The sequence below is a fragment of the Streptomyces sp. JLBT605 genome, from assembly GCF_058215555.1.
In genome coordinates this window covers 1-56,695 of record NZ_JBYZMT010000001.1, presented here as the reverse complement: position 1 = coordinate 56,695, position 56,695 = coordinate 1, and the positions used below count along the sequence as shown (strand labels likewise).

Genomic DNA, 56,695 nt, shown 5'->3' with positions numbered 1-56,695 from the left:
GCTGGCTCGCCGAACACCTCGGCGCCCGCTCCGGCCTCTACCTCGGCGGCCTGGCCTCCCTCACCGCCGCCGTCCTCGCCGCCGTGGCCGAACGCCGCACCACCCGCTTGGGCCCCGGGGCCCCGGAGGGCCACCAGGCGCAGACCGGCGTCGGCACCCGGCGCGGCTGACCGGCCGTCAAGGTCGTCGCGGAAACGCGCGGCGCACGGCTGGTGGCCGCTCTTCTAGGGGGTGTCCACAGCCTGCTCGGCGGGGACGGGCTCGGTGTACCAGTGCTTGCGCACCGCGTCCGTCGGGCGCGGCGGGTCGAGTGCGTCCAGGCCCCAGGCGGCCAGGGCGTCGATGACCTGACGCAGCGCCAGTCCGCGCGGGGTGAGCTCGTACACCGTCGCGTTGGCGGGCCGCTCCAGTCGGCGGCGCTCGACCAGGCCCTCGCCTTCCAGCTGCTTGAGCCTGCTGGCGAGGATGTCGGTGGAGACGCCCGGCAGGTCGGCGTGCAGGTCGGTGTAGCGCCGCGGGCCGAGCAGCAGCTCACGGACGATCAGGAGGCTCCAGCGTTCTCCCACCGCGTCCAGGGCGCGGGCGACAGCGCAGTACTGGTCGTAGCTTCGGCGTGGCATGGTGGCCAGCATAGCCAAAAGGTTGGACTTTCAAAGCTGTCACTTGGTAAAACCAAGCAAGCACGGCGGAGCGTGCGACGGTGATGGCGACGGTCGGGAGGCCGCAGATGGAGTTTCGGCAGTCCAGCAAGCTGAAGGACGTGTGCTACGAGATCCGTGGCCCGGTGGCCGACCAGGTCAACGCCCTGGAGGAGGCCGGCCACAGCGTGCTGCGGCTGAACACGGGCAACCCCGCGCCGTTCGGCTTCGAGGTGCCGGAGGAGATCCTCCAGGACATCATCCGCAACCTGCCCAACGCCCACGGCTACAGCGACGCCCGGGGCATCCTGCCCGCCCGGCGCGCGGTGGTGCAGTACTACCAGCAGCGCGGCGTCAGCGGCGTGGGCGTCGATGACGTCTATCTCGGCAACGGCGCCTCCGAGCTGATCCAGATGGCGGTGCAGGCGCTGGTGGACGACGGCGACGAAGTGCTGGTGCCCGCCCCGGACTTCCCGCTGTGGACGGCCGTGGTCCGCCTGGCCGGCGGCCGGGCCGTGCACTACGTCTGCGACGAGGAGGCGGACTGGTACCCCGACCTCGACGACATCGCCGCGAAGATCACCGACCGCACCAAGGCCATCGTCGTCATCAACCCCAACAACCCCACCGGCGCGGTCTACTCCAAGGAGCTCCTCGAGGGCATCCTCGGGCTCGCTCGCCGACACGGCCTCATGGTCTTCGCCGACGAGATCTACGACAAGATCCTCTATGACGGCACCGAGCACCACTGTCTGGCCGCGCTCGCCGACGACGTGCTGACCCTCACCTTCAACGGCCTCTCCAAGGCCTACCGGGTGGCCGGCTTCCGCAGTGGCTGGCTGGTCGTCTCCGGACCGAAGGCGCAGGCCCGCGACTACCTCGAGGGCCTGACCATGCTGGCCGGGATGCGGCTGTGCCCGAACGTGCCGGCCCAGTACGCCGTCCAGGCCGCGCTCGGCGGCCACCAGTCGATCCACGACCTCACCCTGCCCAACGGCCGGCTCACCGAGCAGCGCGACGTCGCCTGGCGGGCGCTGAACGAGATCCCGGGCGTGAGCTGCGTCAAGCCCAAGGGCGCCCTGTACGCCTTCGCCAAGCTCGACCCGGCCGTACACAAGATCGTCGACGACGAGCGGTTCGTGCTGGACCTGCTGCTGCGCGAGAAGATCCACATCGTCCAGGGCACAGGCTTCAACTGGCCCCGCCCGGACCACTTCCGGTTCGTCACCCTGCCCCGCGCCGACGACCTGGAGACCGCGATCAACCGCATCGGCCGCTTCCTCGCCACCTACCGCCAGTAGCGGCGCGGCACGCGCCCCCGCCCGGAAGAAGCCGCGAATGCGCACCACTAAATCCCCATCCAAATCCCCGTCTGCATCCCCGTCTGAATCTCCGTCACTTCTCATCGGCGTGCTGTGCGGCGTGACCGCCAATCTGATCTGGGGTCTGGCCTTTCTGATCCCCGTGCTGCTCCCCGCCTCGGACACTGTCGCACTCGCGCTGGGACGGTACCTCTTCTTCGGAGTGGTATCGGTCGGCATCATGATCTTCACCCGCGGTGCCGGGATGCGCGGCCTGGGTCGGCGAATATGGCTTACCGCCATGGCGTTCGCATTCGCCGGGCACCTGGGCTACTACTTCTTCCTGGTGCAAGGAATCAGACACGCCGGTGCGCCCATCGCCACAGTGATCATCGGAACGCTCCCGGTGACCGTCGCACTGACGGGAAACTGGGTCCGCAAGGAGTTCTCCTTCTCGCGCCTGCTCCTGCCCCTGGGATTCATCACGGTCGGCTTGGTCCTGGTCAACCTCATGGAGGTCGACTGGGGAACAGCCCTCAGCGGTCACGACGGAACGACCTGGATGATCGGCGTCGCGTCGACACTGACGGCGCTCGGCCTGTGGACGTGGTACGCGGTGGCCAATGCGAAATTCCTCAGAGAGCACCCGGAGATCTCGTCGTCCACCTGGTCCACGCTCATGGGCGTGTGCACGCTGGCACTCTCCCTGGCCGCCCTGCCGATCGCCACCGTGTCCGGCGGAGTGCACATCGACGGAGCGGACTCGCTCCTCCCGCTGCTCATCGGCAGCCTGGTTCTCGGAGTCCTCGTCTCCTGGGCCGGAACCGTCCTGTGGAACCGTTCCTCGGGACTGGTGCCGATTTCGATTGCGGGGCAGCTCGCCGTCATCCAGGGAATTTCCGGGCTGATCTATGTCTTCACGTGGGATGGCCGCATGCCACCGCCACTGGAGCTGGCCGGAATCGCACTGCTCATCAGCGGCGTGCTGTTGGCCATCCAACGGACCCGCAAAACTCCGCGGGGCACGGATGGCCGATTCGCACTCGCACACCAGTCACTTCTTGTTGACGATTGACTACTGTGTGCCGCGTGCCGACAGTCATACCGAAGGAGACCCGCGTGGAGCGAAGCCGTACCGACCTGAGGATTCGCGCCGTCCTCGCCGCGATGGGTGTGACCGCCGCCCTCGCGGTCGCCCCCTCCGCCCAGGCGGCCCAGGCGTCCCCGGCCGAGCCCACCGCTCGCCCGGCCGTCGCCGCGCCGCCGGCCCCCTGCACGGACGAGTTCCAAGGCGACAAGCGGCTCGGCCCCAAGCACCTGCCGCGGAAGTGGCAGCAGCCGGTCGGGCCGCTGCTCAACCCCTACCATCGCACCGGAAAGCTCTCCTCCGCCGAGTTCCTCAAGAAGTACTGGCAGGGGCCGGCCGATACCGGCACCTGGAAGTACCCGCCCAACGACGGCTTCGCCGAGGTCAACGGCACCGTCGACAAGGCCCCGCAGCTGCTGGCTCCCGGCGAGCGCCTGGACCGCTTCGGCGGTGAGACCGGCTCGTACCTTGCCCCGGCCGGCGACCCGTACGCCAAGCGTGCGCTGCCCCCGCAGAACCTCAACACCCGGGACGCGGCCTTCCCATGCGACTATCACGTGTACCAGGTGACCAGGCCGTTCGTCGTCTGGCAGGGCTCCATCGCCCCCTGGTTCGAGCAGCCGGGCGGTGGCCGGCAGATCAAGCTGGACCCGGCCTTCCTCGACCCGGGCCAGGGCCAGCGGCTGAACGTCAAGTGGCTGCTCGACCACGGGTATCTGGTCCGCGTCCCCGCGTGACCCACAGCCACCGGGCCACCCTCGAACGGGCACTCCGGGAGGCCGGAGTGCCCGCCGAGCACTACTGGATCGAGGGCGTCCACGAGCCCGTGCCCACCCCGCCCGACTTCGTCTATCTGCGCGCGCGGCCTGGCGGCGGCTGGGAGACGGGGGTGTTCGAGCGGGGCAGGTACGAGCCGGTCGCCGAACACGACACAGAGGCCGGGGCATGCGCTCACCTGCACACCCTGATCGGCGTCTGACCGGTGGCCGCAAGCGGGGCTCATGAGGAGCGTGACGCTGACGGGGCCCCGGCCATCGGCCAGGGCCCCGTCGTCATGTCACGCCGCCTCCCCGCCCGGCGGCCGGATCCGTCAGACCGGGCGGGCCTCGACGACGGACACCGCCGAGGCGGTCGGCACCACGCGCTCCAGCTCGAAGCCGGCGGCGGAGAGCAGGTCCGCGTACTGCTCGGTGGTGCGCTCCTTGCCGCCGACGAGGAGCAGCAGCCACAGGTCGACCAGCTTGCCGGAGTGCGGGTCGTTGCCCTCCGACGGCGGCACCATCTCCATGATCAGCAGGCGGCCGTCGGGGTTGATGCCCTTGCGGATGTTCTTGAGGATCTCCAGCGCCTTGTCCTCCGGCCAGTCGTGCACGATGTGCTTGAGGAGGTAGGCGTCACCACCGGCCGGCACCGGGTCGAACAGGCCGCCGTCGGCGAGCGTGCAGCGGTCGGCGACACCCTGCTCGGCCAGGAAGTCCGCGGCGCCGTTGTTCCCCACCCGGGGGTCGGAGAGGATGCCGCGCGAGCCCGGGGTCTGCTTCAGGACGCCGGAGAGCAGGCCGCCCTGTCCGCCGCAGAAGTCGACGATCGTCTTGTACGGCGAGAAGTCGTAGGCCGCCAGAATCGGCTCGGTCTCGGTGGCCGACATGTTGCCCATGCCGGAGATGAACACCGAGCCGTATTCCGGGTTCGACTCCAGATACTCGAAGGCACCCATCCCGCGCAGCTTCGGCAGGCTGGGCTCGCCGGTGCGCACCGCGTCGATGAAGTGGCCCCAGTCCTCCCAGTGGATCGGATGCCCCATCAGCACGGCGATGTCGCGCATGGAGATGGGCGCGTCCGCACGCAGCGCGTCGGCCATCGGCGTGAGCGCGAACCGTCCGTCCTTCTGCTCGGCGAACACCGAGTAGCTGGCGAGCAGCCGCAGCACCCGGTAGACCGCGTCGGGGTTGGCCTCGACCCGCCGCGCGATCTCCTCGGCGCTCAGCGGGCCGTCTTTCAGCTCGTCGGCTATGCGGAGCTCGGCGGCGGCGTAGATCGCCTGAGTGACCATCGAGCCCATGGCCAGCTCCAGCAGGGCGAACGGGGCGGGCACTTCAGGGGGCGGCAAGGCGGGCATGCGTTTCCTCCGTGGCGGTTGCGCAGCGATATCGGACTTCTCCGGGGGCCCGCGACCGCCACCACGCGTGTAGCGCGGTCACCCGTATTCCAGCGGCCGGACGGGATGCATCGGTTCCAAAATATGGATCGCGCTCGGCTGACTCTAGAGCGTTACTCCAGCGCCCGGGATCATTCCATCCGCTCCTTCCCAGACACATACGGGGATGCGGCGGATCGAATTCCCTCCGGCCACCGGAGAGCGTGTGCAACTCGGTGAGTCTGTTCAAATCGGCGCCTGTGTTCAACCGCGGAAACACCGCACTTGAACACTTCCCGTACAGCTTCGCCAGAGGTTCGCTACAGAGAAACCGGAGAAATAGCGGGGGCGTCGACCGGCTTCCTGTACAAGCCGCGACCCTTGGGGTTCGGGCGCCTATCGTGACGCACGTTTCATATGGCTCCCCGGACGGGGGCGCGTCACACAAAGGGAGAGACATGTCGACATCACGCAAGCCCTGGAAGGGTGCGCTCCTGGCCGCGGTGGTCGCGGCCGGCGTCACGGCGCCGCTGCTCGCCAGCCCCGCCCAGGCGATCCCGAGGCCGCCGAAGCCGCCGCGCACGACGACGCAGGCGACCCTTGAGGTCATAGCCAGCGGCCTGAAGAACCCGCGGGACGTCACCGCCCTGCGCGACGGCACGATCCTGGTCGCCGAGTCCGGGGAGGGGCTGCCCGGTTGCGAGGCGGGCAAGACCTGCGCCGGCCTCACCGGGTCGATCTACCAGGTCAAGGGCGCCCAGCAGGGCCGCATCGTGACCGGCCTGCCGTCCTCGGCCGTGGGCCCGGCGACCCCGGGAGCCTCGGTCTCCGCCAACGGCCCCTCGCGCGTGGTGCCCGCCGGTGACGGCAACTACGTCGTGGTCACCGGCCTCGGCGGCGACAACACCTCCCGGGCCGCGCTCGGCCCGAACGGGGCCAAGCTGGGCACCCTCTTCCAGACCAAGGACGGAAAGGTCCTCGCCGACCTGACCGACCACGAGACCCGGCTCAACCCGGACGGCGGCGAGATCCACGCCAACCCGTGGAGTTTCGTGCAGAGCGGGGACGACTGGCTGGTCACCGACGCGGGTGCCAACACCATCGTGCGCGCCAGCGGCGGGACGACCACCACCGAGTTCGTCCTGCCCAAGAACCAGTTGCCGACCGGCGACGTCGAAGGCGTGCCCACCGGCATCGTCAGGAGCTGGGACGGCACGGTTTACGTCGCCGACATGAGCGGCACCAAGCCGGGTGCCGCCCGGATCTGGAAGATCGCGCCCGGCCAGAAGCCGCAGGTCCTCGTCACCGGCCTGACCAACCTGATCGATCTCGACCTCGACTGCCACGGCAACCTGCTGGCGCTGTCGTTCACCAAGGGCTTCCAGCAGGGCCCGCCGCTGCCCGGCAGCCTCTCCAAGATCAACCTGGCTACCAAGCAGATCACCGAGATCGACACCGGCGACCAGCTGAAGGCGCCCACCGGCCTGGACATCGGCCCCGGCGGCGAGATCTACGTGACCAACAACAGCACGAGCACCAACGGCCAGCTGGTGCGGGTCCACCCGTAACGGGAGCCGCCACCGCAAGGACACCGCGGCCCTGCCGCGGCGTCGCAAGCCTTGCCGCGGCCTCACCCGCGTCGCGGCGTCGGCCCCGCCGGTCCTCCTCGACCGGCGGGGCCGACCGCGTCACGTCCCCGGGCGGGGGCGCCGCTCACACCTGGGATTCCGCCAGGATCCGCAGCGCCCGCTCCTTCAGTTCAGCATCGGCCCGGGCGGCGTTGCCGGCGTCGAACGGCGGCCGCGGATCGTATTCGACGCCCAGCTGGATCGCCTTCGCCGTGTCCTCTCCGGCGATCAGGGAAGCCAGATAGAGCGCCATGTCCAGCCCGGCGGAGACCCCCGCGGCGGTGATGACCTTCCCCGAACGCACATAGCGCTCGGGCAGGTAGGTGACGTCGTAGTGGGTCTGGAGATAGTCGGCGGAGGCCCAGTACGTGGTCGCCTGCCGGCCGTCGAGCAGCCCTGCCGCCGCGAGGACGAGCGAGCCGGTGCACACCGAGGTCGTCCACCGACTGCGCCGGTGGATCCGGCGGATCCAGCGCAGCAGCTCCTGGTTCTCCATCGCCGCGACCGTGCCGCGATTGCCCGCACCGGGTACGAGCAGGACGTCGAGGCGGTCGACGTCGGCGATGCACCGCTCGGCCATGACGGCCACGTCCCCGGTGTCGGTACGGACCGGGCCCCGCCGCTGGGCGACCATCGTCACCGTCGCGCCCGGCAGCCGGGAGAGCACCTCTGCGGGGCCGGTCGGGTCCAGCAGGCTGTAGCCGTCGTACAGCAGGATGCCGATGTCGAGGCTCGCGCCGGCCGGCGCGGCCCCGGTGTGGGCGGTCCCGGTCCGGGTGGCTCCGGCCTGACCGGTTCCAGCCGGCGCGGTTCCGGCCTGCGCGGCTCCGGTCTGGGCCGCGCCCACGGCACCGAACGCCGCCGTGGCAACGGTCCCGCGCAGCAGATTTCTGCGGGTCGTCGAATGCGTCATGGCACGGAAGTCTTCTGCGGCGTGGGCACGCGCGCCCGCGGCATGTCCGGCAACGCGCGAATCATGTCTCCGCTGAGCCCATAGTGCTCCAGGAACGCCCGTCGCAGGGTGTGCGGCGAGCCGAACCCGCAGCGCCGCGCGATCGCGGCCAGTGGCAACCGGCTTGAGCGCACCAGATGCGCTGCCGCTTCGGTACGTGCCGCCCGCACCGCCCGTGACGGAGTGGTGCCGAGGTGCGCGGCGAACAGGCGCGTCAGGTGCCGGGTGCTCACCCCCGCCCGCGCCGCCAGCGCGCCCGGGGTCAGGTCCTCGGCCAGATGACCGGCGATGTAGCCGGTGAGATCGAGCACCAGCCGGTCACCGGGCGGCGGGGCGGCGAGGAACATGCTGATCTGGGCCTGATCGGCGGGCCGGTGAAGGTACGACACCAGCTCCCGGGCCACCGCGCGGGCCAGCGTCGGCCCGTGGTCGTCCTCGATCAACGACAGCGTGAGGTCGAGCGCACTGGTGACGCCGGCCGAGGTGTAGACGTTCCCGTCGCGTATGCAGAGGGGCGCCACGTCGACGGCCACCTCCGGGTGCCGGGCGGCGAGCTGCTCCCCGTACCCCCAGTGGGTGGTCACCCGCCGACCGTCCAGCAGCCCGGCGGCGGCCAGCACATAGGTGCCGGTGCACACCGAGGCGACGCGCCGGCTGCGCGTCGCCAGCCGCCGGACCTGCCCCACCAGCCGCTCGTCCGCCGACGCCTCGGCGTACCCCACGCCACCGACGACGATCAGCGTGTCCAGCCGCCCCGTCACCGCCTCCAGCCCGCGCCCGGCACCGAGCACGATCCCGGCCGAGCTGCGGGCCGCGCGGCGGCCGAGGGTGCCCAGCTCGATGCCGTAGGGCGGGGTCGCGCCGTACCGGTTGGCGATGTCGAACGCGCCGCTGGGGCAGGCGATGTCGAGGATCTGCGCGTCGTCGTAGGCCACGATCAGTACGCGCCGCTGGTTGTCCATGCCAGCGATCCCACCACGCGCCGCCCGGGCCTCAACGTGTGGCGGTGGGCCTCAGCGCGTGGCGCGGCCGTGCAGCACCAGGGCCCACGCCAGGCAGCCGAACGCGCCGGTGGAGGTCACCGCACGGACGATGTTCCAGGTGATCCAGGTGGACTCGAAGCGCTCCCGCACGGCGGCGAGGTCGCCGATACGGTCCGGCCGGCCGGCGTCGGCCAGTTCGTCGTTGAGCGGGACGTTGACCGCCGCGGTGATGACGAACATCGCCAGGTACAACACGAGCGCGGCGACGACGAACGCGAAGACCGTGCGATCGCCCGTGGTCCACTGCGCGGCGGCGGCGAGCCCCAGCGCGACGACCGCCCCCAGGAAGCAGGTCATGAACCAGCCGTTGAGTATCGCCTTGTTGATCTGCTGCATCGCGGTGACGAACGTGCGGTCGTCACCGCGGCGCAGGCCGGGCATGACGGCGTAGGCGAAGGCGGCGAACAGGCCGGCCATCAGACCGGTGGTCACGGTGGCCACCAGCAGGGACGGGGTGGCGAGTGCTCTCATGTCATGCCCTCGTGTAGGTGACGATGCTGACGCCGGAGTCGAAGTCGCGGCGCGCGGTCGGCAGGAAGCCGGTCGGGGCGAAGGGGCCGTCGAACAGCGGGATGCCGCTGCCGATGACGACCGGGTTGCGCTTGATGATCAGTTCGTCGATCTCGTCGCGGAGCGCGGCGGCCAGCTTGCCGCCGCCGGCCAGCCAGATGCCCCTGCCATCCTGCTTCTTCAGGTCGCGCACGAGCGCGGCCGGGTCCTCGGCGACGATCTCCACCTTCGGGTCGGTGGAGGTCAGGGTGCGGGAGACGACGTACTGCCTCAGGTGGGCGTAGGGACTGGTGATCCCCGCCTTCAGGGCCGGCTCGTAGGTGGCGCGCCCCATGATCACGGTGTCGAAGTGCCGGTGCGGGGTGTCGGTCAGCCCGAGCGGGCCGCGGACGTGCACCGGCAAGGTCTCGGGGTACTCGGCGAGGATCGCCTCGCGGACCTCCCCCTCGAAGGGCAGGAAGTCGTAACCGCCGTCCGGGTCGGCGATGTAGCCGTCCAGGGTGGCGGCGACGTAGTAGGTGAGCTTGCGCATCCGGTCTCTCTTCCCTGCGACGACACGACACGACACGGCGGGGCCGAGGCGGGGCGGGGCCTGTCCGGCTCCGCGCGCCAAGCCGCCGCCTATATACTGCGCTTGAAGTGGTTTGACCGTAGTACTGCACTCGCAGTGGTGTCAATGTCTTTCTCTCAGGAGCTGCCGATGCGTCAGAACCCGGCCCGCCGCACCGCCTTGCTCGATGCCGCCATCGAGGTCCTCGCCCGCGAGGGCTCCCGAGGCCTGACCCTGCGCGCCGTCGACAAGGAAGCGGCCGTGCCCACCGGGACGGCGTCCAACTACTTCACCAACCGCGCCGACATGCTGGCCCAGGTCATGGGACGCACCCGCGAGCGGCTGACCCCCGATCCGGCCGAACTGGCCGCCACCATGGACACCGAGCCGACGCGTGAGCTGGTCAGGACCCTGATGCTGCAGCTCATCGACCGCATGCGCGGCGACCGCAGCAGCCACCTGGCCATGCTCGAACTGCGCCTGGAGGCCACCCGGCGGCCCGAACTCCACGCCGAGCTGAGCCGCTTCCTCACCGCCGAGCTCGACGCCAACATCGACTTCCACCTCAGCGGCGACCTGCCCGGCGACCGGACCGGGGTCTTCCTGCTCTACCTCGCCATGCTGGGGCTCATCGTCGACGACCTGACCGTCCCGGAACTCCTCACCCGGCACCGGCTCGACGCCCTCATCGACGCCATGGTCACGCGCCTCCTCCCGGCCGACGCCGGCTGACGAGGCCGGCCTCTCGCCAGACCGGAGGCGCTGTCTGGCGCCGGCCCGTCACCCGCTCGCCGCACCACCGGTGGCGGGCCCGCGAGGGCGCAGGTACTGATGGCGGTATGAAAGTAAATCCCATTGAAATGCAGAAAGCCCTCGGCGGCGTCGAATACCCCGCGCAGAAGAAAAAAATCGTTCAGGCGGCCGAGAAGCACAAGGCAGGGCGCGAAATCATGGACGCCCTGAAGAGCCTGCCGGACAAGGAGTACAAGAACCCCGCCGAAATCAGCAAGGAAGTGGGCGAGACCTGACCCGCCATCGGCGCCGAGCATTCCGTCGGTCTCCGAGACCTGCCTGGGGTCTCGGAGACCGACGTTTTGCGCGGCAGGGGTGGTGGTCGTCGGCAATGGCTCGCGCTGCCGCCCCTCCCGCCGCGCTGTACGCGAAAGAGCTGCGCGCCCGGTTCGGCGGCTTCGCCGAAGGTCTGCGCACGCCCTGCCCGCCCAGGCGGCCGATGCGGTGGGCCACGGTGTGGCGAATGACCCGTCTGGGCCGACCACCGGTCATCTGATCAGGTGGCTGCCGCCTCGCTTCGGCTGCACACCATGGTCGGGAACGGCTCGGCAGTGGCTCAATGACGCCCGGAGCCACGCAGCCGCGGGGGTGAGTCGTCGGCATGCTGACTGGGTGCTCGCGGAAGCGCTCGCGTACTCAGGAGGCTGTCTGTGTCCCTTCACGCCGATACCGCCGATTCCGGATACCCGACCGGCGTGTGGCTCATCGGGGCCCGCGGGTCCGTCGCGACGACAGCGATCGCGGGCTGCGCAGCCATGGCCGCCGGGCTGTACCCGGCGACCGGCCTGGTCACCGAGACACCGCCGTTCGCCGCGAGCCGGCTGCCCGCGCTGTCCTCGCTCGTCTTCGGCGGACACGACACCGGAAGCAGCCCGCTGCCCAAGCGCGCCGAGGAGCTGTCGGCCCAGGGAGTGCTGCCGCACGAGCTGTCCGCCGCGGTGCGCGGCGACCTCGCCGCCGCGGACGCCGAGATCCGGGCGGGCGGGCCGCTGCCCGGCGACTCCCGCGGCGACGAGGAGCTGATCGCCGCCTTCGCCGCCGACATCGAGGACTTCGCGGCGCGGCGCGGGACGGCCCGCGTCGTCGTGGTCAACGTCGCCTCCACCGAACCCACCCCCGCCCCGGACGACACCAGGCTGCCGGCCAGCTCGCTGTACGCCGCGGCCGCGCTGCGCGCCGGATGCCCGTACGTCAACTTCACCCCCTCGACCGGCCTGCACCACCCGGCCCTCGCCGAGCAGGCCGCCGACTGCGGGCTGCCGTACACCGGCCGGGACGGCAAGACCGGGCAGACCCTGCTGCGGGCCGTGCTCGCGCCGATGTTCCAGCAGCGGGCCCTGACGGTACGGGCCTGGTCCGGCACCAATCTGCTGGGCGGCGGTGATGGCGCGGCGCTCGCCGACCCGGCGGCCGCGGCCGCCAAGAACGCGGGCAAGAACCGGGTGCTCCAGGACACGCTCGGCACCCTCCCGGAGGGCGAGGTGCACATCGACGACGTCCCGGCGCTCGGGGACTGGAAGACCGCCTGGGACCACATCGCCTTCGAGGGCTTCCTCGGCACGCGGATGACACTCCAGACGACCTGGCAGGGCTGCGACTCCTCGCTCGCCGCGCCGCTGGTGCTGGACCTGGCGCGGCTGATGGCCCGCGCCCACCAGGCCGGGCTGACCGGCCCCCGCCCGGAGCTGGGCTTCTACTTCAAGGACCCGGACGGCGAATCGTCCGCCCTGGCAGAGCAGTACGAGGCCCTGCTCGGCTTCGCCGGCCGTCTGCGAGTGGGCCGATGAGGGGGCCGGAAGCCGACTCGGGCCCGGCGCCGGGCGCCGGGCCGAGCCCGGTTGCGGAGGCCGGGGGGCCGCATCGCTCGGGGCGCGCGCAGGGGGCAGCCCATCTGCGGGTCGTCGCGGGCGAAGCGCACACCCGGGCGGACACCGAGCCCGCACCCACACCCGCGCAGGCCGCAGGCCGCCCGCACCCGGCTCAGGATGCGGTGGGCGCGGCGCGTTCGCGGGCCGCCGGGCTGCGCGCCTGGGCCGAACTGCTGCGGGTCTCCGCACTCTTCACGGTGCCGGGCGACGCGCTCGCCGGTGCGGCCGCCGCCGGGCTGCGCCCGAACGGCCGTACCGGGCTCGCGCTCGGCGCCTCGCTCTGCCTCTACGAGGCCGGAATGGCGCTCAACGACTGGGCGGACCGGGACGAGGACGCGGTGCAGCGCCCGCACCGCCCGATCCCCTCCGGTCGGATCAGGCCGGGCGCGGCACTGGCGGCGAGCGCGGGCCTGACCGCGGCCGGGCTGGCGCTGGCGTACCGGGCGGGCCGCCCCGCGGGGCTGGTCGCCACCGCCCTCGCCGGCACGGTCTGGGCGTACGACCTGGGGCTGAAGCACACCAAGGCGGGCCCGGCGACGATGGCGGCGGCCCGCTCCCTGGACCTGCTCCTGGGCGCGGCGGCCACCGCGTCCGCCCGGCCGGACACGAGCGCGGCGCCGACGCCCGGATGGAGGCCGCGCCCCACCGCCACCTCGTCCGCCTGGCCAGAGACGAGCGCGGCGCCGACGCCCGGATGGAGGCCGCGCCCCACCGCCACCTCGTCCGCCTGGCCGGAGACGGGCACAACGCCGACGGCCGGACCGGGGCCGCGCGGCACGGCGGCCTCCTCTCCTTGGGCGGGCCTGCGCCGGGCGGCGGGCCCGGCCGTCGCGCTGGGCGGGCACACCTACGCGGTCACCTCGGTCTCGCGGCGCGAGACCGAGGGCGGCTCGGCCGTCGTCCCGCTGGCGGCGCTGGGCGTGACGGCCGCGCTGGGCGTCCTGACCAGCCGTCGCCGCGCGACCGGCGGCCACTTCGGGCAGCGGCCAGAACACCCACCCACCCGGCACACGCACCCGGCCGTCACCGCACTCCAGCCCCCGGCAGGTCGCAGGGCCGCAGCCTCCCTCGGCCTGCCGGGCTCCGCCCGGGACCTCGCGCAGACCGCATTCGCCGCCGGATACGTGGCCACCTCGGCCAAACCGCTGTTCCACGCCGTGCTCAACCCCTCGCCGCCGCTCACCCAGCGGGCCGTCGGCGGCGGCATCCGGGCGATGATCCCGCTCCAGGCCGCGCTCGCCGCGCGGGCCGGGGCCGGCCGGACCGCGATGGTGGTGGCGAGCCTCGTCCCGATCGCCCGCAAGCTGGCACGGAAGGTGAGCCCGACATGAGCACCAGGACGACCACCAGCACGGGCACCAGCGCCAGCACCAGCACGGGCACGGGTCTGCGGCTCGGCTACGGCACCAACGGCCTCACCGACCTCCGCCTCGACGACGCCCTCGCCCTCCTCGCCGACCTCGGCTACGACGGCGTCGGCCTGACGCTCGATCACATGCACCTGGACCCGATGGCGCCCGACCTGGCCGCCCGCACCCGCCAGGTGGCCGCGCGCCTGGAGCAGCTGGGGCTCGGCGTCACCGTCGAGACCGGGGCCCGCTATGTGCTCGACCCCCGGCGCAAGCACGGCCCCTCGCTGCTCGACCCGGACCCCGACGCACGGGCCGCCCGCGCCCGGCTGCTGGTCCGGGCCGTGCGGGTCGCCGCCGACCTGGGCGCGCACGCCGTGCACTGCTTCAGCGGCATCAGGCCCGACGGCACCGGCGAGGACACCGCCTGGCAGCGGCTGGGCGAGGCCCTCCAGCCGGTACTCGAGGCGGCGGACGCCGCCGGCGTGCCGCTCGCCGTCGAACCCGAGCCGGGCCATCTGCTGGCCACCCTCGCCGACTTCCACCGGCTGCGGAAGGAGCTCGGGGAGCCGGGCGTCCTCGGCCTCACCCTGGACATCGGCCACTGCCAGTGCCTGGAGCCGGAGCCACCGGCGGAGTGCGTACGCGCCGCGGCGCCCTGGCTGCGGCATGTCCAGATCGAGGACATGCGGCGCGGCGTCCACGAGCACCTCCCGTTCGGCGACGGCGAGATCGACTTCCCGCCCGTCCTGGAGGCCCTGGCCGCCACCGGCTATCAGGGGCTGACCGTCGTCGAACTGCCCCGCCACTCCCATGCCGGCCCGGACCTCGCCGCGCACTCGCTGCGGTTCCTGCGAAACGGAGGCACCCGGTGACCACCACCGACGGTACGACCGCGACCGCGGCGGTGACGACGGCGACGGCAGCCGAGACGACCACCACCGCAGTGGCAGCCAAGGCACCCGCCGCCGCGATGGCCGCGCTGCGCACCACACTCCAGGCCCGGCTGACGCCCGCCGCCCGGGCCTGGCTGGACCAGGCGCTGGCCTCCGCCGCGGAAGCGGCCGAGGCAGCGGCCGGGCCTCCCGCCGGGGCGGGCACCGCAGCAGCGGCGGCCAAGGCGGCCAAGACCGCCGCCAGAACGCCCCTGCCCGCCTGGGAGTTGCGCTTCGCGGAGGCCGGCCGGCACTGCGGCGGCGCCGAGGACGCGGCGGAAGACGCCCGCGTCCTGCTGCTGCACACCGCCCGCGCCCGGGCGGCCACCGTGGCCAGGCTCTACCACCAGGGCACCGCCGCCGAACGTCGAGCCGTGCTGCTCGCCCTCCCACAGCTGGGCATCGACCCCGCGCAGGGGCTGCCGCTCGTCGAGGACGCGCTGCGCGCCAACGACACCCGCCTGATCGCCGCCGCCGTCGGGCCGTACGCCGCCGAACACCTGACCCCGCACGCCTGGCGGCACGCCGTCCTCAAATGCCTGTTCACCGGGGTGCCCGTGGATACGATCGCCGCTCTGCCCGAGCGCGCCCGCGGCGACGCCGAGCTGGCCCGCATGCTCGGCGACTACGCGGAGGAGCGCACCGCCGCCGGCCGCCCCGTCCCCGACGACCTGCACCGCGTCCTCGCCGCGACCGCCACCGAGGCGAGACCTTCCGACGCGACCGCCACCGACGCGACAACACCCGCCGCCGACCGGACCGCAACCGCCAAGGCCTCAGCACCCGCCACGGACGCGACCACACCCGCAAAGGCCACAGCGGCCGCCACCGCCACCCACGCGACCGCACCAGCCACCGACGCGAAGATCACTGCCTGGCCCGCCGCCGAGGCGAAGGAGTCCTGAGTCCTGATGCGCATCTTCGACCCGCACATCCACATGACCTCCCGGACCACCGACGACTACGAGGCCATGTACGCCGCGGGCGTCCGCGCCGTCGTCGAACCGGCCTTCTGGCTGGGCCAGCCCCGCACCTCGCCCGCCTCCTTCCTCGACTACTTCGACGCGCTGCTGGGCTGGGAGCCGTTCCGGGCCGCGCAGTACGGGATCGTGCACCACTGCACCATCGCCCTGAACCCCAAGGAGGCGAACGACCCGCGCTGCACTCCCGTCCTCGACGAGCTGCCCCGCTACCTCGTCAAGGACTCCGTCGTCGCCGTCGGCGAGATCGGGTACGACTCGATGACCCCGGCCGAGGACGCCGCCCTGGCCGCCCAGCTTCAGCTCGCCGCCGACCACGGCCTGCCCGCGCTCGTCCACACCCCGCACCGGGACAAGCTCGCCGGGCTGCGCCGCACCATCGACGTGGTCGCCGAATCCGCGCTGCCGCTGGAGCGGGTGCTGCTGGACCACCTCAACGAGACCACGGTGAAGGAGGCCAAGGCGGCGGGCTGCTGGCTGGGCTTCTCGGTCTACCCGGACACCAAGATGGACGAGCACCGCATGGTCGCCGTCCTCAAGGACTACGGGCCGGAGAAAGTGCTGGTGAACTCCGCCGCCGACTGGGGCAGGAGCGATCCGCTGAAGACCCGCAAGGTCGGCGAGGCGATGCTGCGCGCCGGATTCACCGAGGACGACGTCGACCAGGTGCTGTGGCGCAACCCGGTCGCCTTCTACGGGCTCAGCGGCCGGCTCAACCTCGACCTGGCCGGGCACCTCGCCGAGCCGGCCGCCCTGCACGAGGGCAACTCCATCCTCCGCGGCGGAGAGTGAGGGGCTGGGCATGCGCTTCCGGCACCCGGACGGCACCGTCGTCCACCTCGCCTACTGCACCAACGTCCATCCGGCCGAAACCCTCGACGGGGTGCTCGCCCAGCTGCGCGACCACTGCGAGCCGGTGCGCCGGCGGCTGGGCCGCGACCGCCTGGGCATCGGCCTGTGGCTGGCCAGGGACGCCGCCCGCGCCCTGACCGCCGACCCGGCAGCGGTCCGCGTGCTGCGCCGCGAACTCGACCGGCGCGGCCTGGAGGTCGTCACCCTCAACGGCTTCCCCTACCAGGGATTCGGCGCCAGCGAAGTCAAGTACCGCGTCTACCGGCCGGACTGGACCGATCCGGAGCGGCTGCGGTACACCACCGACCTGGCCCACCTGCTCGCCCGGCTGCTCCCCGACGACGTCACCGAGGGCACCGTCTCCACCCTGCCGATCGCCTGGCGCACCCCCTTCGACGACACCCGGGCCGAGGCCGCCCGCGCCGCGCTGGCCACCCTCGCCGGGCGGCTCGACGCCCTGGAGGAGAGCAGCGGCCGCTCGATCCGCGTCGGCCTGGAACCGGAACCGGGCTGCACCGTCGAGACCACCGCCGACGCCATCGCGCCCCTCGGCTCCATCTCCCACCCCCGCATCGGCCTCTGCCTGGACACCTGCCACCTGGCCACCTCCTTCGAGGACCCCGACGCCGCGCTCGCCGCCCTGGACGCCGCCGGGGTGCCCATCGTGAAAGCCCAGCTGTCCGCGGCCCTGCACGCCGACGACCCCGGGCGGCCCGAGGTCCGCCAGGCGCTGGCCGCCTTCGACGAACCCCGCTTCCTGCACCAGACCCGCACCCTCACCCCCGGCGGGCTGCGCGGCACCGACGACCTCGGCGAAGCGCTGGCCGGCGGCGCCCTCCCGGACACCGGCCCCTGGCGCGCGCACTTCCACGTGCCGCTGCACGCCCCGCCCGCCGCGCCGCTCACCTCCACCCTGCCCGTCCTGAAGGACGCCCTCAGCGGCCTGGTCGAAGGCCCGGCCCCGCGCACCCGGCACCTGGAGGTCGAGACCTACACCTGGCAGGCGCTGCCGCCCGAGCTGCGCCCGCGCACCCCCGCCCAGCTGGCCGACGGCATCGCGGCCGAACTCGCCCTCGCCCGCGACCTGCTGACCGACCTGGGCCTCAAGGAGCTGCAATGACCGACGAGCCGACCGACGAGCCGACCGACGCCCCCACCCCCGGCCCGACCCCCCGCACCGCCCCCACCCCGCTGCTCGTCCTGGACGTCGTCGGCCTCACCCCCCGGCTGCTGGAGCACATGCCGCTCCTGCGCGGCCTGGGCCGGCAGGGGTCGCAGGCCACCTTGGGCACCGTGCTTCCCGCGGTGACCTGCGCCGCCCAGTCCACCTTCCTGACCGGCACCCCGCCCGCCGAGCACGGCATCGTCGGCAACGGCTGGTACTTCCGCGACCTGGGCGAAGTCCTGCTGTGGCGGCAGCACAACGGCCTGGTCCACGGCGACAAGCTGTGGGACGCCGCCCGCCGCGCTCACCCCGGCTACACCGTCGCCAACATCTGCTGGTGGTACGCGATGGGCGCGGACACCGACATCACCGTCACCCCCCGCCCGATCTACTACGCCGACGGCCGCAAGGAACCCGACTGCTACACCCGGCCCGCCCCTCTGCACGACGAACTCGAGCAGAAGCTCGGCACCTTCCCGCTCTTCCAGTTCTGGGGGCCGGGCGCCTCCCTCGCCTCCTCCCAATGGATCATCGACGCCACCCGGCACATCCTGCACACCCGCCACCCCGACCTGGCCCTGTGCTACCTGCCCCACCTCGACTACGACCTCCAGCGGTTCGGGCCCGACGACCCCCGATCCCACCGGGCCGCCGCCGAGCTCGACACCGCCCTCGCCCCCCTCCTCGCCGACGCCCGCCGCGCCGGCCGCACCGTCGTCGCCCTCTCCGAGTACGGCATCACCCGGGTGACCCGGCCGGTCGACATCAACCGGGCGCTGCGCCGGGCGGGCCTGCTGGAGGTGCACACCCAGGACGGCATGGAGTACCTCGACCCGATGGCCTCCCGGGCCTTCGCCGTCGCCGACCACCAGATCGCCCACGTCTACGTGCGCCGCCCCGAGGACCTGGCCGCCACCCGGCAGGCCCTGGCCGGCCTCGCGGGCATCGAAAGGCTCCTGGACGACGTGGGGAAGAAGGAGGCGGGTCTGGACCACCCGCGCTCCGGCGAGCTGGTCGCCGTCGCCGAGCCGGACGCCTGGTTCACGTACTACTACTGGCTGGACGACGCCCGCGCCCCCGACTTCGCCCAGCTGGTGGAGATCCACCGCAAGCCCGGCTACGACCCCGTCGAGCTGTTCATGGACCCCCACGACCCGTACGTCAGGCTCAAGGCGGCCGGGGCGCTCGCTCGCAAGAAGCTCGGAATGCGCTACCGGATGGCGGTCGTCCCGCTGGACCCCTCACCGGTCCGCGGCAGCCACGGCCGGCTCCCCGACGACCCGGCCGACGGCCCGCTCGTGCTGTGCTCCAAGCCCGGCGCCGTCACCGGTCATCTCCAGGCCACCGACGTGAAATCGTTCCTGCTCCGCCTCGCCGGTCTCGACGCCGGCCTCTCGCCCGCGGCCGCCGAATCCTGATACCCGACAGAGAAATACTCGAACCGCACTGCATTCCGGCTAAAGCAGCCATACATTTCCGCGACTTCATCCGTCGATTCCCTGGGGCAGCATCATCCGGCCCGGTGTTCAAGTGCCCTGCGCTGTCGGTTGAACGGTCCCGGGCCCTGGATACGGTTGAGCGTTCCGTCTGGTCACAGGCCACCACGCCGCCGCGGTAATCAACGACTTTTCGACTGTACGAGGAGATCGAACATGGCAAATGGCGCAATAATCGTCGGTGCCGGGCCGGTCGGCTTGATGCTCGCCGGTGAACTCCGGCTCGGCGGCGCGGACGTCGTCCTCTACGACAAACTCCCGGCGGCCAGCGGAGAAACACGGGGCCTGGGATTCACCGGTCGCACCGCCGAAGTACTCGACCAGCGCGGGCTGCTTTCCCGGATCGGCGAGTTCAGGTGGGGAAAGCAGGGCCACTACGGCGGTGTGCGCATCGACTTCGACGCGCTGGAGGAAAGCCACTACGGGGTCATGGGCCTGGCCCAGTACCGCACCGAGGAGGCGCTGCTGAGCTGGGTGACCGAGCTCGGCGTCCCCATCCGCCGCGGCTACGAGGTGACCGGATACCGCGAGACCGACGACGGCGTCACCATCGAGTTCAACGGGCCCGACGGCCCGGGTGAGGACACCGCCGCCTACCTTGTCGGCTGCGACGGCGCCCGCTCCACCATCCGCCGGCTGGCCGGCATCGACTTCCCCGGCCTGGAGGCCACCCGCGGCATGTACCTGGCCGATGTCGTCGGCGCCGACCTGCGCATGCGGCCCATCGGCGAGCGGATCCCCGGCGGCGGCATGGTGCTCTCCGTCAGCCTGGGCGGCGGCGTCGACCGCATCGTCATCCACGAGCCGGGCGTGCGCCCGCACCACGGCGAGGGCGAGCTGCAGTTCAACGAGGTCGCCGACGCCTGGCAGCGGATGACCGGGGAGTCCATCCACCACGCCAAGGCCACCTGGATGGCCGCCCTCACCAACGCCACCGGCCAGGCCACCGACTACCGGCGCGGCCGGGTGTTCCTCGCCGGCGACGCCGCGCACGACCACGCCCCGCTGGGCGCGCAGGGCGTGAGCGTGGGCATCCAGGACGCGGTCAACCTCGGCTGGAAGCTGGCCGCGGTGCTCAACGGCTGGGCGCCCGAGGGCCTGCTCGACACCTACCACGCCGAGCGTCACCCGATCGGCGAGCGGCTGCTGCGCGACACCCTCGCGCAGTCCCTGCTCTACCTGAGCGGGGCGGAGATGGACCCGCTGCGCGACCTGATGCGCGAGCTGGTGCGGATCCCGGACGCCGCGCGCCACCTGGCCGGGCTGGTCAGCGGCCTGGACAACCGCTACGACGTGGGCGCCGAGGGCCACCCGCTGCTGGGCCTTAGGCTGTCGCCCGCCCGCGAGATCCAGCTGGAGGACGGCACCACCACCCGGGTCGCCGAACTGCTGCACGGCGGCCGCGGCGTGCTCATCGCCCCGCACGCCGGCCACCAGGTGCGCGAGCGGGCCGCCGGCTGGTCCGACCGCGTCGACCTCGTCTTCGGCGCCTGGGTCGCACAGGACAACGACGACGACAAGGACGGGCTGCACGCCGTGCTGGTGCGCCCCGACGGCCACATCGTGTGGGCCGCGCCGGACGGCGGCGACCTCGAGGACGCGCTCAAGCGCTGGTTCGGCGAGCCCGCGGCCGCGGCCTGAGCCACTCAGCGCCCACAGCCGCCGCGCCGACCGAGGTGGCGCGGTCACCGGACAGCACACGGTGACCGCGCCACCCGTGTGCTCCCCCGCACACCCGAGACCCCACCCGTGAGACGCCACCCCCCGTGAAACGCCCCCCCGTGAGGCTCCACCCCCTGAGACTCCACCCCCGTGAGAAAGGGAATCTCCGTCATGACCATCCTCGTCACCGGCAGCCGCGGCAAAGTCGGCTCCCTCCTCGTCGAGATCCTGCACGAGAAGGGGATCGCGGTCCGGGCCGGTTCCGCCGACCCCGAGAAGCTGACCCTGCCCGCCGGCGTCGAGACCGTGAAGCTGGCCCTGGACAACCCCGCCGACTTCCCGGCCGCCCTCGCCGGGGTCACGCAGGTCTTCCTCTACTGCGAGCCCGCGGGCATCGACGCGTTCGTCGAGCAGGCGCAGGCCGCCGGCGTCGAGCACGTCGTGATCATGTCCGCCGACGCCGTACTGCGCCCCAGCACCGCCGACGGCCCGATCGCCGCCCCCCACCTGGTGGTCGAGAAGGCGCTGGAGGCGTCCTCCATCACCGCCACCCCGCTGAACTGCGGCGCCCTGGCGAGCAACGCCATGCCGTGGTCCTGGTCCCTCAAGGGCCGGGGCGCGGTCGCCCTGCCCTACCCCGACAGCCACGCCGACCCGATCAACGAGCGGGACGTCGCCGAGGCCGCCCTCGCGGTCCTCACCGAGCCCGGGCTGCGCGGCCGGTCGTACCACCTCACCGGGCCGGAGTCCCTCAGCTTCGCCGAGCAGGTCGCGGTCATCGAGGCGGCCGTTGGCCGGCCCATCCCGATCGAGAAGGTGACGCCGGAGGCATGGCGGGCCAACAAGCCCGCCTTCATGCCCGGAGACATCGCGGACGCGCTGCTCGAACTGTGGGCGGCCTCCACCGTGCCGGTTCCCCTCACCCCCCACGTCGAGGAGCTGACCGGCCACCCGGCGCGCCCCTTCACCGAGTGGGCCCAGGCGCACGCGGGCGCCTTCCGCGGCTAGCCGCGGAAGCCCACCACCCGCAGTCAGCACCGAGCAACCCACACATCGGCGAAGAGATGGGGACCTGCCCACATGTCCATGGACAGACGGAAGATGATCGCCCTGGGAGCCGGCGGCGCCGTGTTCGCCACCACCAGCGGCACCGCCACCGCTGACCCCCACCACGAGCCCCACCGCACCGGCGGCGGCCGGAAGGCGGAGATCCCGACCGACGCCGAACTGGCCCGGTCCCTGTCCGGCGACTTCAGCAGCCGCTACGCGCTCGTGAACGGCGTGCGGCTGCACTACGTGACCGGCGGCGAAGGCGATCCGCTGATCCTGCTGCCCGGCTGGCCACAGACCTGGTGGTGCTACCGCAAGGTGATGCCGGCGCTCGCCGAGCACTACCGCGTGATCGCCGTCGACCTGCGCGGCATGGGCGGCTCCGACAAGCCCCAGGGCGGCTACGACAAGAAGACGATGGCCGCCGACATCCACGGCCTCGTCCGCTCCCTGGGCCACAGCACGGCGAACATCGTCGGGCACGACATGGGCGCGAAGGTGGCGTACAGCTACGCCGTCAACCACGCCGAGGCGACGCGCAAGGTCGCGCTGCTGGACATCCTCCACCCCGACGAGACCTTCTACGACGTCCCGATGCTCCAGCGGCCCGGCGCCGGCTTCAACCTGTGGTGGTGGGCGTTCAACCAGGTGCAGGGGCTGCCCGAGCAGCTGGTCGTCGGCCGGGCGCGGCACATCGTCGACTGGTTCTACGCCAACACCCTCCGCGACCAGTCCTGGGCCAGTGAACTCGACCGCGAGGTCCACGCCCGCCCGTACAACACCGCGGAGGGCGTCCGGGCCGCCAACTCCTGGTACCAGGCCTGGCACCAGGACATCCAGGACATGAAGACCTACGGCAAGGTGACCGTGCCGCTGCTGGGGCTGTCCTCGGAGACCAGCGACCACATCTTCCAGCAGCTGCTGCCCGGTCAGGCCGCCGATGCGCGGATCGTGAAGCTGGACGGCACCATCCACTACCTCCCCGAGGAAGCACCCGAGCGGGTCACCGAGGAACTGCTCAAATTCTTCGCCTGATCATCGGGGCCGCGTCATCACCGGCCGCGCAGTTCTCCGGCAATTCCGCCTCCGTAAAAACCGATGGAGTCGAATCGATGGAGTCGAATCCGATGGAGTCCGCCGCGGTGGCCCATGACTTTCCGATGATCGGACATCTATCTGCACGAGGAGTGCGAACATGGCAAAGGGCGTAATAATCGTCGGTGCCGGGCCGGTCGGACTGATGCTCGCCGGAGAACTCCGGCTCGGCGGTGTGGACGTCGCCGTCTACGAGAAGCTGCCCGCACCCAGCGGCGAATCCCGGGGCGTCGGTTTCACCAGGCGTGCGGCCGAAGTGTTCGACCAGCGCGGACTGCTCAGCCGGTTCGGCGACGTCGAATGGGCGCAGGGTCACTTCGGCGGCGTCCGCATCGACTTCAGCAAGCTTGCGGACAACCACTTCAGCGTCCGCGGCGTGCCGCAGTTCCGGTCCGAGGAGATCCTGGAGGGCTGGCTGACCGAGCTCGGGGTGACCGTGCACCGCGAGCACGAGGTGACCGGCTTCCGCGAGACCGACGACGGCGTGGTCGTCGAGTTCACCGGGCCCGACGGCCCCGGCGAGGAGACCGCCTCCTACCTCGTCGGCTGCGACGGCGCGCGCAGCATCGTCCGCAAGCTGGCCGGTATCGACTTCCCCGGCTGGGAAGCCACCCGCGGGATGTACATGGCCGACCTCGTCGGCGCCGACGTCCGGCAGCGGCCCATCGGCGAACGCGTGCCCGGCGGCATGGTGATGGCGTTCAACCTGGAGAACGGCGTCGACCGGATCGTCATCCACGACGAGTCCCTGCGCCCGCACGAGGACAAGAACAGCCTGACGTTCACCGAGATCGCCGACGCCTGGCAGCGCATGACGGGGGAGTCCCTCCACGACGCGGAGGTCCGCTGGATCAGCGCCTTCACCGACACCACCCGCCAGGCCGCCCAGTACCGGCGCGGCCGGATCTTCCTGGTCGGGGACGCCACCCACATCCACATGCCCGCCGGCGCCCAGGGCATGAGCGTGGGCGTGCAGGACGCGGCGAACCTCGGCTGGAAGCTGGCCGCGGCGGTCAACGGCTGGGCACCCGAGGGCCTGCTCGACACCTTCGAGTCCGAGCGGCACCCGGTGGGGGAGCGGCTGATGCGCAACACCCGGGCGCAGACCCGGCTCTACCTCAGCGGGGACGAGATGGAGCCGCTGCGCAGCGTGATGCGCGAGCTGGTGCGGATTCCGGACGTCGCGCAGCACCTGGCCGGCCTGGTCAGCGGCCTGGACATCCGCTACGAGGTGGGCGAAGGCAGCCACCCGCTGCTGGGCCTGCGACTCTCCCCCGACCGCGAACTGGTGCTGGAGGGCGGCGCCAAGACCCGGGTCGCCGAACTGCTGCACCAGGCCCGCGGCGTGCTCATCGCCACAGGTGAGGCGCTGTGGGTGCGGGAGCAGGCCGCCGCGTGGTCGGACCGGGTGGACGTCGTCACCGGCTCCTGGGTCACCGAGGACGGCGACAGCGCACACGACACCCCGGACGCGGTGCTGCTGCGGCCGGACGGCCATGTCGCCTGGGCCGCGCCGGATGGCGGTAACTTGCCCACCGCGCTGGAGGCTTGGTTTGGTGCGGCTCGAGCGACGGTAGAGAACTCAGGCGCCGGATCGACCGCGTCCGTATCGTGAGCGGTCGCTCCCGGCGCCACCCGCTACCAAGGGCGTCGGAGCGAAGTCGGTGATCCCTGATCAGAAGTGGCCCCGGGCCCGGCTGACCACCGGGTGGTGACACCCGAGCCGGGCCCGGCCGCCTACCCACGCGGTCGCGGCCCGTGGCAGGGGCTTCACGCACCAACGGTTCCTCTGCCGTCCCCAGCCGGAGGACCCAGCCGCACGTCCAAGGAGCGTATGTGAGTCGTGGCAAGACGATCGGCGGCCCGTCCCCCGTCCCGCCCGCCGACGGCCCCCGGGCCGCGACGTCCGGCACCTCGCCCGGCCGAACAGGGCAGATACCCGTCCGCGACGGCCTGCTCCGCCCCGACCTGGCACGGCTGCCCTCACTGACCGGCCTGCGCTTCCCCGCGGCCCTCCTGGTCTTCCTCAACCACACCGGGCTGCCCATGCCCGACCTGCGCCTGCTGGAGGACAACGAGGCCGCCCTCGACTGGTTCGACATCACCGCCAACGCCGGCTCCCTGGGCGTCACCTTCTTCTTCGTCCTCAGCGGCTTCGTACTGACCTGGTCGGCCCGGCCCAAGGACACCCCGACGGCCTTCTGGCGCCGCCGGATCGTCAAGATCTACCCGAACTACGTCCTCACCTGGGCGCTGGCCATGGTGCTGTTCGCCTCCGCGTACACACCCACCCGCACCGCCATCGCCAACCTGCTGATGGTCCACGTCTGGGTGCCCAAGGCCGACGTCTTCGGCAGCGTCGACACCCCCAGCTGGTCACTTGGCTGCGAGCTGATCTTCTACGCGTCCTTCCCGCTGCTGCTCCAGCTCTTCCGGCGCATCCGGCCCGAGCACCTGAAGTACTGGATCGCCTCGGTGACCGCCGCGATCATCGCGACCCCGCTGGCCATCTACGCGCTGTGCTCGGAGACGCCCTACTTCCCCGGCGGCGCCGAGCTCGGGGCGAAGGTGTCCGAGACGCAGTACTGGCTCGACTACACCTTCCCGCCGGCCCGCCTGCTGGACTTCGCGCTCGGCATCCTGGTGGCGCTCGCCGTGATGAAGGGCCGCTGGTTCGACATCGGCATGCTCTGGTCCGGCGCGCTCCTGGTGGGCTCCTACATCCTCGCCTCGCACGTGCCGTTCCTGTACTCCCAGCGCTCGGTGACCGCGATCCCCATCATCCTGCTGATCGCGGCCGCCGCCACGGCGGACGTACAGAATCGTTTCTCGCCCTTCCGCGGCCGCACCATGATCTGGCTCGGCGAGATCTCGTTCGCCTTCTACCTGGTGCACTACATCGTGCTGGCCTACGGGCGGAAACTCCTCGGCGACGAGCTCTACTCCACGCCCCAGACCATCGGCCTCCTCGCCGTCATGTTCGCCGTCAGCGTGCTCGCCTCCTGGGCCATGTACGCCCTGGTCGAACACCCCATCACCCGCCGCTGGTCCACCTCCCGGCGCGCCCGCGCCCTGAAGAACCAGCAGGCCCCGGCGGACCGGCCCGCCGTGCCCTGAGGTGTGGCAACGGTCACGTCCCCCCAACTCCTGTCGCCCACCGGTCACATTCGCTCGCCCCGATCCGTCATAGCGGTGACGGACGGCCCCAGCCGGTTGCGGCGAGGAGCGCAAGCCCCCGGGCTTGAGCGTCCCTGTTCAACATCCCGATAGATCCTTAGAGGAGAGCAATCATGAGTCGGTTGACCCACCCCGCCTTCGCCGTTCCGGGTGCCATGGACGCGCTGGTGGCTCTGGGCAAGGCCTCCAAGGAGGCCGGTGTGCCGGTGCAGCTGCTGGAGCTCCTCCACCTGCGCGCCAGCCAGATCAACGGTGACGGCGCCAACGTCGACCGCCACCCCCGGCTCGCCAAGGCCGCCGGTGAGACCTCGGACGCGCGCCTGCTGGCGGTCGCCTCCTGGCGGAACACCCCCTACTTCACCGACGCCGAGCGTGCCGCCCTGGCCCTGACCGAGGCGGTCACCCTGATCGCCCACGAGACCGACCCGGTCTCGGACGAGATCTGGGACGAGGCCAAGAAGCACTTCAAGGACCAGGAGCTCGCGGCCATCCTGCTCTCGATCGCCACGGTCAACCTCTGGAACCGCCTGCACGTCGCCATCAAGCAGCAGGCGGACCCCAACGCCTGAGCCACCAGCTGACCAGCACCAGCTGACGGACGGACGGCCGACGGGCGGCCCGGTCACCACATCGGTGACCGGGCCGCCCGTCGTTCCATGGCGGCGGACATTGTGCTGTACCCCCTGATCCTCGCCAGGGATACCGTGCTGAATGCGACCACAGAACGGAGTTCAGATGCCTGAGCACGTCGGCACCCCGGTCCCTTTGACCTTCGGACAGCGTGTCCGGCGGGCGCGCGAGAGTGCTGGTCTCACACGGCCCGTCCTGGGGGGATTGGTCGGCCGATCATCGGAGTGGGTCAAGGCTCTTGAGGTGGGCCGCCTCCAGGTCCCCCGGCTACCACTCCTGCTCCACCTGGCCGATGCCCTCGGAGTCGAGGATCTGGCGGAGCTGACCGGCGATGAACTGCTGTCAGCAGCCACCTACAGCAAGGCCGCGCACGACGCATTGCCCGCGGTGAAGGCCGCGCTGACGACCTACCACTTTGCCGGCAACGAGGAGCCGGCGAGCGCTGATGAGCTGGCTGCCCGCGTACGGCAGCTGTGGCAGCTATGGCACGGAGTGGGCAATCACCGTACGAACGTCGCCACCCTGCTTCCGGGTCTGCTCATCGACTGCCAGTACGCCGCGCGCGCCTTGGAGGGTACGGACCGTCGCCGCGCATTGGTGGCGCTTGCCGAGACCTACCACTTGGCTCAGCTCTACCTTGCCTTCCAGCCTGCGCCAGAACTGGTGATGCTGACCGGCGACCGGTCGATGACGGCTGCCCAGGACGCTGACAACCCGCACGCCATCGCCGTTGCGGCCTGGTACATGAACCATGTGTTTCGAGACACCGGAGAGCGGCATGAGGCGCGTGTCGATCTCGCCATGAAGGCCGCCCACCTCCTTAGTCCGGAGCGCGGTCCAGATGACCTCGCACACTGGGGACTCCTGCATCTGGCAGCCGCCCTCTCCTACGCCAAGGTGGGCCGCCGCGGCGATGCCGAACGGTACTGGGACCGCGCCGACGAAGCCGCGCGCCGCCTCGGCGACGACTACACGCACCCATGGCTGATCTTCGGGCGTGGCATGGTCGACGCCTACGCGATCACCATGAACGCTGACCTCGTACGCTCCAGGGCGGCTGTCGACGTTGCCACGCACATCGACCTCGCGCCCATGCCTTCGGCGACGCGCCGCAGCTTTCACCTCATGGAGTCCGCACGCGCCTATCGCCTCCAAGGCGAGAATGTAGCCGTCGTGCACCTGCTGAAGAAGGCGTACGAGGCCTCACCTGAGACCGTGCGGTTCAACCTGTTCGCCCGCCCGACAGTGGCCGAACTCGCGACCGGCGACAACTCGATCATCCGAGAGGACGCGCGCCAACTGGCACAGCGGCTCGGTGTACCCGCCTGACAGGTACACCCTGTCCCTCTCCTCAAAGGGGGAGCGTCCATACCCCTCGTGGGGCGCTGCTGCTCCTAGCGTCGATGGCAACTCAGGACCCCGGCGACCGCTGACACGGCCCCGGGGCATGGCCAACGCTGACCAGGAGCGTCGACATGCACAACTTTCTCACGCGCTTACTCGTGTGGGTGACACAACCTCTCGCCCCTCTACGGCGGCAGCGGCGGGTGCTGTTGCTGGCGTTGCACGGAGTCGATATCAGGCCGCGAGTTCTCCACGGTGTGGGGGTGGCGCGGTGAGCGGTGGCGCGTCGTCGGCTCAGCGCGAGACAGCTCCCCGGATGACCCTGCACGTCTACTGTGCCACGCGCGACGGCATCGTGACTGAGGACCTGGGCACGGTGCACGTACGGGTGGGGGAGAACATCGACCCCGGCGGCCTGAGCATGGTGTTTCCGCCATGTCTGTGTCCGCGCTGCCGTGACCGGAACGCACCGGAGCGGGGCGCCTGACTGTCCGCCCCGCTGGACAGAGCGGCGGGCAGATGCGAACCAGGCCGCATAGACCCCCGACCCGGAGTGCCATAGGAAGGACGGACAGCGATCCGGGACGGGTGCACCACTCAGCTGAAGAGAGGAGTACGACGTGAGGCACATGCAGTTCCTCGCCGCCGCCGACGGCGGACAACACGGCGGAGGCGAAGGGGACGGAGGCGACGGACACCCTGGCCAGCCCTGGACGCCGCCCCCGCCGCCGCCCCCTGACGGTGAAATGCCGCCCGGCGATGGGACCCACCGCAAGTGACGCTCAGCATTGACCAGGACGGCCGCGCCGGTGACGAGCTGGCGCGGTCCCTCCTCGAGACCGGAGCCCTGACGCCTGAGTGGGCGGAGACGTTCAGGGCCGTACCGCGAACGCTGTTCCTGCCGGATCTCGTCTGGTCTCATGACATGGCCACCGGCCGCAGCGTGCCCGTCTCCCGGAACGACGACCCCGAAGCGTGGGAACGGGCCGCATACGCGAACGTCCCTCTCGTCACCCAGTACGACGACGGCCACCACACCGGCACAGAGCCGGGGACCGTGCCGACCAGTTCGGCGAGCATGCCGTCAGTCGTGGCGGCCATGCTGCGCGACCTGGAGGTATGCGACGGGATGCGGGTGCTTGAAGTCGGCACCGGCACGGGTTGGAACGCCGGACTCCTCGCCCACCGGTTGGGCAGCGGGAACGTGGTCAGCGTCGAGATCGACGCGGCGGTGACGGAGCGGGCCCGAGGCGCGTTGAAGCGCGCCGGACTCAGCCCCGAGATCGTCCACGGGGATGGCGGGGACGGCTGGCCGGAGGGGGCACCGTATGACCGCCTAGTCGTCACGGCGGGGGTGCGCGCCGTTCCGGCACGCTGGCTGGAGCAGACGCGGCCGGGCGGGATGATCCTCGCCCCCTGGGGCACCTACTACAGCGACCAGGACGCACTGATCCGGCTGACCGTGCGGAAGGACGGCAGCGCGTCGGGGACGTTCCTCCGCATGCTCGAATTCATGAAGTTGCGCGACCAGCGCTTGGACTGGAACCGGTTCCGGGAGCACGTGCCGGCGTTCCCCGGCGACGCCGAGGTGTCCCGTACATCGCTGGCTCTGACGGACCTCGGGGACCGCTACGAGCCCGCGCGGTTCGCGTTGGGGCTGCGCGTGACCGACTGCGCCCACGTCGTCAACCAGTCGGACGCGGAGACCGGGAAGGCGTGGTTCTTCGACCTGGCGAGCCGGTCATGGGCAGCCGCCGACTTCCGCAGTGGCGAGCCGGACGCCACGGTCTACCAGTCGGGACCGCGTCGGCTGTGGGACGAGGTAGAGGCGGCACACCGATGGTGGGTCAGCCGTGGCAGGCCGGATCCCACCCGGTTCGGTCTCACCGTCACACCGGAGGAGACGCGGGCTTGGCTGGACGATCCGGCAGACGCCTGGACCGTGTGAGAGTCAGGGGAGAGCCCCCGAAGCCATGCTCCGGGGGCTCTCCCCTGGTGTCTGACCGACCGGCCCACCCGGAATGAGGGCCGCACCGGGGACACACAGAGGCGTCAACGCCCTCAGAGCGGGTTGAGGCGGGCCTTGAGCAGGCAGAACTCGTTGCCCTCGGGGTCGGCGAGAACGTGCCACTGCTCCTCGCCGGTCTGGCCGATGTCGGCCGGGCGCGCCCCGAGCTTCAGGAGGCGTTCGAGCTCGGCGTCCTGATCGCGGTCGGTGGCGTTGACGTCGATGTGCAGCCGGGACTTCCCCGGCTCCGGCTCGTCCCTGCGGCTCAGGATGATCGTCGGCTGCGGGCCGCCGAAGCCTTCGCGTGGCCCGATCTCGATGCAGTCGTTCCCTTCGCGATCGAGCACGACGAAGTCCAGGACCTCGCACCAGAACCGCGCCAGCACCTCGGGGTCGCGGCAACCGAGCACGAGCTCACTGATACGACATGCCATGGACGGAACCTTCTCTCAGCGTGGGAACGGCCGGTCACCCGCGCGCGGAGCTCTCGGGCTCCCCGCGGCGGGAACATGATCGGGACCGTACCCGGCGAGGCGAGCTGGTGGGAAGGATTTTTGGGCCCCGCCTCGCCCGGCCGGGCCGCCGGGGGAGTCCCGGTGCCGCCGGGCACGTCCCGGCACCGGCCCGCGGGCCGCTGAGGCCACACCGTGGCGGGCCGACGGCGTCCAACGCTGGGTTCGTTCTATTGGCGGGTGTGTCCACGGCCCCTCAGTCGTGGACACACCCGCCGGCTCTCAGCCGCGCGCCGGGCCCCGGGCCGCCTCGACGAACGCCTCGAAGAGCGGGACGGTGTCGTCGCCCAGCTCGCCGTGTGATTGGAGACCGGCCAGGAACGGTGCCGAGGGGTCCTCCGCCTCCGCGCCCTCGATCACCCCGTCCGCCGCCCACGCGGTGGCCACCAGCCCGGCACCGAGCTTGTCGATCCCCTGGTGGTGGTGGCAGTACACGGTGGCGGACGAGCCCATCGCGCGGCCCAGCAGCGAATCGGGCTTGAGCTGGATCTCCCGCGCGTCGTAGCGGCCGGGCACGGTCGGCGAGTGCTCGGGCAGGTGCTGGTTGAGCGTGCCGCCCCGGGATATGGAGATCAGCTGCAGGCCCCGGCAGACGCCCAGCACCGGGATGCCGCGCCGCTCGGCCACCGCGAGCGCGGCCATCTCCGAGGTGTCGCGCGCCTCGAGCGGCGGGAAGGTGAACTTCTCCCGCTCCGCGCCGTACAGCTCCGGGTTGATGTCCGCGCCGCCGCTCATCAGCAGCGCGTCGGCCCTGGCCATCACCGACTCGACCGCCTCGGGAAGCGGCGGCAGCAGCACCGGGGCCCCGCCCACCTGCGCCACCCGCTCCATATACGTCCACGGCAACAGGGACGCCGACACATCGCCCCAGATGTTCCAGCCCACCGTCGCCGTGTCGGCGGTCACCACCACCACTGGTCGCGTCATCGCGCAGTCGTCCTTCCACGTCCGAATTCGCCGAATGCGCCGACGTCCTGGCGCCTGTTCAGCCGAGTGCTGCTGCAACTGGAAATACCGGCACGCGCTGACCTTCCGCCGGCCGTTCTCGGTTCACCATGTGCGGTTTTCCCTTCCCCGGGAACTTCCCGAGAACCGCATGAGAACTCACCAAGGACTCCCCAAGGACTCCCGAGGAATCCCGCGGACTCACCGAGAACCGCCGAGAACCGCCGAATTGCCGACCGGGCCGACGCCCCCAGCCGAGACTACCGCCGCCCCCGGCGACCACGGCGGTGTTCGAGTGCTGTCCATCCGCGGTTGAACGGGCACATGTCCTGGATACCGTCTTCTGCCAGGCGTTGATGGCGCCCGGGCCCGGGCCCTCCACCAGGTCACGACCGCTCCTTGAGGGCCGGCCGCGAAGCCCGGGGGACTATCGAACAGTCACCAGTTACCGGACAGTCACCGCCTGGGATTTCTACCACCAGGAATCCGCATCACTCATAGCCCGCCCGCACGCGCCGTCAGGCTGCTCGCTATGAAGACAAGAGGGGGGAATTCCCGTGGGAAACGACGTTTCGCCTGCTGCGCGGGCCGCGCGTAACGAGCGGATCGCCGAGCGGTCACGCGGCGAGAACTGGAAGAAGCCGCCGCGGCGTATCGAGTCATCGGAATGCATTACCTGCGACACCTGCCTGCGCAGCTGCCCGCCCGAGTTCGACGCCATATTCGACCGCGGACTCGACGTCGTCATCATCCCTGAACTGTGCTCGGGCTGCCCGGCCTGCGTGCTGGAGTGCCCCGTCGACTGCATCTACGTCGACGAGGAGTGGACCCCGACCGACAACGACATGTGGAACCACATCGAGCTGACCGCCAAGGACGCCTCATGACCGCGCCCACCGAGCGTGACGGCACCTCCCGCCGGGCCACCAACGCCAAGAAGCGGATCAGCCGCCGGCCCAGCCGGCTCGGCATCCCCGCGGGAACGACCCCCAAGCCGGACCGGGTCCGCGAGGAGGGCGCCGGCTTCCCCGGACTCCTCAAGCGCGCCTGGCGCACGGCCGTCCAGGCCCCGGACCTGCGCGGCACCGTGGAGACGCTGCTGACCCTGGACGGCCACGTCCCCGCCGACGTCCAGCTGCGGGCCCTGAGCGTCGCCGACGAGGCCGCGCTCACCGTGCTGACCGGCCTGACCTGGCACCAGAACGCCGCCACCGGCGAGCCGGGCCCGGCCGACCACGACCAGGCCACCGCCGCTGCCCCGGCGACCGCCGCCGTCCCCGCTACCGCTCCGGCCACCGCCCAGGAGCCCGCGTTCCTCGGCGAGCTGGGCCTGGCCACCAACGGCCGGATCGTGCTGCGCGTTCCCTCCCAGGACCCGCTGAGCAAGCGGGAGAAGCTGGTCGAGGGCGTCATCCGGGTGCCGTGGACGGCCCGGCAGCTGCGCGACTACCAGGCCGAGGTCAGCCGGGCGACCGCCCGGCTCGCGGAGTCCACCGCCGACTGCCGCCAGTGGCTTGCAGCCGCCGGTGCCGAGGGCCGCGACGCGATGCTGGCGCAGCTGAGGGAGATGGCGCTGCGCACCGCCCCCTTCGTCCTGTACCAGGAGGGCAAGCAGTACACCAACTTCCGCGACCAGAACACCGTGACCGGCAAGACCCTGTGGCCCGGCCACCCCGACTGCGCGCTCTCCAGCCTCCAGGGCCTGCCCCTGGAGCTGTGGTCCGACCACGACGTCGTCATGACCGTCTGCCTCACCCTCCTGGTGCGCTCCGCCGGATACGGCCGCATCGAGGAGGCCAACGGCACCCAGCTGACCGTCGACCACATCGGCCACCTGCTGGAGGGCATCCGGCGCAACTACAACGGCGCGCTGGGCGAGGAGAAGGTCCCGCCGGCCGCCTCCGACCGGGTCCAGGCCCTGGACGACCTCGCCCGGGCGCTCGGCGCGGCCCGCCCCGAAGTCCGCAAGCACGCCCAGCTCTACCGCGAGATCCACGGCGCCCTGATGCACAAGGAGGAGCGCGTCGCGGGCCCGCTCGGCCACGCCGCCAAGCGCCGCGAGGACGCGCTGACCGCCCGGCTGCGGGAGCGGCTGCCCATCGAGGGCGCCGGACTCGACGAGCTCGGCCTGGACATCGCGGCCGCACCGGCCTGGCTGGCCCAGCCGCACGGCGACTTCGGCACCGGACTGGAAGCCCTGGTCTACGAGACGGTGGCCGCCGCCAGCGAGGCGTTCGACGCCGACTTCGCCATGAGCCGCGGCATGCGCTCCCTGCCCCAGCTGATCAGCGCGCTGCGCGCCGAGGACTGGAAGCAGATCACCGAGTGGGACATCACCCGCTTCTTCTGCTGCGTGGTGCCGCTGCCCCAGGCCCGCCGCTTCTTCGCCGACTCCACCGCCCAGCTCGCCGACACCGCCTGGGCGATGTCCTCGCGGATGCAGTACAACTCCTGGCACTTCATCGCCGGCAACATCCCCAAGGTGCCCGTCGTGGAGGCGCGCGACCACTTCGTGCCGCCGCAGATCCCCGACATCGCCTACTACTCCGACCAGCACCACCACGGCCACGTCGCCAACCGGGTGCGCTTCTCCATACGCAGCCCGCAGCCCGTCGACGTCCTCGGCCGCCCCTTCAACGGCTTCATGGACCTGCGGCTGCTGCGCTGCGAGGGCCCGGCCTTCGACGAGCAGGACATGCTCGCCGCCCACCGCACCTCGGCCTTCATCGCCCGGGCGACGAGCCTGGCGGCCACCATGGCCGCCGACGGCCAGGACATCGAGATCACCTCCTTCGACTCGCCCTGGCACTGGGCCACCATCACCGGCACCCCGGCCTCCACGCCCGCCCGCTGACCCCACCCACCCCCCGACCCAGCCCGCCATGCCCGCGAGGAGAGCCCGTTGACCGCTGCCGGCATCCACGAGACGAAGGAGCTCCTCGGACGGGGGGAGATCTCCGCCGTCGAACACCTCCAGTCGGTCCTGACCGCCATCGCCAAGACCGACACCGAGCTGGGGGCGTTCGTCACCGTCGCGGGCGAGACGGCCCTGAAGGCCGCCGAGGCGGCCGACGCCCGCATCCGCCGGCTCGGCCCGGCGGCCTGGGACGACCAGCCCCTGCTGGGCGTCACCGTCTCGGTCAAGGACCTCCTGCAGACCCGCGACCTGCCCACCACCCGCGGCTCCCTGCTCACCAACGACCGCCCCCAGGTCGACGCCCCCGCCGTGGCCCGGCTGCGCGAGGCCGGCGCCGTCATCGTCGGCAAGACGACCACCTCCGAATACGGGTGGAGCGCCAGCACCGTCAGCCGGGTCGCACCCCCCACGCGCAACCCCTGGAACCGGTCCCTGTCGGCCGGCGGCTCCAGCGGAGGAGCCGCCGCCGCGGTGGCCGCCGGCCTGTGCTCCGGGTCGCTGGGCACCGACGGCTCCGGCTCCATCCGCATCCCGGCCGCCTTCTGCGGCGTCGTCGGCTACAAGCCGTCCTACGGCCGGGTGCCCTACTTCCCCACCGGCGCCGACCGGCTGGCCCACCAGGGCCCCATCGCCCGCAACGTCGCCGACGCCGCCGAACTCGCCGCCGTGATCGCCGGCCCGCACCCCAACGACCCCGACTCCGGACTGGGCTCGCTGGACGCCCCCCGCGAGCCGAGGTCGCTGCGGATCGGCTGGATCGAGTACGAGGGCACCTCGCCCGAGGTGCGCCGCGTCACCGAGGAGATGTGGCCCCACCTGACCGGACAGGGCCACCGCATCGAGCGCGTCGAGGTGCCCTGCCGCGACCTGTACCCGGCCCTGGTCGACATCCTCGCCGCCACCGAAGCGGCCGGCACCTCGCCGGAGGACGAGGAGTGGTGCGACCCCGGCCGCCTGGAGATCGTCCGGTACGGGCGCACCCTCAGCGGCGCCACCGTCATGCGCGCCGAGGAGGTGCGGCAGGGACTGCGGACCACACTGCGCTCGGTGATGGGCCGCTTCGACCTCCTGGCCATGGCCACCGTCCCCATCGAGCCCTTCGACGCCCACGCGATCGGTCCCGACTGGGCGGCCGACCCCCGCGACCTGCAGTGGCTGGCCTGGGCACCGGCCTCCTACCCCTTCAACCTGACCGGCCAGCCCGCGCTCTCCCTGCCGGCCGGACTCACCCGCTCCGGGCTCCCGGTGGGACTCCAGCTGGTGGGTCCCTTCGGAGCCGACGACCTGGTCCTCGCCACCGCTCGCCGCACCGAGCTCGAGCGCGGCCCACTGCCGTCAGCACCGGGCCCAGTCACCGAAAGGAAGCTCTGACCCATGTACTCCCGGTCGTGGTCCCCCCTGTACGCCGAAGGCAGCGTCGGGCGTCCCTCGTTCGTCACCGAACTCGGCCTGTGGACCGAGGAGCAGACCGCCGCGGCCGAGCGGATCGAAGCCGCCCTCGGCGAGGTCGACCTGGTCCGCCTGGCCTTCTGCGACCCGCACGGGCTGGCCCGCTCCAAGACGCTGACCGTGGACGCCTTCCGCACGGTGCTGCGCAACGGCATGAACTTCAGCCCCGGGCCGTTCATTTTCGACACCGGGCACGCGGTCGCCGTCGACTTCACCGACGACCCCGGCGTCGGCGTCGACGAGATCGCCGGCGCCGGCAACTTCGTGCTCGTCCCCGACCCGCTGACCTTCCAGCTGCTGCCCGGCACCGAGCCGCGCACCGCGTGGATCCTGGGGGACGAGTACCTGCGCGACGGCACCCCGCACCCGCTGTCCACCCGAAACGTGCTGCGCCAGGTCACCGCCCGGTACGCGGCCAAGGGCCTCACCCCCGTCCTCGGCCTCGAAGTCGAGTGGTACCTCACCCGCCGCCTGGAGGGCCCCGCCGGAAACGCCGGCAACGGCTTCGGCCGGCAGGGCGCCGCGCCGCGCGTGGCGGCGATGAACGCCGGCTACCAGTTCAACCTGGACACCCTCTTCGACTCGGTCGCGCACATCGCGGGCCCGCTGGCCATGCAGCTGATCCAGCTCGGCCTGCCGGTGCGGTCCATGGAGCACGAGTCGGGGCCCGGGCAGATCGAGACCACCTTCAGCCCCATGGGCGCCCTGGACACCGCCGACGCGATGCTGCTCTTCCGCACCGTCACCAAGCAGGCGTGCGCCCGGCGTGGCTACCACGCCTCGTTCATGTCGCTGCCCCGCGTCGACAGCTTCGACCCCAGCGGCTGGCACCTCAACCAGTCCGTCAAGGACGACAAGACCGGCCGCAACCTCTTCTCCGGCGAAGGCATGTCAGCGGGCATGTCGCCCGAGGCCAAGGCGTACGCCGACGGACTGCTCGCCCGGGCCCGCGACTTCTGCCTGCTGTCCGTACCCACCGTCAACGGCTACCGGCGCCTGGGCTCGGAACACTCCCTGTCGCCCACCCGCATCGGCTGGAGCTTCGAGGACCGCACCGCGATGCTCCGGATCGTCGGCGGCGGCTCCTCCGCGCACATCGAGAACCGCACCGGCGAGCCCTGCGCCAACCCCTACCTCAACATCGCCGCGCAGCTGTTCGCCGGCCTCGACGGGCTCAGCGGCGCCCCCGAGCCGGCCCCGGCCGCCACCGGCGACGTCCGTCCGGACCAGGCCCCGCCCGAGACCCTGCCGCAGAGCCTCGGCGAAGCGCTCGACGCCTTCCGCGGCGGCCGGGCCCCCGAGCTGCTCGGCCGGCCGCTCGCCACCTGCCTGACCAAGCTCAAGGAGAGCGAGCTGGCCCGCTTCCAGGCGTGGTGCGAGGCCGAGCAGCCCGCCGAAGGCGAGGTCACCGAGTGGGAGCAGCGCGAGTACTTCGAGACCTTCTGAACACCGACGGGACCACCGGGACCACGGGGACCACCGGAACCGCCGGCGCCACTGAAAACGCCGGGACCACCTGAACACCGACGGGACCACACGACCACTTAGGGGTACAGGCCGACATGATTCCTCGCTACACGCTGCCCGAGATGGCGGACATCTGGTCGGACCAGGCCCGCTACGCCACCTGGGTCCGGGTCGAGATCCTCGCCTCCGAAGCACAGGTGCGCCTCGGGCGCGTGCCGGAAGACGCGGTCGCGGACATGCGGCGCGCCAAGGTGCCGCTCGCCACCCGGGTCGCCGAGATCGAGAAGGAACGCGACCACGAGGTGCTCTCCTTCCTCGCCGCGTACTGCGAGGACATCCCGGACGAGTCCGCCCGCTGGGTCCACCTCGGCATGACCAGCTACGACCTGGTCGACACCTCGCTGGGCTACAACCTGGCCCGCGCCACCGACCTGGTGACCGCGGCCGCCAAGCGGCTGCGCGGCGTCCTGGTGGACCGGGCCGTCGAGCACTGGGACACCGTCTGCGTGGGCCGCACCCACGGCGTGCACGCCGAACCCACCACCTTCGGCCACAAGCTCGCCGGCTACGCCTTCGCCGTCGACCGCTCCATCAAGCGGCTCGCCGCGGCACGCGAGGCCGTCGCGGTGGGCACCATCTCCGGCTCGGTCGGCACCTACGCGCTCATCGACCCCTACGTCGAGACCCATGTCTGCGCCGAACTGGGTCTGGGCGTCGAACCCTCCCCCAGCCAGGTCGTCTCCCGCGACCGCCACGCCCAACTCGTCCAGGCCCTGGCGACGCTCGGCGCCGGCGTCGAGCAGATCGCCCTGGAGCTGCGGCTGCTGCAGCGCACCGAGGTACGCGAGGTGGAGGAGCGGCGCAGCAGCGCCTACCAGGGCTCCAGCGCCATGCCGCACAAGCGCAACCCGACGACCAGCGAGCGGCTGTGCGGACTGGCCCGGCTGCTGCGCGGCTACGCCACCACCGCGCTGGAGGACGTGGCGCTGTGGCACGAGCGGGACCTGGCCCACCAGTCCGTGGAGCGCGTGATCCTCCCCGACAGCCTCTCCGTCGCCCACTTCCAGGCGACCATGGCGGCCGATCTGGTGGAGTCGCTCGCGGTCTTCCCCGACCGCATGCGGGCCAATATCGAGCAGACCGACGGCCTGATCTACAGCTCCTCCGTCCTCGCCGACCTGCTCAGCGACGGCATGGAGCGGGAGAAGGCGTACCGCTCGGTCCAGGCTGCCGCTAACCGGACCATAGCGACCGGTGAGAATTTCGGTGCCGCCCTGGCCAAGGAGGGCGTCGACCTGGGCCCGCTCCGGCCGGAGCGTTTCCTGGTCAACCATGATGCGATTCGCAGCCGATTGGAGAACCTTCGTGAGCTGGAAGATTGAGCGCGTGCAGGGTGCCGACCTCGACCTGGACGAGGTCCTGGAGGTCTACCGGACCTCGGGGCTGGGCGAGCGCCGCCCCATCGAGGACACCGAGCGGTTCCGCGCCATGGTGCGCAACGCCAACCTCGTGGTCACCTGCCGCATCGAGGGCAAGCTCGTGGGCATCGCGCGCAGCGTCTCCGACTTCTCCTACGTCACCTACCTGTCGGACATCGCGGTCGCCGGCGAGCACCAGCGCGGCGGCATCGGCCGCGCGCTGATCGAGGCGACGCAGGCCGAGGCCCCCGGGGTGAAGATCGTGCTGCTGTCCGCGCCCGCCGCCACCGCGTACTACCCGCACATCGGCTTCACCCAGCACAACTCCGCCTGGGTCCTCAACCCGTAAGGAGCGAAGGAGCGGACGAACGGCCCTTCCCGCCGCCCGATGTCAACCTCGACCACACCCGGCAGACGAGCAGGACCACACACCGTACGGGGGAGGCATGAATCAGTTTTCGCCAGAGGCACTGCTGGATCCTCACATACCCGCCCACAGCAACTTCACGGGTCCGCGGCTACTTGAGGAGAGCATGGCCGCGGGGCTGTCCCTGGCGCCGCGGCGGGCGCCCGGACTCGCCGGGGGCCAGCGGATCCTCGTGGTCGACAGCGACGTCGACGGCGCGGAGTCGCTGGCCTGCCGGCTGCGCCGGCACGGCCACGAGGCCATCGGGGTGAAGCGGGGCAGCGCGGCCCTGCAGGCGTACGAGGACGTCGACCTGGTCCTGCTCGACCTGGAACTGCCCGATCTGGACGGCCTGGAGGTGTGCCGGGCGATCCGTGCGGAGAGCCGGGTCCCGGTGATCATCGTCACCGCCCGGGGCTCCGAGCTCGACTGCGTCCTCGGCCTCCAGGCCGGCGCGGACGACTACGTGGTCAAGCCCTACGGGTTCCGCGAGCTGATGGCCCGTATCGAGGCGATCATGCGGCGGGCCCGCTGGCAGCCGTCCGCGGCCCGGGAGATCCAGCACGGGCGGCTGCGGATCGACGTGAACTCCCGCGAGGTCACGCTGGACGGGCGCGGGGTCGTGCTGACCCGCAAGGAGTTCGACCTGCTGTGCCTGCTCGCCTCCCACCCGGACACGGTGATACCGCGCAAGCGGCTGCTGCAGCAGGTGTGGGGGGACTCCTGGTCCCGCCGCACCGTCGACACCCACGTCAGCAGTCTGCGCGGGAAGCTGGGCGACAGCGGCTGGGTCATCACCGTCCGCGGCGTCGGCTTCAAGCTCGGGAGCCCATGACCGGCCGGGGGAGCGGACCGGCCCGGGACAGCCACCGCTGCCCCGGGCCGGTCACCCGCACCTTCCGCGCGCCCTCACCCCGCGCGCCGTCACCTCGGACGGCCTCAGCGGGCACGGCCTCGCCGGCCAAGGCGGCCTCATCCGTCTCATCAAGCGCGATCTCACCAGGCCCGGCCCAGCAGCGCGTCACGCTCCCGCAGCTCATCACCGAACAGCCGCCACAGCTCGGCGTACCCGTGCATCAGCTCCGACATCTGCCCCTTGCAGTGCGGCGGCATGTTCGCCACGATCCGCTCCCGGTCCCGGGCCACCAGCGCACAGGCGTCCAGCATCCGCAGCACGTTGCGCCCCATCTCGTTCAGCCGCAGCGACGGGTCCCGGCGCAGCGAGTCGAAGATCATCAGCAGCTCGTCGGGCGACTTGGGCTCCTGGACCCGGGCCTCCGCGTCCCGCTCGACCGCCGCCCGCTGCCTGCCCCGCTCCGCCGCGCTCAGCCCCCGCTGCCGGGGCGGAACCGGGTCATCGCCCCGCAGCACCCGGTCGCGCACATCCGCCACCGTGGCCGGCGAGATGCCCGCCTTCTTGGCGATGGCCCGCAGCGACGCCTTGGGATCGTCCTTCAGCAGCCGGCTCGCCAGCTCCCGGCCGTGCGCCGAGTTCAGCGGCCGCGCCCGGCCGTCCAGACCCACCCGGCGATCGCACTGGAGCATCCCCACGGTCGCCCGCAGCCGGATCTCCGACACCTTCTTCGCCGACAGCCCGGCGATGGCGGCCACCGCCCGGTCCGACCAGTGCGGCCGGGTCGCGAAGATGCGCTCCGCGGCGGCCGTGCGGTCCTCCAGCGACAGCGGACGCCCGTGGGCGACGTTCATCGCCACCGACAGCAGGGCCGCGTCCTCCTCCTCGCCGTCGAAGAACCGCACCGCGATGTGCTCCTCGCCGCGCAGCCGGGCGGCGCGCAGCCGGTGGACGCCGTCGACCACCGCCATCGTCCCCCGGTGCACCAGGATCGGCGGCAGATCACCCTCCAACTCGGCGAGCGCCAGCGCGTATTCCCGGTCCTCACCGGCCACCCGAGGGGTATAGGAGACCAGCAGATCACTCAGCGGAACCAACTCGACAGGGGCATCGAGAAGCGCCTTGTCGCGCAGTGCGAGCAAGGAGTCCGAAGTGCTGCCTTCGTGCACTCGCCCCACCTGATTGGCCATCACCATGACTCCTCGTTCACACGATCGGATTGCGACGACATCCCTCACGACAAGCGGGACGACAAACCGTTGCGAAAACACCTCGCCGGCGAATGCGCTCCGCACTGAATGACGTACTGGATTAAGCCTTCACGGCCGCACACAAGAACGGGGCCAACAAAACCGCCAAGAGCCTGTCAGCACCGGCTGACGCCTCGCTGACGAGCACCTGATATGCCCCCTCACCTGCTGCGACGTGGCCCCGGCGAGCGGCGGCACAGCGGCGTTCGAGTGATCCTCCGGTGCGCCGCAGGTAGCGTCACATGCTGCCGATCACGGTCCGGCGGGCGGCCATCCGGGCCATTGAGCATGCCCTACCCCACACCGCATGATGCACCACGTCACACCGGGAGAAACCCATGACCGAAACACCGCAGAGCCCCGGCGCCCGCATGTACGAGGAGTTTCTCGCGGTGCACACGGTGCTGCGCCGCGGCACGGAACTGGTCGTGAACGCATTCGACCGCCTCGCCGAAGGTGACCGGACCGACGTGAAAACCCTCGTCGAAAGCGCCCGCTGGCTCATCGACTTCACCCACTGGCACCACGAGAGCGAAGACGCCCTCTTCTGGCCCGTACTGCTCGGCTTCCACCCCGAAGTGGCAGCCGACTTCGACACCCTCGCAAAGGAACACGAAGCCCTCGACCAGGAGCTGAACGCCCTGACCCGGGTGGTCGACCAGCTCGCCGTCATCGCCGAGACCGGCGATCCGGCAGCCCCCACCCTCCGCCCCACCGCCCGGGACGGCGCCGCCGCCGCCCGGCAGATGCGCTCCACGCTCACCAGCCACCTCGACGGCGAGGAACCGGTCGTCCAGGACCTCTTCCCCAGCGTCCCCGGCACCGAGATAGACCGGCTGCGCACCGCCATCCTCGCCGGCGGCCCCCGCTACGGCACCCATCTGCTGCTCGGCCTGCTGGAGGACCCCGAGCCGGGCCGGGGCTGCGCCCTGCTGGCCGAGAACTTCCCCCCGGCCTTCCGCCAGATGGGGCCGCAGTTCCTCCAGCAGTACCAGGAGACCAAGGAAGCCCTCCGTCTCATCCCCGCGTGAGATCACCGTCACTCAGAGCGAAACCCCTCAGGTCCCGGCCGCTGCTTGTCACATCGGCCGGGGCCCGTCCGTCAGGGAAGTGACAGAACGCGAGCAAAGGATGTGACCGATGGACGAGCGCGACTGGCTGGCCGAGCGGTTCGAGGAGAACCGCGGCCACCTGCGAGCGGTGGCATACCGAATGCTCGGCTCGCTGACCGAGGCGGAGGACGCGGTCCAGGAATCCTGGCTGCGGATGAGCCGCTCCGACACCAGCGACATCGAGAACCTCGCCGGCTGGCTGACCACCATCGTCGGCCGGGTGTGCCTGGACATGCTGCGCTCCCGCAGGTCCCGCCGCGAGGAGCCGCTGGACACCTCCCCGTCGGAGCCGATGGTCAGCAGCCAGGACGGCAGCGACCCCGAGCACCAGGCGCTGCTGGCCGACTCCGTCGGCCTCGCGCTCCTCGTCGTCCTGGAGACGCTCGACCCCGCGGAGCGGCTCGCCTTCGTCCTGCACGACATGTTCGCGGTGCCGTTCGACGAGATCGCCCCCATCGTGGAGCGCACCCCGGCCGCGGCCCGGCAGCTCGCCAGCCGCGCCCGCCGCCGGGTCCAGGGCGGCCAGCCGGTCGCCAACCCCGACGCGGCCCGCCGGCGCGAGGTCGTCGAGGCGTTCCTGGCCGCCGCGCGCGGCGGCGACTTCGACGCCCTCGTCGCCGTCCTCGACCCGGACGTGGTCGCCAGGTCCGACGACCCGACCGGCCGCGGGATCTCGCTGGTCCGCGGTGCCGCGGCGGTGGCCAAGGGCGCCCTCACCTACGCGAAGTTCGCCCAGGCCGCACAGCCGGCGCTCATCAACGGCACACCGGGAGTCGTCGCGGCCCACGGCGGGGAGCGCTTCCGCGTCATGACCTTCGAGATCCTGCGCGGAAAGATCGTCGAGATCGAGGCGATCACCGACACGGAGCGCCTGAGCCGGCTCGAGATCGCCGTCCTCGCCGACTGACGGCCGCGCCGGCCGGCCCGGGGCGGCCACCACCCCAGCCGGCCGGCCACCGCAGCACCCCGCCCGACCCGCACCGCACGACAAGCCGACACCGCAAAGCACCGCGCAACCCGCACCGGGATCCACCCGCATCAGGCAAGGCAGCATCCGCACCACCCAGACCGCACCGTCCCCCGACAGGTCCCTTCGGTGCGGGCCCGGGCGCCCGGAGCGCCACGGGCACGCGCCGGCCCCGGCCCAGACCGGGGCCGCAGAACTCCCCTCCGTGAAGCCGCTCACCAGGGAGTGCCCCCGCCATGACCATCACCGTCCTGCTCGCCGACCACGACCCGGACCAGCGCACCGCCTACGCGACCCTGCTCGACGCAGAACCGGACATCGAAACCATCGCCGAGTGCGACGACGGCGCCGCCGCCGTCCGCCTCACCTCCCGTCTCCGCCCGGACATCGTCCTGCTCGACGTGCAACTGCCCGGCATGAGCGGCATCGAGGCCACCCGGCGCATCACCTCCGACCCCGGCCTCGCCGCGGTGCGCGTCGTCGCGCTCGCCGAGCGGGCCGCGGACTCCCATGTCTTCGGGGCGCTGAGCGCCGGCGCCCGCGGCTTCGTCCTCAAGGACGCCGACCCCGGCGAACTGCTGCGCGCGGTACGGGCGGCGGCCGACGGCCAGGCCCTGCTCTCGTCGCGCATCGTGCGGCGGGTGATCGACGCCTGCCTGGTCCGCCCCTGCATCCGCCCGCCGGCCCCCGGGCTCGACGGCCTCACCCGGCGCGAGCGCGAGGTGCTGACCCTCATCGGCACCGGCCTGTCCAACCAGGAGATCGCCAGCAAGCTCGTCGTCTCCTGCACCACCGCCAAGACCCACGCCAGCCGCACCATGGCCAAGCTCGGCGCCCGCAACCGCACCGAACTCGTCGCCATCGCCTACGAGAGCGGCCTGGTCACCCGCCGCTCAGCACTCCCACACTGACCGCACTGGCCGCCCCGACCCCGGCTCACCCCTGGCTCACCCCGGCTCACCCCCGCGACCGCCACCTGTGGTGCCGGTCCCGGCGGAGCCGGTGCCTGGCCGCGCACTGGTAGCACAGCCAGCCCTCGCCGACCGGCGCCGTGCTCCCGTTCCGGCACCCCTTCGCGGCGCACCCGGTCCGCCGCGGCCCGAGCACCGCCTCGACCAGCAGCGGGTGGTCCCCCGGCCGCTCCGGCAGCAGGTCCTCCGGCCGCTCGTAGGCGACGAACTCGCCATGCCGGACCGGGTCGAAGCCCTGCCACTCGGTGGCCACCGCGTCCGGCGTCGATACCGGCCAGTGGGCAGGGCACCGCTGCCTGATCCACCGCCGCAGACTCTGGTACGGCAGCAGGGCCAGCTCCCACACCCACATCAGCTGTCCGGCCCACAGCACCCGCTGCCCCGCCCGCCCGCCGCCGGCCGGGATCTCCACCTGCGCCCAGCCACCGTCCTCGTGGGCCGCGTCCAGCACCGCGTTCGGACACCGGCCCTCCGCCGCGCCGCACCGGGCCACACACCGCACCGAGTCGACCGTGCCCGGCGCGAGCCAGAGCCCGGTGGCGAGCCGCACCACATGCCGCACCCCGTCACTGTCGACGGTCCGCTGCTCCTCGACGTCCCCCTCGTCCCGGGCCGGCACCGCGGCGGGCACGAAGGTCCCTTCCTCGGTCCACTTCCGGGTCCGCACCGCCATCACCCTGCGCAGGCTCTCCAGCTCGCGGTCCCCGTCGTCGTGCGGAACCGCCGGGCACACGGCCGGATGCGGCAGCCAGCACTCGGCCATCCGGGCGTCACCGTGGTACGCCACGCCGTTGCTGACGGTCCACCGGAACCGCTGCGGAATCCGCGCCGACGGCACCCGCGCGGGGAGCATCGGGATGCGGCCCCCGTCGTACCGGTCGAAGTACTCCATGCGGTGCCCGCAGTACAGACACCGGTCCTGGGCCTGCGACCGCAGCATCCCCGAGGCGCTCGACCCCCACAGCCGCATGGTGCGCGGCGCATAGGACGACCGGCCGCCGTCCCCACCGAATCTGCCGCTCGCTGCACCCATAAATAGCTATGTATGAGTTCCCTGGCTCCAGCACACTGCATTCCACAGTCAAGTCACCCGGTTGGCTTAACAAGATTTTTCGAGTACGAATACGAATTTCGAACGCCAGGGCGGAGCATTTTTCGGCCGAACACCCTTACCGAGGCGTTTTTCCGCATGGTCAGGGCAGGGATGGGACCCGTTCGGGTAAACGGACCGTCCGTGCTGTTTCAGGCACCGCATGCCGAAAAAAGGGGAGTCGCACGTGACATCTTCGACGAGCGCCACCGGGGAAGCACCCGGCGAACCCGCCCACGGAAACCAGGTGCCGGCAGCCGACGGCCGGCTGCGCCCCGGCTTCACACGGCTGCCGTCACTCACCGGACTCCGGGTACCCGCCGCCATCCTGGTCTTCCTCAGCCACGTCGGACTGCCCTTCCCCAACCTCCGCCTGCTCAAGGACGACGAGCTGGCGCTGGACTTCTACGACGTCACCAAGAACGGCGGCCAGCTCGCGCTCACCTTCTTCTTCGTCCTCAGCGGATTCATCCTGACCTGGTCCGCACGCCGCCAGGACACCGTCACCGCCTTCTGGCGCCGACGCTTCGTCAAGATCTATCCGAATTACGTGATCGCCTGGGCAGCGGCAATGCTGCTGTTCGCCTCCGCGTTCACACCCACCCGGACCGCGGTGGCCAATCTCCTGATGGTCCACGTGTGGATTCCGGAATTCGACGTCTACGGCAGCGTCAACCAGCCCAGCTGGTCACTCGCCTGCGAGCTCTTCTTCTACGCCTCGTTCCCGTTCCTGCACATGCTCTTCCTCCGCATCAAACCCGAGCACCTGAAGTACTGGATCAGCGGGCTCATCGCGGTGATCATGGCGACACCGGCCTTCACCTACGCGGTGCTGAGCGACACCCCCGCCATGCCGGGCAGCGGCGGACTCGACGCCAAGGCGTCGATCGTCCAGTACTGGTTCTCCTACGCCTTCCCCCCGGTGCGCATCCTGGACTTCGCCCTCGGCATGCTGCTGGCGCACGCGGTGCTGCGCGGCCGCTGGTGGAACATCGGCCTGATCTGGTCCGGCGCCCTGCTGGCCGGCAGCTATGTGCTCGCCTTCTACGTGCCGTTCCTCTACCAGCAGCGCTCCACGACGATCATCCCCATCGCCTTCCTGGTCGCCGCCGCCGCGACCGCCGACGCGGAGAACCGCTTCACCCTCTTCCGCGGCCGCACCATGGTCCGGCTCGGCGAGCTCACCTTCGCCTTCTACCTCATCCACTTCGTCGTCCTGGTCTACGTGCGCAAGAAGCTCGGCACCGGCCTGTACTCCACGCCCCAGTCCATCGGCCTGATGGTCATGGAGTTCGCGATCAGCGGGCTCATCGCCTGGGCCATGTACACCCTCGTCGAGCGCCCGATCACCCGCCGGTGGTCCACCTCCCGACGCGCCCGGCGGTCCCCTGCCGACGCGTCCGCCACGGCCGAGCCGGCGGCGACCCCGGTTCAGTGACCCCGGGATTCAGTGACCCCGGGATTCAGTGACCCCGGTTCACTGACGCCATTCCCCAGGCGGTCGAAGGTCACAGCGGCAGCGTTATACCGAGCTCCTGCATGGCCGAGGAGGGCGGGCCGCCCTCGGAACGCTCGGTCTTACGGCCCTTGCTGCGCGGGCTGAGCGTACGCGGGTCGACGGCCTCGGCGGGCGCCCCCGTGGCGTACAGGCCGTCAGGGGCGGTGTCGCGGTCGTGTGGCAGCAGCCAGAACACGCGGCGGCGGAAGGTCCCGGAGGACCGGGACGGCTTGGCCTTGGCGCCCAGCACGGCGTAGCCGACCAGCCGGCCGTCCCGGTGGTAGGCGGGCTTGCCACGACGGGCGGACAGCCGGTCGAGGCTCTGCCGGACGTAGTCGAGCCCGCTGATGTCCTCGAGCCAGACGAGCTCGATCTCGTCCTTGAGCTCGTCGTCGGTGATGAGGGAGCTCATGCTGTCTCCTCGTCGGCGAGCAGTCCGATGCCCGGGTAGTACTTCCGCGAATTGGACAGGATCATCTCCTTCGGTGATGCCAGTCCGACCAGTTCGCGGGCCCGCACGGCGAAGGCGCGGGACGTGATGGCAGGTGCCCCCTCATGCTGGCACCAGGTCCGGTAGGCGGCGTAGAGGCGGGACTGCTCGGCGCGGTGGTCCGCGCGCAGCGAGCAGCACTCCTCGAAGAACCGCCCGGTGTGGTCCTCGGTCTCGGCGTAGGCGCTGGTGGCGATGCGGACGCGCTCGGGCCCGGCCAGATCCCGCTCACCGCCGAGATACCGGCGGGCGCCGTCCACGAGCCAGTTGAGGATGCCGGGGCCCTCCTCCGTGACCAGGATGTCCGCCAGATTGTCGATCTTGCGGTCGTCGGAGACCACCCGCTCGAAGGGGATCAGCCGCATACGGCGCCAGAAGGCGAAGCCGCCGGTGCCCACCTCGGGACGGTGATTGCCCAGCAGCCAGAGCTTGTGCGTCGGCTCGAAGCTGAAGAAGTCCTGGCGCATCCGGCGGGCCTTGATACGGTCGCCGCCGGTCAGCAGCTTCACCCGGGCCTCGTCGAACTTGTCACCCGGCTTCACCTCGGAGCAGACGATGACCCGGCGGCCGTGCAGCTCGGCCAGGTCGGTGGGGTGCCCCTCGTACGGCCGCGCCATCAGGAAGCCGGGCGGGGCCGCGTCCGCGTAGTCACCCAGCAGCTTCATCAGCACGTCCAGCAGGACGGACTTGCCGTTCTTGCCCGAGCCGAAGAGGAACGGCAGGACCTGCCCGCCCACATCACCGGTCAGCGAGTAGCCCAGCAGCAGATGGAGGAAGGCGATCATCTCCGCGCCTTCCGCGTCGTCCCCGAAGGTGTCGGCGAGGAAGCGGTTCCAGCGCGGGGTCGGCATGGGCTGCGGGCCGGTGCAGGTCGACCGCGAGTGGAAGTCCTTGTTCGGATCCGGGGCGCGCATCAGGCCGGTGCGCAGATCCACGATCCCGGCAGGCGTGCACAGCGCGTACGGGTCCGCGTCCAGCAGCGAGGCGTTCAGCACCATCCCCGGAGCCGACTTCGCCTGCGCGAGCATCGCGTTCATACCCGAGGTGCTCAGCGCCCGGCGGCGGTGCTTCTGCAGGGCCTGGCCGGAGTGGATCCCGCGCGGGTCGCTGGCGGCGATGTTCTCCGCCAGATCCCCGGCCGCCCACAGGACGGTGTCCTCCTCGTCGATCTGCCAGCGCGTGCTGTCCCACCGGTACCAGCCAAGGCCCGGCACATGCCGGTAGTCGTTGGCGTACAGCCTCACGAACAGCTTCGCGTTGCCGCGATCGGTGAGGGTGTCCGGCATCAACCCGGCCGCGGTGGCGTGCGCGGCCGGCGGATCGGGCTCCTTGGCCTGCGCCGGCAGCGGCGTGGTGGCGTGGGCGAGGATCTGCGCGGCGAAGGCCTGCGCGTCGAAGAGGACTCCGTCGTTCCCGGTCGAGGTCACGAGCGGCCTCCCGGATGCAGAGGCCGGTGGAACCCGGCGGCCATCCCGCTGCGGATGATTCCCGCCGACCGGCGCTCCTGCCCCGGCCGCGCGGTGGCGGCGGTCTCCCGCAGCGCCCGCTCGGCGGCCTCGCCGCTGAGGTGCCCGGCGGCGACCAGCCCACCGGCGGTGAACGCGGCCCGGTTGAGCTTCTCGGAGAACCCGGCCCCGTCCGCCATCGCGCCGCAGGCGGCCACCTCGGCCAGCACCGAAGCCAGCGCCCGGTTCGCCCGGTCGCGCCCGCCACCGGCGGCGATGACGGCCTCCAGGGCACGGGCAGGCACCGGCCGGGGCCCGGGAATGGCCGGCGCGGGCAGATGACCGGTCCGCTCCAGCTCCGCGGCCAGCCACCCCGGCAGCACAGCAGGCTCCCGTACCGCACCCACCGCCGCGTACGTACCCGCGCTGGTGCTGGTCCCCGGAGCGACGATGTACCCACCGTGCGCCCGCACATCGACCTGCCACGCCAGGCCCCGGCCGGAGCCCGACCCGGTCGAACACTGCCAACGCCGCCCGTCCGGCACCCGGTACCAGACGTGCAGCCCGCCCGACGGCGTACGCACCCGCAGCGTGCCCTCGTCCTCCGCGGGGCTGACCGCGCCACGCAACGCGGCCAGCCCGGCCAGCGTGTGGAAACCGTTGGCCAGCCCCGTCAGATCCACCTGCTCCGGAATGGCGATCCCCGGCAGGATCCGGTCCCGCTCCGGGACCGGCTGCGCATGCGCGTCGACATCGATGACCACAAGGCCAGCGGGACCACAGGCCACTCCGACCCCGAACTCCGGGTGCCGGCCCCACCAACGGTCGATACGGGCGGGATCCAGCGTCGCGGCGTGAAAGCCATGGCACCAGCGACCCGCGGGCAGACACGGGCAGTCCCGGTACGTGTGGCGCCCCGGCTGGCGGCACCCCTCGCAGTTCGCGGCAGGCGTCTTACGGCCAGGCGCCAGCGGATGGACCGGCCAGCCCCGGTCGGCACACCAGCGGGCCAGAGCTGACGACGGCGACCCTGCAGCGACCGAAGCCGAGGGAGTCGGCCGCCCTGAGTCGCTGCGAGGAATCCGCAGCTCAGAAGGCATGACGTTCCCCTCACAGCGACCGAAGCGACTCAACAACGCACACAGACTAGCGAAGCCTCCGGCCCACGTGACGCGCACCGCGCGGACAAACCCCAGCTCCCTCCCGAGCCCCGGCCCGCAGCACCGGCGAACCAGCGACCCAAGACCCGACCCAGCGACCGGACCCCTTTCAGTCGCTCCTCACCGCCCATCACAAATCCCCAGCTCAGAGCCGTATCCGTCGACAAACAGCGACTGAAGCGACTGAAGCTCTCTATATATGACGCACACGCGCGCGCACGAATGTCCTCATATACCCGCACCGACAGTCGCTTCGGTCGCTCCACCCTTCACAAACCCGCCCTGACCTGCACCCATGCCAGACCCGCCGCAGCGACCGACCAAAGCCTCAGTCGCTGTCCCTCAGTCGCTGCCACCGGAACGTCCCCCGACCGCAGCCCGCCAACAGGCGCCGAGCGCCCGCCGTCGGCAGGGTGGAGACATGACTTCCACGGAGCCGCGATGGTCACGGCGCTGAACCGACCCCTGGGCGTCGGACTCCTGCACCATGCCAACACCCTCCCCGACCACATCGCGCTGACCATCGGTCGGCGCGACTACACCTACCAGGAGGCCGCGCACACCGCCCGCCGGTGGGCGGCCCGCATCGTCGAGGCAGCCGGACCCCGCCCCCGGCGGGTCGGTGTCCTGGCCTGGCGCAGCGAGCCCGCCTACCTCGGAGTGGCCGCCGCGCTCTTCGCCGGGGCTGCCTTCGTCCCGCTCAACCGGCACCTCCCGCTGCGCCGGACCCGGGCCATGCTGGAGCGGGCCGACGTCGACGCGCTCATCGTCGACGCCGCCTCACTGCCCCAACTACCCGAACTCCTCAAGGACCTCCCGCGGCGGCCCCCCGTACTCCTGCCCGACACCCTGCGCGCCGACGCCCCCGACCTCGGCGACGCCCACGTCCTGGACGCGGCCGACCTCTCAGCCGCTCCACCGCTGGACCGACTCCCCGAGGCAGGTCCCGACGACATCGCCTACCTGCTCTTCACCTCGGGCAGCACCGGCGAGCCGAAGGGCGTCCCCATCACCCACTCCAACGTCCGGTCCTTCCTCGACACCAACCAGGACCGCTACCGGCTGACGCCTAAGGACCGGCTCACCCAGATCGGCGACCAGACCTTCGACCTCTCCGTCTTCGACCTCTTCATGGCCTGGGAGAACGGCGCACGCGTCTGCGCCATGGACCCGCGGGAACTGCTCGCCCCCTCCCCGTTCCCGCCCTACCTGGAGCGCAACGGGATCACCGTCTGGTTCTCCGTCCCATCGGTGGCCGCCGCTCTGCTCAAGCAGGGCATCCTCACCCCCGGGTCGATGCCCACCCTCCGCTGGAGCCTGTTCTGCGGCGAAGCCCTGCCCAAAGCCACCGCCGAGGCCTGGCAGGCCGCCGCGCCCGAATCAACCGTGGAGAACCTCTACGGCCCGACCGAGCTCACCATCGCCTGCACTGTCTACCGCTGGGACCCGCACACCAGTCCCGAGCAGTGCGTGCACGACAACCTCCCCATCGGCCGGCCCTACCCCAGCCTCCGCACCCTCATCGTCGACGAGGACCTCACCCCCGTCCCCGACGGAGACACCGGCGAACTCTGCGTGGCCGGCCCCCAAACCACCCCCGGCTACTGGCAGGCACCCGAACGCACCGCCGAACGTTTCTTCGAGCGGGACGGCAGCACCTACTACCGCACAGGCGACCTGGTCCGCATCCACCACGACCAGCTGGTCTGCATCGGCCGCAACGACCAGCAGGTCAAGATCGACGGCTACCGCATCGAACTCGGCGAAATCGAAGCGGCCCTACGCCAGTCCGGAGCAGCAGAAGCTGTCTGCCTCACCTGGCCGGACGAAGCAACCATCACCGCCGTCCTCTCCGGCGCCACCGACCCCACCGCCGTGGCCAACGCCTGCGCCCACGCTCTCCCGCCCTACATGCTGCCCAAGTCGCTCCACACCCTCGAGACCATCCCGCTCAACGCCAACGGCAAGGTGGACCGCCCCGCCCTCCGCCGCTGGCTGACCACCCACGCGGCCCACCCCCAGGGGCTCAGCCCCTCGTCTGGGTGATCTCCTCGGCTGCCCACTGTGCCCATTCGCGGCGCATGGCGTTGAACCGGCGGCCGTACTCCAGGACGATCCGGCCGTAGACCGAGAGGTTGCTCTCGTCCCAGTCCACGGACTCCATCAGCTGGCTCAGCTCCTCGTGCACCTGGTCGGAGAGGTCGGTCAGCTCCGTCAGGTAGCCCCGGGCCTGGCGGGGGGTCAGCACGCCGAGGAAGAACACCCGTAGCAGGACGTCGCTGCGGACGGTGCGCTGCGGCTTGGTCTCGGTGAGCCAGTGCCGCAGCTCGGCCAGTCCCGTGTCGGTGAGGGCGTACTCCTTGCGGCCCCGCGGCCCCTCGGCCGACACCGTGATCAGCCCGGAGCTCGCCAGCTTGGTCAGCTCGGTGTAGATCTGACTCTGTGTCGCCGGCCAGACGTTGGCCAGCGACGTCTCGAACAGTTTCAGCAGGTCGTACCCGCTGGCGGGGCGCTCCGAGAGGAGGCCGAGCAGCGCGTGTCGAAGGCTCATGGATCCACCCTACATTCCACAATTGACATGTCACACCCGCACCTTCTACTTTTGACATGTCAGAAGAGAAGTACCGAAACGGAGCACCTCATGTCCTACCTGCGCACGTTCCTCCCATGGATCGTCTTCGCCGTGCTGCCCTCGGGGAGCTGGCAGTGGGGTGGACTCGCCGCTCTGGTGGTCGCGGTCGCGGTGATCGTTCAGCAGATACGCGCCGGTGTCGGGCTCGACGCGCTGATCATCGAACTGGGCTCGGCCGTCTTCTTCGCCGCCCTCACCGTCGTCGCCTTCACAGACCCCCACTCGGGCCTCCACGACTACACCGCGGCCCTCTCCTCGGGCACGCTGACGGTCATCGCCGGCGTCTCGCTCGCCATCGGCAAGCCCTTCACCCTGGGCATCGCCAAGCGCACCACCCCGCGCGAGGTCTGGGGACTCAAGCCCTTCATCCAGGCCAACACCACCATCACCGCCGCCTGGACCCTGGCCTTCGCCCTGACCGCCGTCGCCCTCGCCTTCGAGGCGCACGCCGGAAACGGCCACTCGACCCCCGCCACGCTCATCCAGGTCGCCGGTTTCGTCCTCCCGATGATGTTCACCATCCGCTACGCCGCCCGCGTCCAGACCAAGGCTCGCCAGGCCGCCTGAACAAGCTCCGGCCGCAGCGAGGCGAGCGCGGCCTCAGCCAGGGGAACGCGGAGTGGGCGTCACCGCTAATTGGTGTTCCGATGGTCCTCGCCGGAGCGGCGGTCCGTGCCGGGCACCTCTTCGTTCACCCACCGCTGGGCCTCCACGAGGTTCGCAGCGGTGCCCGCTGGCTCGTAGGAGAATCCGTTCCACTCCTCCAGCGCCCTCGGCTCGTCGGGTCGGAGGTGCCCGCCACCGCCGTGGAGTGGGTGGTGTCGGCGGTGGACGTCCAGCGGCGGTCGGCGCCGTTTGTTGTATGCCGTGAGCCGGTCGCCGCCATCGACACGCGGAACCGCGCGGGACGGTTGGTTCGGCGGTCCGGGTCGGGAGTGTCTACCCATGGTGCCGATGGTCTCAGGCGGCGACGGTGGTCGGCCGGGCGGCAGCGAGGTCTGCCGCCCGGGCCCGTTACGCTGCCCGCATGATTCGCGCAGTCGTGCTGGACGTCGGAGAGACTCTCATCCGCGATGACCGTGGATGGGCTGTGTGGGCTGACTGGCTCGGTGTCTCCAGACATACGCTCTCCGCGCTGGTCGGCGCGGTTGTCTCTCAAGGGCGTGACAACGCCGACGCAGTACGGCTCATTCGGCCAGGCATCGACCTTGCAGCCGAACGCGAGGCCATGGCTGCGGCTGGCAAGGGTGAGTTCCTGGACGAGTCGGATCTCTACTCGGACGTACGCCCTGCTCTCACCGCGTTGCGTGAGGCTGGCGTACGGGTCGTCGTGGCAGGGAACCAGAGCGCCCGCGCCGGGGAATTGCTGCGGGCTCTGGAGCTGCCGGTGGACGCCGTCGCCACGTCTGGCGAGTGGGGCGTGGCCAAGCCCGACCTCGAGTTCTTCGCACGTGCGGTGGCCTTGGCCGAGACGCTGCCAGACGAGACGGTGTACGTCGGAGACCATCCCGTCAACGATGTGGGGCCAGCGGCGGCGGCTGGGCTGCGTACTGCGCATCTGCGGCGTGGTCCCTGGGGGTACCTATGGGCCGATCAGCCTGAGTCCGCTGCTGCGGATTGGCATATCGATTCCCTGCACGACCTAGTGGGAATCACCCGGTCCTGATGGCGGAACGGGCCCGCAACTGCGGGGCCGCTCGCTAACGTTCGGAGTGGAAACACCGAACGGAGTACGAGCATGCCAACCGAGGCTGCCCTCGCGCTGGGGAAGCGGATCGCCTACTACCGGCGCGTAGAGCGCATGACTCAGCAGCAGCTCGCCGATGCAGCAGGGGTGCACGTGGGCACCCTGCGGAAGATCGAGCGCGGCGCTCGGGGCGCCGGTGACGCAGTCCTGGAGTCGTTGGCTGCCGCGCTCAACGTCGATCCGTCGCGGCTCGAAAGCACTCGGGATCGAGCAGCTGCTCGTGTGCACGACGCCATGCCGGACCTCTCGGCCGTGATCTCTACCTACGACATGCCGGAGGACGGTCCCGTCCGCCCTCTGTCGGATCTGCGCGCTGCTGTCGAGAAGGCGGAGGAGTGGCGCCTTGGCGCCCAGTATGTGCGCATCAGCCGCCACCTGCCCGCGCTGCTTGCCGAGCTTTCTCGAGCGTTCCACTCGGATCCGGCTCAGCGGGAGGTGGCCAACCTGCTTGTCTCCGCATACCGCACCGCGGACGCCGTGGCCTACAAGTTCGGGGCTCGCGACCTGTCCGCCAGGCTGGTTGAACTCATGCGGTGGGCCGCCCAGCACGCCGAGGACGACGTCATCGACGCCACCGTTTCGTACGTCCGGACCGAGACCTACTTCGCGGCACGCGCCCACCAGGCCGGGCTCAGGATGCTGGAACAGGCTATCGACCGAGCGCCCGGCGCGAGCCGTACGGGTGTCGCCGCTCGCGGCGCGCTCCATATGCGCGCTGCTGTGATCGCAGGCCGGGTGGGGGATGCGTTAGCGGCCGACGTCCATCTTGACGAAGCTCGCCGACTGGGTGACCGGGTACCGGAGTCGGTGTATTCGGGGACAGCGTTCGGCCCGGACAGTGTGCGCATCCACGAGGTGGCCGTGGCTGTCAGCCTCGGCAGTGATCATGCTCATCGGGCATTGGAAGTGGCTCACGATTGGAAGCCTCCAGACGACCTGCCAGCGGAGCGCCGCAGCGGCTTCTACATCGAGCTGGCCCGGGCGCAGCTGTGGTGTGGGCGTCCCGAGCACGCTTTCGAGTCGTTGAAGGTGGCACGACGGATTGCGCCGCAGCACACACGCGAACATCGGTGGGTGCGGGAGGACGCCGCCACGCTTCGCCGCCTTCGGCGGGCCGATGCGGAGTCGCTGACGCATTTTGCCGAGTGGTGCCGCGCGGGTGAGTGACCCAGGCTGACCCTCGCTGGGTCAGTTGTGGCCGTTCTGTCGGATGACTATCTCCCTGTCAGCACCGAAGGGAGATGGGCCGATGGCCGAAGTGCGCTCGCTCGCCGAGGGCGGCGAGCACATCAGCATCGCGCGCCTCCACGGCGAAGCATGCTTCCACTGCGGAGTGGCCGCGAAGAAGCTGTATGCGGCGGGTCACATCACGCTGCCTGGACGCCATCGTGTGTGGCCCATCGTTGTCTGCGGTTCCCATCGCGACCGAGGCGATGCCTCATGAATAGCGCTGTGGCGAAGGGTCGATGGGCGCCGCATCTGGGTCCGAACGTGGTGGCTGTCCGGGCGGGTGAGTCGTGGGATGCGGTGCGGGTGTCGGTGCCGGTCGCTGAGGCCGTACTCTGCGCGCTTGGTCACCGTAGTGGTGCTGTGATTTCCGATGTTCATGGCGGGTCGCTGTATTGGCTGGTGCCGACCGGCCGTGCCTGTGGACTTTGGCGCCGGGTCCCTCAGGTTCAGTACCTGACGTCGTCTGACCGTGAGCTGGTCTATGTCGGTGTGCCTCCGGCGGGTGTGGTGTGTGGTCCGGGGGTGCATTGGCGTGTTCCTGGTGGGGCTCGGCCGTATCTGACGGATCCGTGCGTCCTCAGCGAGGCGCTGAAGACGGCGGTTGCCGCGATGTCGGGACTTACGGGGGCGTGGGAGTCGTGACCGAGACCGAGATCACGCTGCCGGATCCGAGGACTCTCAGCTTGGATCAGCTCAGCGGCTTCTGTTGTGCGCTGTGCAATGTCCCGCTTCGTGCTGATCGGCTGCTGGGCACGGTCGACGTCAGCTACGGAGGTCGGGTGGAGACCGAGGAGCTGTGGGCCTGCGCGCCGGCGTGCCGGGAACCGCGGACCCAGCCGTCGACCCCTCACAAGCCCAAGTTGACCGAAGCCACTAGCCAGTCGACG

54 protein-coding genes and 2 pseudogenes (1 of these 56 cut by a window edge) are annotated in these 56,695 nt (G+C 71.2%); 41 read left to right on the top strand and 15 right to left on the bottom strand.

What is annotated here, in order from left to right:
* On the top strand, positions 1–170 hold the 3' portion of the coding sequence (locus AC4BDD_RS31630) for an MFS transporter (RefSeq protein WP_490692067.1). 1,102 nt of this gene lie to the left of the window's left edge; 170 of the gene's 1,272 nt are visible here — the last part of the coding sequence; its start codon lies beyond the left edge, outside the window; the stop codon is at positions 168–170.
* Positions 171–224: 54 nt separating this feature from the next.
* On the opposite strand, the gene AC4BDD_RS31625 is transcribed toward AC4BDD_RS31630, so the two are convergent.
* Positions 225–620, bottom strand: coding sequence for a winged helix-turn-helix transcriptional regulator (locus AC4BDD_RS31625; protein WP_490692066.1), 396 nt, complete (start codon positions 618–620; stop codon positions 225–227).
* Between the two features lie 107 nt (positions 621–727).
* On the opposite strand from AC4BDD_RS31625, the gene AC4BDD_RS31620 reads away from it, so the two are divergent.
* From AC4BDD_RS31620 to AC4BDD_RS31605, 4 genes are all read left to right on the top strand, one after another.
* On the top strand, positions 728–1,939 hold the full coding sequence (locus AC4BDD_RS31620; RefSeq protein ID WP_490692065.1) for a pyridoxal phosphate-dependent aminotransferase: 1,212 nt from the start codon (positions 728–730) through the stop codon (positions 1,937–1,939).
* 37 nt (positions 1,940–1,976) lie between these two features.
* Positions 1,977–3,014, top strand: a complete 1,038-nt coding sequence (locus AC4BDD_RS31615) for a DMT family transporter (protein ID WP_490692064.1) — start codon at positions 1,977–1,979, stop codon at positions 3,012–3,014.
* 92 nt (positions 3,015–3,106) lie between these two features.
* Positions 3,107–3,763, top strand: coding sequence for a TNT domain-containing protein (locus tag AC4BDD_RS31610; protein ID WP_490692141.1), 657 nt, complete (start codon positions 3,107–3,109; stop codon positions 3,761–3,763).
* Entirely contained in the window at positions 3,760–4,005 is a 246-nt protein-coding gene (locus tag AC4BDD_RS31605; protein ID WP_490692063.1) for a hypothetical protein, read from the top strand. Before AC4BDD_RS31610 ends, AC4BDD_RS31605 begins: the two co-directional genes overlap by 4 nt.
* A gap of 111 nt (positions 4,006–4,116) precedes the next feature.
* On the opposite strand, the gene AC4BDD_RS31600 is transcribed toward AC4BDD_RS31605, so the two are convergent.
* A complete protein-coding gene (locus AC4BDD_RS31600) occupies positions 4,117–5,145 on the bottom strand; it encodes a methyltransferase (protein ID WP_490692062.1) in 1,029 nt (342 codons plus the stop codon).
* Positions 5,146–5,621: 476 nt separating this feature from the next.
* On the opposite strand from AC4BDD_RS31600, the gene AC4BDD_RS31595 reads away from it, so the two are divergent.
* A complete protein-coding gene (locus tag AC4BDD_RS31595; RefSeq protein ID WP_490692061.1) occupies positions 5,622–6,731 on the top strand; it encodes a ScyD/ScyE family protein in 1,110 nt (369 codons plus the stop codon).
* Positions 6,732–6,876: 145 nt separating this feature from the next.
* Here AC4BDD_RS31595 and AC4BDD_RS31590 read toward each other — a convergent pair whose 3' ends face one another.
* From AC4BDD_RS31590 to AC4BDD_RS31575, 4 genes are read right to left on the bottom strand one after another with little or no spacing between them, the layout of a single operon-like run.
* The gene (locus AC4BDD_RS31590) at positions 6,877–7,704 is read right to left on the bottom strand and encodes a DJ-1/PfpI family protein (protein WP_490692060.1); all 828 of its coding nucleotides are present in this window, start codon (positions 7,702–7,704) and stop codon (positions 6,877–6,879) included.
* Positions 7,701–8,705, bottom strand: coding sequence for a GlxA family transcriptional regulator (locus tag AC4BDD_RS31585; protein WP_490692059.1), 1,005 nt, complete (start codon positions 8,703–8,705; stop codon positions 7,701–7,703). Before AC4BDD_RS31585 ends, AC4BDD_RS31590 begins: the two co-directional genes overlap by 4 nt.
* Positions 8,706–8,756: 51 nt before the next feature.
* Positions 8,757–9,257: an anthrone oxygenase family protein gene (locus tag AC4BDD_RS31580; protein WP_490692058.1), complete on the bottom strand. Its 501-nt coding sequence runs from the start codon at positions 9,255–9,257 to the stop codon at positions 8,757–8,759.
* Between the two features lies 1 nt (position 9,258).
* Entirely contained in the window at positions 9,259–9,828 is a 570-nt protein-coding gene (locus AC4BDD_RS31575) for a dihydrofolate reductase family protein (RefSeq protein WP_490692057.1), read from the bottom strand.
* 168 nt (positions 9,829–9,996) lie between these two features.
* On the opposite strand from AC4BDD_RS31575, the gene AC4BDD_RS31570 reads away from it, so the two are divergent.
* From AC4BDD_RS31570 to AC4BDD_RS31485, 18 genes and pseudogenes are all read left to right on the top strand, one after another.
* The gene (locus AC4BDD_RS31570; RefSeq protein ID WP_490692056.1) at positions 9,997–10,578 is read left to right on the top strand and encodes a TetR/AcrR family transcriptional regulator; all 582 of its coding nucleotides are present in this window, start codon (positions 9,997–9,999) and stop codon (positions 10,576–10,578) included.
* Positions 10,579–10,685: 107 nt separating this feature from the next.
* The gene (locus AC4BDD_RS31565; protein ID WP_490692055.1) at positions 10,686–10,874 is read left to right on the top strand and encodes a DUF2795 domain-containing protein; all 189 of its coding nucleotides are present in this window, start codon (positions 10,686–10,688) and stop codon (positions 10,872–10,874) included.
* A 131-nt stretch (positions 10,875–11,005) separates the two neighbouring features.
* Positions 11,006–11,134, top strand: a pseudogene (locus AC4BDD_RS31560) (glycosyltransferase family 2 protein); the annotation flags it as partial.
* A gap of 154 nt (positions 11,135–11,288) precedes the next feature.
* Positions 11,289–12,425, top strand: a complete 1,137-nt coding sequence (locus AC4BDD_RS31555) for an inositol-3-phosphate synthase (protein WP_490692054.1) — start codon at positions 11,289–11,291, stop codon at positions 12,423–12,425.
* A 203-nt stretch (positions 12,426–12,628) separates the two neighbouring features.
* Positions 12,629–13,837 (top strand): SCO3242 family prenyltransferase, encoded by a 1,209-nt coding sequence (locus AC4BDD_RS31550; RefSeq protein WP_490692053.1) that lies wholly within the window; start codon positions 12,629–12,631, stop codon positions 13,835–13,837.
* The gene (locus AC4BDD_RS31545) at positions 13,834–14,730 is read left to right on the top strand and encodes a sugar phosphate isomerase/epimerase family protein (RefSeq protein WP_490692052.1); all 897 of its coding nucleotides are present in this window, start codon (positions 13,834–13,836) and stop codon (positions 14,728–14,730) included. The genes AC4BDD_RS31550 and AC4BDD_RS31545 overlap by 4 nt, the downstream gene beginning before the upstream one ends.
* 98 nt (positions 14,731–14,828) lie before the next feature.
* Positions 14,829–15,533 (top strand): annotated as a pseudogene (locus AC4BDD_RS31540) (EboA domain-containing protein); the annotation flags it as partial.
* A 168-nt stretch (positions 15,534–15,701) separates the two neighbouring features.
* A complete protein-coding gene (locus AC4BDD_RS31535; protein ID WP_490692051.1) occupies positions 15,702–16,562 on the top strand; it encodes a TatD family hydrolase in 861 nt (286 codons plus the stop codon).
* A 10-nt stretch (positions 16,563–16,572) separates the two neighbouring features.
* Entirely contained in the window at positions 16,573–17,742 is a 1,170-nt protein-coding gene (gene eboE / locus AC4BDD_RS31530; protein WP_490692050.1) for a metabolite traffic protein EboE, read from the top strand.
* Positions 17,739–19,205, top strand: a complete 1,467-nt coding sequence (locus AC4BDD_RS31525) for an alkaline phosphatase family protein (RefSeq protein ID WP_490692049.1) — start codon at positions 17,739–17,741, stop codon at positions 19,203–19,205. The genes eboE and AC4BDD_RS31525 overlap by 4 nt, the downstream gene beginning before the upstream one ends.
* 234 nt (positions 19,206–19,439) lie before the next feature.
* The gene (locus AC4BDD_RS31520; protein WP_490692048.1) at positions 19,440–20,924 is read left to right on the top strand and encodes an FAD-dependent monooxygenase; all 1,485 of its coding nucleotides are present in this window, start codon (positions 19,440–19,442) and stop codon (positions 20,922–20,924) included.
* Between the two features lie 192 nt (positions 20,925–21,116).
* The gene (locus AC4BDD_RS31515; RefSeq protein ID WP_490692047.1) at positions 21,117–21,953 is read left to right on the top strand and encodes an NAD(P)H-binding protein; all 837 of its coding nucleotides are present in this window, start codon (positions 21,117–21,119) and stop codon (positions 21,951–21,953) included.
* Positions 21,954–22,025: 72 nt separating this feature from the next.
* Positions 22,026–23,030 carry an alpha/beta fold hydrolase gene (locus AC4BDD_RS31510; protein WP_490692046.1) on the top strand — a complete coding sequence of 335 codons (1,005 nt, stop codon included), beginning with the start codon at positions 22,026–22,028 and terminating at the stop codon, positions 23,028–23,030.
* A gap of 160 nt (positions 23,031–23,190) precedes the next feature.
* Positions 23,191–24,705, top strand: a complete 1,515-nt coding sequence (locus AC4BDD_RS31505) for an FAD-dependent monooxygenase (protein WP_490692045.1) — start codon at positions 23,191–23,193, stop codon at positions 24,703–24,705.
* A 221-nt stretch (positions 24,706–24,926) separates the two neighbouring features.
* Positions 24,927–26,207, top strand: coding sequence for an acyltransferase family protein (locus AC4BDD_RS31500; protein WP_490692044.1), 1,281 nt, complete (start codon positions 24,927–24,929; stop codon positions 26,205–26,207).
* A 170-nt stretch (positions 26,208–26,377) separates the two neighbouring features.
* Entirely contained in the window at positions 26,378–26,836 is a 459-nt protein-coding gene (locus AC4BDD_RS31495; RefSeq protein ID WP_490692140.1) for a carboxymuconolactone decarboxylase family protein, read from the top strand.
* Positions 26,837–27,002: 166 nt separating this feature from the next.
* On the top strand, positions 27,003–28,226 hold the full coding sequence (locus AC4BDD_RS31490) for a helix-turn-helix domain-containing protein (RefSeq protein WP_490692043.1): 1,224 nt from the start codon (positions 27,003–27,005) through the stop codon (positions 28,224–28,226).
* A 790-nt stretch (positions 28,227–29,016) separates the two neighbouring features.
* A complete protein-coding gene (locus AC4BDD_RS31485; protein WP_490692042.1) occupies positions 29,017–30,189 on the top strand; it encodes a methyltransferase domain-containing protein in 1,173 nt (390 codons plus the stop codon).
* 113 nt (positions 30,190–30,302) lie between these two features.
* Here AC4BDD_RS31485 and AC4BDD_RS31480 read toward each other — a convergent pair whose 3' ends face one another.
* Together AC4BDD_RS31480 and AC4BDD_RS31475 are read right to left on the bottom strand one after the other, a co-directional pair.
* Positions 30,303–30,683, bottom strand: coding sequence for a VOC family protein (locus AC4BDD_RS31480; protein WP_055596183.1), 381 nt, complete (start codon positions 30,681–30,683; stop codon positions 30,303–30,305).
* Positions 30,684–30,983: 300 nt separating this feature from the next.
* Positions 30,984–31,688 (bottom strand): gamma-glutamyl-gamma-aminobutyrate hydrolase family protein, encoded by a 705-nt coding sequence (locus AC4BDD_RS31475; RefSeq protein ID WP_490692041.1) that lies wholly within the window; start codon positions 31,686–31,688, stop codon positions 30,984–30,986.
* 575 nt (positions 31,689–32,263) lie between these two features.
* On the opposite strand from AC4BDD_RS31475, the gene AC4BDD_RS31470 reads away from it, so the two are divergent.
* The 7 genes from AC4BDD_RS31470 (at position 32,264) to AC4BDD_RS31440 (ending at position 40,198) form a co-directional block, all read left to right on the top strand.
* On the top strand, positions 32,264–32,593 hold the full coding sequence (locus tag AC4BDD_RS31470) for a 4Fe-4S dicluster-binding protein (protein WP_490692040.1): 330 nt from the start codon (positions 32,264–32,266) through the stop codon (positions 32,591–32,593).
* Positions 32,590–34,560: a hypothetical protein gene (locus AC4BDD_RS31465; protein ID WP_490692039.1), complete on the top strand. Its 1,971-nt coding sequence runs from the start codon at positions 32,590–32,592 to the stop codon at positions 34,558–34,560. The genes AC4BDD_RS31470 and AC4BDD_RS31465 overlap by 4 nt, the downstream gene beginning before the upstream one ends.
* A gap of 48 nt (positions 34,561–34,608) precedes the next feature.
* The gene (locus AC4BDD_RS31460; protein WP_490692038.1) at positions 34,609–35,994 is read left to right on the top strand and encodes an amidase; all 1,386 of its coding nucleotides are present in this window, start codon (positions 34,609–34,611) and stop codon (positions 35,992–35,994) included.
* A 3-nt stretch (positions 35,995–35,997) separates the two neighbouring features.
* A complete protein-coding gene (locus AC4BDD_RS31455) occupies positions 35,998–37,518 on the top strand; it encodes a glutamine synthetase family protein (RefSeq protein WP_490692037.1) in 1,521 nt (506 codons plus the stop codon).
* A gap of 116 nt (positions 37,519–37,634) precedes the next feature.
* On the top strand, positions 37,635–38,921 hold the full coding sequence (purB, locus tag AC4BDD_RS31450) for an adenylosuccinate lyase (protein WP_490692036.1): 1,287 nt from the start codon (positions 37,635–37,637) through the stop codon (positions 38,919–38,921).
* Positions 38,905–39,306 (top strand): GNAT family N-acetyltransferase, encoded by a 402-nt coding sequence (locus AC4BDD_RS31445; RefSeq protein WP_490692035.1) that lies wholly within the window; start codon positions 38,905–38,907, stop codon positions 39,304–39,306. Before purB ends, AC4BDD_RS31445 begins: the two co-directional genes overlap by 17 nt.
* Before the next feature lie 184 nt (positions 39,307–39,490).
* Positions 39,491–40,198: a response regulator transcription factor gene (locus tag AC4BDD_RS31440; RefSeq protein WP_490692034.1), complete on the top strand. Its 708-nt coding sequence runs from the start codon at positions 39,491–39,493 to the stop codon at positions 40,196–40,198.
* Between the two features lie 161 nt (positions 40,199–40,359).
* Here AC4BDD_RS31440 and AC4BDD_RS31435 read toward each other — a convergent pair whose 3' ends face one another.
* Entirely contained in the window at positions 40,360–41,406 is a 1,047-nt protein-coding gene (locus tag AC4BDD_RS31435; RefSeq protein ID WP_490692033.1) for a transcriptional regulator, read from the bottom strand.
* Between the two features lie 398 nt (positions 41,407–41,804).
* Here AC4BDD_RS31435 and AC4BDD_RS31430 point away from each other — a divergent pair, with 398 nt between their 5' ends.
* The 3 genes from AC4BDD_RS31430 (at position 41,805) to AC4BDD_RS31420 (ending at position 44,456) form a co-directional block, all read left to right on the top strand.
* Positions 41,805–42,497 (top strand): hemerythrin domain-containing protein, encoded by a 693-nt coding sequence (locus AC4BDD_RS31430; protein ID WP_490692032.1) that lies wholly within the window; start codon positions 41,805–41,807, stop codon positions 42,495–42,497.
* A 109-nt stretch (positions 42,498–42,606) separates the two neighbouring features.
* Complete coding sequence (locus tag AC4BDD_RS31425; RefSeq protein ID WP_490692031.1) at positions 42,607–43,485, top strand: sigma-70 family RNA polymerase sigma factor; 879 nt, start codon at positions 42,607–42,609, stop codon at positions 43,483–43,485.
* A 296-nt stretch (positions 43,486–43,781) separates the two neighbouring features.
* The gene (locus AC4BDD_RS31420; protein ID WP_490692030.1) at positions 43,782–44,456 is read left to right on the top strand and encodes a response regulator; all 675 of its coding nucleotides are present in this window, start codon (positions 43,782–43,784) and stop codon (positions 44,454–44,456) included.
* A 46-nt stretch (positions 44,457–44,502) separates the two neighbouring features.
* Here AC4BDD_RS31420 and AC4BDD_RS31415 read toward each other — a convergent pair whose 3' ends face one another.
* Positions 44,503–45,549: a DUF6083 domain-containing protein gene (locus AC4BDD_RS31415; RefSeq protein WP_490692029.1), complete on the bottom strand. Its 1,047-nt coding sequence runs from the start codon at positions 45,547–45,549 to the stop codon at positions 44,503–44,505.
* Positions 45,550–45,793: 244 nt separating this feature from the next.
* Here AC4BDD_RS31415 and AC4BDD_RS31410 point away from each other — a divergent pair, with 244 nt between their 5' ends.
* Positions 45,794–47,044 carry an acyltransferase family protein gene (locus tag AC4BDD_RS31410; RefSeq protein ID WP_490692028.1) on the top strand — a complete coding sequence of 417 codons (1,251 nt, stop codon included), beginning with the start codon at positions 45,794–45,796 and terminating at the stop codon, positions 47,042–47,044.
* Between the two features lie 70 nt (positions 47,045–47,114).
* Here the strand turns inward: AC4BDD_RS31410 and AC4BDD_RS31405 are convergent, their stop codons facing one another.
* Genes AC4BDD_RS31405 through AC4BDD_RS31395 form a run of 3 tightly spaced genes read right to left on the bottom strand, consistent with a single transcriptional unit; the run spans position 47,115 to position 50,139 of the window.
* Entirely contained in the window at positions 47,115–47,516 is a 402-nt protein-coding gene (locus tag AC4BDD_RS31405) for a DUF6009 family protein (protein WP_490692027.1), read from the bottom strand.
* Entirely contained in the window at positions 47,513–49,021 is a 1,509-nt protein-coding gene (locus AC4BDD_RS31400; RefSeq protein WP_490692026.1) for a DNA primase family protein, read from the bottom strand. Before AC4BDD_RS31400 ends, AC4BDD_RS31405 begins: the two co-directional genes overlap by 4 nt.
* The gene (locus tag AC4BDD_RS31395; RefSeq protein ID WP_490692025.1) at positions 49,018–50,139 is read right to left on the bottom strand and encodes a bifunctional DNA primase/polymerase; all 1,122 of its coding nucleotides are present in this window, start codon (positions 50,137–50,139) and stop codon (positions 49,018–49,020) included. Before AC4BDD_RS31395 ends, AC4BDD_RS31400 begins: the two co-directional genes overlap by 4 nt.
* Positions 50,140–50,640: 501 nt before the next feature.
* Between AC4BDD_RS31395 and AC4BDD_RS31390 the strand changes: the two genes are divergently transcribed.
* The gene (locus AC4BDD_RS31390) at positions 50,641–52,245 is read left to right on the top strand and encodes an amino acid adenylation domain-containing protein (protein WP_490692024.1); all 1,605 of its coding nucleotides are present in this window, start codon (positions 50,641–50,643) and stop codon (positions 52,243–52,245) included.
* On the opposite strand, the gene AC4BDD_RS31385 is transcribed toward AC4BDD_RS31390, so the two are convergent.
* On the bottom strand, positions 52,226–52,750 hold the full coding sequence (locus tag AC4BDD_RS31385; RefSeq protein ID WP_490692023.1) for a PadR family transcriptional regulator: 525 nt from the start codon (positions 52,748–52,750) through the stop codon (positions 52,226–52,228). The two genes, AC4BDD_RS31390 and AC4BDD_RS31385, sit on opposite strands and share 20 nt — an antisense overlap.
* Before the next feature lie 90 nt (positions 52,751–52,840).
* Here AC4BDD_RS31385 and AC4BDD_RS31380 point away from each other — a divergent pair, with 90 nt between their 5' ends.
* On the top strand, positions 52,841–53,398 hold the full coding sequence (locus AC4BDD_RS31380; protein ID WP_490692022.1) for a hypothetical protein: 558 nt from the start codon (positions 52,841–52,843) through the stop codon (positions 53,396–53,398).
* A 65-nt stretch (positions 53,399–53,463) separates the two neighbouring features.
* On the opposite strand, the gene AC4BDD_RS31375 is transcribed toward AC4BDD_RS31380, so the two are convergent.
* Complete coding sequence (locus AC4BDD_RS31375) at positions 53,464–53,778, bottom strand: DUF6087 family protein (protein WP_490692021.1); 315 nt, start codon at positions 53,776–53,778, stop codon at positions 53,464–53,466.
* 80 nt (positions 53,779–53,858) lie between these two features.
* Here AC4BDD_RS31375 and AC4BDD_RS31370 point away from each other — a divergent pair, with 80 nt between their 5' ends.
* The 4 genes from AC4BDD_RS31370 to AC4BDD_RS31355 form a co-directional block, all read left to right on the top strand.
* Positions 53,859–54,497, top strand: coding sequence for an HAD family hydrolase (locus AC4BDD_RS31370; protein WP_490692020.1), 639 nt, complete (start codon positions 53,859–53,861; stop codon positions 54,495–54,497).
* 72 nt (positions 54,498–54,569) lie between these two features.
* Positions 54,570–55,745, top strand: coding sequence for a helix-turn-helix domain-containing protein (locus AC4BDD_RS31365; RefSeq protein ID WP_490692019.1), 1,176 nt, complete (start codon positions 54,570–54,572; stop codon positions 55,743–55,745).
* Positions 55,746–55,827: 82 nt separating this feature from the next.
* Positions 55,828–56,022, top strand: coding sequence for a hypothetical protein (locus tag AC4BDD_RS31360; RefSeq protein WP_490692018.1), 195 nt, complete (start codon positions 55,828–55,830; stop codon positions 56,020–56,022).
* 424 nt (positions 56,023–56,446) lie between these two features.
* The coding region (locus AC4BDD_RS31355; protein ID WP_490692017.1) for a hypothetical protein at positions 56,447–56,695 on the top strand (249 nt) is incomplete at its 3' end.

Coding starts and splice junctions, on each gene's coding strand:
- AC4BDD_RS31625 (WP_490692066.1), bottom strand. CDS start 620: ATGCCACGCCGAAGCTACGACCAGTACTGCGCTGTCGCCCGCGCCCTG.
- AC4BDD_RS31620 (WP_490692065.1), top strand. CDS start 728: ATGGAGTTTCGGCAGTCCAGCAAGCTGAAGGACGTGTGCTACGAGATC.
- AC4BDD_RS31615 (WP_490692064.1), top strand. CDS start 1,977: ATGCGCACCACTAAATCCCCATCCAAATCCCCGTCTGCATCCCCGTCT.
- AC4BDD_RS31610 (WP_490692141.1), top strand. CDS start 3,107: ATGGGTGTGACCGCCGCCCTCGCGGTCGCCCCCTCCGCCCAGGCGGCC.
- AC4BDD_RS31600 (WP_490692062.1), bottom strand. CDS start 5,145: ATGCCCGCCTTGCCGCCCCCTGAAGTGCCCGCCCCGTTCGCCCTGCTG.
- AC4BDD_RS31595 (WP_490692061.1), top strand. CDS start 5,622: ATGTCGACATCACGCAAGCCCTGGAAGGGTGCGCTCCTGGCCGCGGTG.
- AC4BDD_RS31590 (WP_490692060.1), bottom strand. CDS start 7,704: ATGACGCATTCGACGACCCGCAGAAATCTGCTGCGCGGGACCGTTGCC.
- AC4BDD_RS31585 (WP_490692059.1), bottom strand. CDS start 8,705: ATGGACAACCAGCGGCGCGTACTGATCGTGGCCTACGACGACGCGCAG.
- AC4BDD_RS31580 (WP_490692058.1), bottom strand. CDS start 9,257: ATGAGAGCACTCGCCACCCCGTCCCTGCTGGTGGCCACCGTGACCACC.
- AC4BDD_RS31575 (WP_490692057.1), bottom strand. CDS start 9,828: ATGCGCAAGCTCACCTACTACGTCGCCGCCACCCTGGACGGCTACATC.
- AC4BDD_RS31570 (WP_490692056.1), top strand. CDS start 9,997: ATGCGTCAGAACCCGGCCCGCCGCACCGCCTTGCTCGATGCCGCCATC.
- AC4BDD_RS31565 (WP_490692055.1), top strand. CDS start 10,686: ATGAAAGTAAATCCCATTGAAATGCAGAAAGCCCTCGGCGGCGTCGAA.
- AC4BDD_RS31545 (WP_490692052.1), top strand. CDS start 13,834: ATGAGCACCAGGACGACCACCAGCACGGGCACCAGCGCCAGCACCAGC.
- AC4BDD_RS31535 (WP_490692051.1), top strand. CDS start 15,702: ATGCGCATCTTCGACCCGCACATCCACATGACCTCCCGGACCACCGAC.
- eboE (WP_490692050.1), top strand. CDS start 16,573: ATGCGCTTCCGGCACCCGGACGGCACCGTCGTCCACCTCGCCTACTGC.
- AC4BDD_RS31525 (WP_490692049.1), top strand. CDS start 17,739: ATGACCGACGAGCCGACCGACGAGCCGACCGACGCCCCCACCCCCGGC.
- AC4BDD_RS31520 (WP_490692048.1), top strand. CDS start 19,440: ATGGCAAATGGCGCAATAATCGTCGGTGCCGGGCCGGTCGGCTTGATG.
- AC4BDD_RS31515 (WP_490692047.1), top strand. CDS start 21,117: ATGACCATCCTCGTCACCGGCAGCCGCGGCAAAGTCGGCTCCCTCCTC.
- AC4BDD_RS31510 (WP_490692046.1), top strand. CDS start 22,026: ATGTCCATGGACAGACGGAAGATGATCGCCCTGGGAGCCGGCGGCGCC.
- AC4BDD_RS31505 (WP_490692045.1), top strand. CDS start 23,191: ATGGCAAAGGGCGTAATAATCGTCGGTGCCGGGCCGGTCGGACTGATG.
- AC4BDD_RS31490 (WP_490692043.1), top strand. CDS start 27,003: ATGCCTGAGCACGTCGGCACCCCGGTCCCTTTGACCTTCGGACAGCGT.
- AC4BDD_RS31480 (WP_055596183.1), bottom strand. CDS start 30,683: ATGGCATGTCGTATCAGTGAGCTCGTGCTCGGTTGCCGCGACCCCGAG.
- AC4BDD_RS31475 (WP_490692041.1), bottom strand. CDS start 31,688: ATGACGCGACCAGTGGTGGTGGTGACCGCCGACACGGCGACGGTGGGC.
- AC4BDD_RS31465 (WP_490692039.1), top strand. CDS start 32,590: ATGACCGCGCCCACCGAGCGTGACGGCACCTCCCGCCGGGCCACCAAC.
- AC4BDD_RS31455 (WP_490692037.1), top strand. CDS start 35,998: ATGTACTCCCGGTCGTGGTCCCCCCTGTACGCCGAAGGCAGCGTCGGG.
- purB (WP_490692036.1), top strand. CDS start 37,635: ATGATTCCTCGCTACACGCTGCCCGAGATGGCGGACATCTGGTCGGAC.
- AC4BDD_RS31440 (WP_490692034.1), top strand. CDS start 39,491: ATGGCCGCGGGGCTGTCCCTGGCGCCGCGGCGGGCGCCCGGACTCGCC.
- AC4BDD_RS31435 (WP_490692033.1), bottom strand. CDS start 41,406: ATGGCCAATCAGGTGGGGCGAGTGCACGAAGGCAGCACTTCGGACTCC.
- AC4BDD_RS31430 (WP_490692032.1), top strand. CDS start 41,805: ATGACCGAAACACCGCAGAGCCCCGGCGCCCGCATGTACGAGGAGTTT.
- AC4BDD_RS31425 (WP_490692031.1), top strand. CDS start 42,607: ATGGACGAGCGCGACTGGCTGGCCGAGCGGTTCGAGGAGAACCGCGGC.
- AC4BDD_RS31420 (WP_490692030.1), top strand. CDS start 43,782: ATGACCATCACCGTCCTGCTCGCCGACCACGACCCGGACCAGCGCACC.
- AC4BDD_RS31415 (WP_490692029.1), bottom strand. CDS start 45,549: ATGGGTGCAGCGAGCGGCAGATTCGGTGGGGACGGCGGCCGGTCGTCC.
- AC4BDD_RS31405 (WP_490692027.1), bottom strand. CDS start 47,516: ATGAGCTCCCTCATCACCGACGACGAGCTCAAGGACGAGATCGAGCTC.
- AC4BDD_RS31395 (WP_490692025.1), bottom strand. CDS start 50,139: ATGCCTTCTGAGCTGCGGATTCCTCGCAGCGACTCAGGGCGGCCGACT.
- AC4BDD_RS31390 (WP_490692024.1), top strand. CDS start 50,641: ATGGTCACGGCGCTGAACCGACCCCTGGGCGTCGGACTCCTGCACCAT.
- AC4BDD_RS31385 (WP_490692023.1), bottom strand. CDS start 52,750: ATGAGCCTTCGACACGCGCTGCTCGGCCTCCTCTCGGAGCGCCCCGCC.
- AC4BDD_RS31380 (WP_490692022.1), top strand. CDS start 52,841: ATGTCCTACCTGCGCACGTTCCTCCCATGGATCGTCTTCGCCGTGCTG.
- AC4BDD_RS31375 (WP_490692021.1), bottom strand. CDS start 53,778: ATGGGTAGACACTCCCGACCCGGACCGCCGAACCAACCGTCCCGCGCG.
- AC4BDD_RS31370 (WP_490692020.1), top strand. CDS start 53,859: ATGATTCGCGCAGTCGTGCTGGACGTCGGAGAGACTCTCATCCGCGAT.
- AC4BDD_RS31365 (WP_490692019.1), top strand. CDS start 54,570: ATGCCAACCGAGGCTGCCCTCGCGCTGGGGAAGCGGATCGCCTACTAC.
- AC4BDD_RS31360 (WP_490692018.1), top strand. CDS start 55,828: ATGGCCGAAGTGCGCTCGCTCGCCGAGGGCGGCGAGCACATCAGCATC.